Origin of the sequence: Terrabacter ginsenosidimutans, from assembly GCF_039539425.1 — a bacterium.
Taxonomy (GTDB): Bacteria; Actinomycetota; Actinomycetes; order Actinomycetales; family Dermatophilaceae; genus Terrabacter; species Terrabacter ginsenosidimutans.
The window spans coordinates 630,605-686,084 of the sequence record NZ_BAABDC010000002.1; the positions used below are offsets into that span (position 1 = coordinate 630,605).

Here is a 55,480-nt window from a genome sequence, read left to right on the forward strand (position 1 = left end):
TCCGGAGCGCCTCGTCGATGCCGTCGGCGGCGAGCCGACAGTCGAGGGGCGTGCGCTCACCGGTCGTGAGCTCGGCGTCGAGGCGGTGGATCAGCGCCTCGTGGGCCTGGCGACGCCGGATGTAGCCGGCCGTCTTGTCGTCGGACCACATCCACAGCGGTGTCTCCGGGGGAAGCTCGCCCAGCACGCGGTGGAGCCGCTCGCTCGAGCGGTCGAAGAAGGCGAGCAGGCCGTCGCGGTCCGACGGTCGCTCGTCCCGCTCGGCGTCCATCGCTTCCAGCTCGTCCGGGTCGGTGAGCCGCCGCTCTGCGATCTCGCCCCAGAACCACTGCACCCCGGCGAGGTGCCACAGCAGGTCGTCGGCGTCCCAGTCGGGGCAGGACGGCACCCGAGCGTCTACGGGCGCGTTCGCGAGCACCGTGCGGAAGCGCGCCGAGTCGGCCGCGAGGTGGTCGAGGAAGGGCAGGGGGCCACCTGAGCGGCTGGACGGCATACGGAACTCTCCTGTCAGCGGACGCCGGCTACACGGAACTGCACGGAGATGCGCGGACCCATCGGCTCGGACGTCTTGGGAACCGCATGGTCCCACGTCCGCTGGCACGAACCGCCCATCACGACGAGGTCACCATGACCGAGCGGATAGCGCAAGCTCTTTGTGGTCGACCCGGGGATGGGTCCGCCGTCGCGGGGGCGCAACGCCAGCGTGCGCGGTGACCCGAGCGAGAGGATCGCGATCATCGTGTCGCTGTCGCGCGACCGTCCGACGCGGTCGCCGTGCCACGCGACGCTGTCACGCCCGTCGCGGTAGAGGCAGAGCCCCGCCGTGACGAACGGCTCGCCGAGCTCGCGGGCGTAGTGGCGGCTCAGCGCCTCACGCGCCTCGACGAGCATCGGATGGGGGAGGGCCTCCCCGGCGGCGTAGAACTTCGTGAGCCGCGGGACGTCGACGACGGAGTCGTACATCTGGCGGCGCTCGGCGTGCCACGGCACGTCGCGCAGCAGGGCCGTGAAGAGCTCGTCGCCGGCCGCGAGCCAGCCCGGCCGGACGTCGACCCACGCGCCGTGAGCCAGCTGGTGGCGGGTCTTGCCCGTGCCGACGTCGCGCAGCGTCATCGCGTCGGTCAGGTCGAGGAGCGAACCCTGGAGAGAGAGGTCCATGTGCCCACGATAGCCCATGGAGTCGAACGGGTGTTCGAGTCCGTGGGGCGGAGTTTCCGGCGTCGGCGTGCGCCCGGCGCGTGCGGTGCGGCGCGCGCTCCGCGGAGGGGGAGAATGGGACCCATGCCCCTCTACCGTGACGAGGCGATCGTCCTGCGAACCCACAAGCTGGGCGAGGCCGACCGCATCATCACGATGCTGACGCGCACGCGGGGTCGGGTCCGCGCCGTCGCCAAGGGGGTGCGGCGCACCAAGTCCCGGTTCGGCTCGCGCCTCGAGCCGGGGATGATCATCGACGTCCAGTGCTACGAGGGTCGCAACCTCGACACGGTGACCCAGGTCGAGACGCTCGCGCCCTACGGCGACGCCATCGCCCGCGACTACACCGCCTACACCTGCGCGACCTCGATGCTCGAGACGGCGCTGCAGCTGACGGAGGAGCACGAGCCGCAGACGCAGCAGTACCTCCTGCTCGGCGGCGCGCTGCGCTCCCTCGCGGAACACGCCCATGACCCGGGGCTCGTCCTCGACGCCTACCTGCTGCGGTCGCTTGCGATCGCCGGCTGGGCGCCCAGCTTCGTCGACTGCGCGAGGTGCGGGGCCCCCGGGCCCCATCGGGCGTTCAACGTCCAGGCCGGTGGCGCGGTGTGTTCCGGCTGCCGTCCGCCCGGCTCGAGCGCGCCTGCGCCCGAGACGTTCGAGCTGCTCGCGTCCCTGCTCACCGGTGACTGGGACGTCGCCGACGCGAGCGACGTCCGGCACCGGCGCCAGGGCAACGGCCTCGTCTCCGCCTTCCTCCAGTGGCACATCGAGCGAGGGCTGCGGTCGCTGCGTCTCGTCGATCGTGCTTGATCCGACCCAACCAGCCTGAGCCGTAAGCGAACCCGATCCCGACCGACCGGAGACCCATGTACGCCAAGCCCTTCCCGCACCCGTCCGGTGCGACGCCGCCCGTGATCCCGGCCGACCTGCTGCCGAAGCACGTCGCGATCGTCATGGACGGCAACGGTCGTTGGGCCAACGCGCGTGGGCTGCCGCGTACCAAGGGCCACGAGGCGGGCGAGGCTTCCCTGCTCGACGTCGTCGCGGGTGCCATCGACGTCGGGGTGACGCACCTGTCGGCCTACGCGTTCTCCACGGAGAACTGGCGACGGTCGCCCGACGAGGTCCGCTTCCTCATGGGCTTCAACCGCGACGTCATCCGCCGGCGCCGGGACCAGCTGCACGAGTGGGGTGTGCGCATGCGCTGGGTCGGCCGCGCGCCCCGCCTGTGGCGGTCGGTCATCAAGGAGCTGGAGATCGCGCAGGAGCTGACCCAGCACAACACGGGCCTGACTCTCTACTTCTGCGTCAACTACGGCGGTCGTGCCGAGATCGCCGACGCGGTGCAGCGAATCGCCCACGACGTCAAGGACGGTCGGCTGCGCCCGGGGTCAGTCGACGAGAAGACGATCAAGCGCTACCTCGATGAGCCGACGATGCCAGACGTCGACCTCTTCGTGCGGTCCTCGGGCGAGCAGCGCACGAGCAACTTCCTGCTCTGGCAGTCCGCCTATGCGGAGATGGTCTTCCAGAACCAGCTGTGGCCCGACTACGACCGGCGTGACCTGTGGGCGGCGATCGAGGAGTACGTCGCCCGCGACCGCCGCTACGGCGGCGCGGTCGACACCCCGACCACGGGCTGACGCACCGCGGGATCAGGGCGCCCCCCGGCGCACGACCGCCGTGGACCCGGTCGAACCCGTCGGGCGTCAGCGGTCGACGACGTTGACCTCGAACTGGGTCGCGGTGGGTGGGAACCCGGTGTCGAACTTGGCGTTGACGACGGCCAGGCGGTCCCCGAAGCGCGCGACCGTGGTCGGCACCTCGAAGCCGCGGCTGGTGACCGTCTTGAGGAGCCGGCCCGAGGAGAGGTCGCCGGCGAGCTGGAACTCGGTGACCGCGTTCGAGAAGTTCTGCACGACGTAGGCGGTGCGTCCCTCCAGCAGGATCCCGTCGACGTTCGGCACGCTGACCCCGGCGATCGTCGCGCTGTCACCGGTGGTCGGGTCGACGGTGTTGAGCACCGCCGAGTTGGTGTGTGCGACGACGAGCGTCCTGCCGTCGGCGGTCGCCTGGATGCCGTTGTTGTTGAAGCCCGGGAGCACGACGGCAGCCGGGCCGTGCAGCGCAAGGGTCCGAACCTGGCCGATGACCCCCGTCGCGCTCACCGGCACGAAGTAGAGCCTGGCCGCCAACGAGTCGGTGAACCATGCCCCGTCGGACGTGACGGCGACGTCGTTGATGATCGAGTCCTCGCTCGTCAGCTGGACGACCGCCCTCGTGGCGCCGGTTGTCAGGTCGTAGGCGTAGGCCTGACCGGTGAAGCCACCGGCGACGAAGAGCAGCCGGTGTGGCACGTCGACCCGCAGCCCGAGGGCCATCCGGCCCGCAGGGGCGGTGACGAACGTCGACGCGGTGCCGGTCCGCACGTCGCCCCTGAAGATGTTGCCCGTGAACAGCTCGCCGGCGTAGAACGTCGTGCCGGTGCCGGCTGCGATGCCCTCCGCCGAACGGGCTCCCGGGAGGATGATCTGCTCCGGCTGGTGGGCCGCCTGCGCGGGTGCGACCCCGAGGGCGATCGTCAGCGCTCCGACGAGGAGAACCCATGACCGTGCACGTCTGGTGGTACCGAGCATCGTCTGGCCAGCCTTTCGGTCCTGCCGCGCGCGGTCCGTCACCGCCGGGAGCGGCCCTCAGAACAGGGTCGACCCGAGCCGGGACCGACGGCAAGATGGCAGAACAGGACCTACCGGACCGGTCCCTGCGGCGACGCGCAGTCGGCGCAGGTGCCGAAGATCTCGAGGGTGTGCGTGACCCAAGTGTAACCGTGCTCGCTCGCCACCTTGTCAGCCCACTTCTCGACCGCCGGCCCCTCGACCTCGACGGTGCGCCCGCAGGCACGGCACACGAGGTGGTGGTGATGGTGGGTCGAGCAGGCCCGATAGACGGCTTCGCCGTCGTCGGTACGCAGCACGTCGACGGTGCCGGCGTCGACCATCGACTGGAGCGTGCGGTAGACGGTGGCCAGCCCGACGGCGGCTCCCGCCTCGCGCAGCCGCGCGTGCACCGTCTGCGCGGAGGTGAAGTCGTCGGAACGTTCGAGCAGCTCGGCGACGGCGACCTGCTGGCGTGTCGGCTTGCGGGAGCTCGAAGGGGAGCTCGCAGGGGAGCCTGCGGGGGAGTTGGCGGCGCTCGTCATGGTCTCGTTCCCGTCGTCGGGGCAGGGGTGCTGTCGGCCTCTCCGGCGTGGTCGTGGCCGGGAGAGTGCGCGTCCTCGTCGTGGTGCACGCCGTGCTCGTCGTAGTGGCCCTCGTGGGCGGCGTGCAGGTGCCCGTCGTGGACGTAGTCGACGTGGTCGCCGTGGGTCACCGCGGGGTGTCCGCACTGGGCGCCGTGCTCGTGGGCGTGGGTCTCGGCGACGTCGTGGCTCCGGCTGCCGGCGCGGGCCAGGACGCCGGTGACCACTGCCGTCACGACGAAGAGCCCGACGGCCAGCAGCACGATGGTGCCGCCCGAGGGCGTGTTGAGCGGGTAGGACAGGGCGACGCCGCCCACCGACGACACGAGGCCGAAGCCGATGGCCCACCGCAGACCGCCACTGAACGAGCGCGCCACGAGCTGGCCGGCGGCGTTGGGCACGATCATGAGGGCGCTGATGAGCAGCAGGCCGACGACCCGCATCGCCACGACGACCGTCGTCGCGGTGAGGACCGCGAGCACGATGTTGAGGGGCAGCACCGGGATGCCTACCGCCCGGGCGTACTCCTCGTCGTTGGCGACGGCGAACAGACGCGGGCGCAGCGCCCACGTCGTGACGGCGATGACGAGCGCGAGCCCGGCGAAGACGTAGAGGTCACCGCGCTGGGTCGTCAGGATCGAGCCGAAGAGGTACTTCATGAGGTTGGCGGGGGTGCCGTCGGGCGACTTGCTGATGATGACGACGCCTCCGGCGATGCCGCCGTAGAAGATGACGGCGAGGGCGACGTCGCCGTTGGTGCGGCCCTTGGCCCGGAGCAGCTCGATGACGACGGCCGCGATGACCGCTGCCACGAGGGCCGTGAGCACCGGGGCGGTCCCGGAGACGAGACCGATGGCGACCCCGGCCAGGGCGACGTGCCCCATCCCGTCCCCGATGAGTGACAGCCGCCGCTGGACGAGGAAGATGCCGACCATCGGCGCGACGGTGCCGACGAGCAGCGCGGCGATGAGGGCCCGCTGCATGAAGTCCACGGAGAGCAGCTCGATCACGGTCGGCTCCTGTCGTCCCGCGTGGTGTCGAGCGGACCCTGGGCGAGCGAGGGACGAGGGCCCAGCTCGAGGTCGTGGTGGTGGCTGTCGTGGTCGTGGTGCACGGCGTCGCGTTGGGCGACGTATGCCGCCGGGGTGCCGTCGAAGCGGATGTGGCCGCCGTCGACGACGACGATCCGGGTGAGCAGCCGCTCGAGGGCGCCGAGCTCGTGGGTGACGATGAGCATGGTGACGTCGCGCTCGACGAGGCGCTCGAGGACGTCGGCGAGCACGTGCTGGCTCGCGGCGTCGACGCCCGCGGTGGGCTCGTCCATGATGAGCACGTCGGGCTGGCCCGCGAGGGCGCGCGCGATGAGGACGCGTCGCTGCTGGCCGCCGGAGAGGGTGCTCACCTCGGTGGCTGCCCGGTCGGCGAGCCCGACGACCTCGAGGGAGCGCGCGACGATCTGCCGGTCGGTGGCCCGCAGCCGCCCGAGCCAGTTGATGCGGGGGAGTCGCCCGGTCGCGACGATCTCCTCGGCCGTCGCCCGGACCGAGGCCGACAGGGTGTGGCGCTGGGGGACGTAGCCGAGGCGTGCGCGCTCGTGCAGGTCCTGGCTCGGCACGCCGAAGAGCGTCACGCTGCCTGCGACCTGCTCGTTGAGCCCGAGGATGCCCTTCATCAGGGTCGACTTGCCGGAGCCGTTCGGACCGACGACGGCCACGATCTCGCCCCGGTGGATGGTCAGGGTCGCGTCGGTGAGGACGGCGCGCTCGCCGTAGCCGAAGGCCGCACGGTGCAGGTCGATGACGACCTCGTCAGAGGAGGGTGGTGCGCCTGCGGTGCGTGAGACGTCGGTGGTCACGAGCAGCCCAGTCCCTTCTGGAGCGCGGAGAGGTTGCTGCGCATGACCTCAAAGTAGTCCGTGCCGGCGGAGGCGCTCGTGATCCCCTCGACCGGGTCCAGCGTCGCGACCGTCGCTCCCGTCGAGCCGGCGACCGTCTCGGCGAGGTGCGGCTCGACGAGGGTCTCCTGGAAGATCGTCGTGATGCCTTCCTTTCGCACGAGGTCGGAGATCTGCTGGAGTCCCGCGGCGCTCGGCTCGGCGTCGGGGGAGATGCCGGTGATGCCGTGCTGCTCGAGGCCGTAGCGCTGCGCGAGGTAGCCGAAGGCCGCGTGGCTCGTGACCAGGACCTTCGAGCGGCACGATGCGAGGCCGGTCCTCAGCTCGCCGTCGAGCGTCGTGAGCCTCGCGACGAAGGCTGCGGTGTTCTTCTCGTATGCCGCGGCGTGGGCCGGGTCGTCCGCGGCCAGTCTGGCGCCGATGACCTTGGCGACGGCCGCGTAGCGCTGGGGGTCGAGCCAGAAGTGGGGGTCGGCGCTGCCGTGGTCGTGGGCCTCGTGCTCGGCCGTGCTCTCGTCCGCGTGCCCCTCCTCCTCGGCCGCCGTCAGGGTCAGCTGCGCGGCATCTGCGACGTCGAGCACGGAGGCCGGCTGGACCTCGGCCATGGCGTCGTCGACGGCCGGCTGGAAGCCGTCGGCGTAGACGACGAGCTTCGCCCTGGTCATGCCGGCGATGTCCTGGGGGGCCAGCTCGAGGTCATGGGGCTCGGCGCCGGGCTTGGTGAGGACGGTGACCGGGAGCGCCCCGCCCGTGATCTGCTGCGTCGCGAACTGGAGGGGGTAGAACGAGGTGATGACCGAGCCCTCGGCAGAGGAGAGGGTCGAGCCGCTGCCGCACGCAGCGGTCGCCAGGGCCAGCGCCGTCGCGGTGACGAGGGCAGTGACGGCTCGGCGGGAGGGGGCGGCTGGCATGCCGCCATCCTCTCGCTAAATGAGAATGATTGTCAAAACCGTTCTCGACCAGCGCGCGAGGACGCTCAGCCGCCGGGGACGATCCGCACCACGGCGACGGCCACGGCGAGCACGAGCACCGCCGTCCGCATGAGGCGCTCCGGCATCGTGAGGCGCTGCCACGTCAGGAACAGCATCCATCCGACGAAGGCGGCGACGACCAGGAAGGCGATGCCGCCCCACGGGCGTGGAGCGAAGACGCCGACGGCGAGCAGGACGACGAGGACGCCGAGCGCCGCGGGCCGCGGCACGGCGTTGAGCCGCTCCACCCACGGGACGGAGGCGTGCTCGAGACGGGAACGGAAGCTCAGGGCCACGCCACGAGCCTAGGGGACGCGACGGCATACCCCGGACGCGTCGCAGAGCACCGGCCCCGGCCCGATAACCTGTCCCGCATGGCCAAGCAGACATCCATCGTGGACACCGTCGTCAGCCTCTGCAAGCGCAGGGGCTTCGTCTTCCCGAGCGGTGACATCTACGGAGGCACCAGGTCTGCGTGGGACTACGGCCCTCTCGGCGTGGAGCTCAAGGAGAACGTCCGCCGGCAGTGGTGGAAGGCCATGGTCACGAGCCGCGACGACGTCGTGGGCCTCGACTCCTCGATCATCCTCCCGCGCGAGACGTGGGTCGCCTCGGGCCACGTCGGCACCTTCAGCGACCCCCTCGTCGAGTGCCTCAGCTGCCACCGCCGTCGCCGCCAGGACCACCTCCAGGAGGCGCTCGCGGAGAAGAAGGGCATCGAGGACCCCGACTCGATCCCGATGTCCGACATCGTCTGTCCCGACTGCGGCACCAAGGGTCAGTGGACCGAGCCGCGCGAGTTCAACATGATGCTCAAGACCTTCCTCGGCGTCATCGAGGACGAGTCGGGCCTGCACTACCTGCGCCCCGAGACGGCCCAGGGCATCTTCGTCAACTTCAACAACGTCATGCAGGCCTCGCGCAAGAAGCCGCCGTTCGGCATCGCCCAGACCGGCAAGAGCTTCCGCAACGAGATCACGCCCGGCAACTTCATCTTCCGCACGCGCGAGTTCGAGCAGATGGAGATGGAGTTCTTCGTCAAGCCCGGCGAGGACGAGGAGTGGCTCCAGTACTGGCTCGAGGAGCGCACCCGCTGGTACGTCGACCTCGGCATCGACCCCGACAACCTGCGTCACTACGAGCACGCTCCGGAGAAGCTCTCGCACTACTCGAAGCGCACCGTCGACATCGAGTACCGCTTCAACTTCGCCGGTTCCGAGTGGGGCGAGCTTGAGGGCATCGCCAACCGCACCGACTTCGACCTGTCGACGCACTCGAAGCACTCGGGCACCGACCTGCACTACTTCGACCAGCAGAGCGGTGAGAAGTACACCCCCTACGTCATCGAGCCGGCGGCCGGACTGTCGCGGTCGCTCATGACGTTCCTCGTCGACGCCTACCACGAGGACGAGGCGCCCAACACCAAGGGCGGCGTCGACAAGCGCGTCGTGCTGCGCCTGGACCCGCGTCTCGCGCCGGTCAAGGCCGCGGTGCTGCCGCTCTCGCGAAACGCCGACCTGTCGCCCAAGGCCCGCGACCTCGCCGCGCAGCTGCGTCGTCACTGGAACATCGACTTCGACGACGCGGGCGCGATCGGCAAGCGCTACCGCCGCCACGACGAGATCGGCACGCCGTTCTGCATCACCGTCGACTTCGACACGCTCGAGGACCACGCCGTGACGATCCGCGAGCGCGACAGCATGGCGCAGGAGCGCATCGCTCTCGACCAGGTCGAGGGCTACCTCGCCCAGCGCCTCGTCGGCTGCTGAGTCGGCCACCCGCACCACCGACGTATGCCGTCCGCCCACCTCGGGCGGGCGGCATACGTGCATCCGGGTGGGCCCTAGGGAGGCCAGGGCGTCGGAACTTGCTCCGGAAAGCGGAGCAACTTCCGATAGGCCCGCTCCGGAACAGATCCCCCGGGGACTCGGATCTTGCTCCGGAAAGCGGAGCAACTTCCGATAGGCCCGCTCCGGAACAGATCCCCCGGGGACTCGGAACTTGCTCCGGAAAGCGGAGCAGGGCCCGAGCGCGTCAGCCCGGTTCGGGCCCGGTCGCGACGGGCCGCGCAGGGTCGCGGATCCACTCGCTCCACGACCCGGGGTAGAGCACCGTGTCGACTCCGAGCTCGGCCAGCGCGAGCATCTCGTGGGCTGCGGTGACGCCCGAGCCGCAGTAGACACCGACCTGCCCGTTTCCGAGGTCGAGGCCGTCGGTGACTCGCGCCCAGTGCTCGGCGAGGTCGCGCCGGAACGTGCCGTCGCCCGTGACCCAGGCCGAGGTCGGGCTGTTGACCGCGCCCGGCACGTGACCGGCCACGGGGTCGATGGGCTCGGTCTCACCGGCGTAGCGCTCGGGCGCCCGTGCGTCGAGGAGCAGACCGTCGCGCGCCAGTGCCGCGGCACCGTCGGCGTCGAGCGTCGGCAGCCGCCCCGGGCGCACGTCGACGTCGCCGTGACGGTCCGCGGGCTCCTCGGTCGAGACCGGCAGCCCGGCGGCCAGCCACGCGGCATAACCGCCGTCGAGGACACGCACGTCGAGCACGCCCACCCAGCGCAGCACCCACCAGGCCCGCGCGGCGGCATACGACTCCTTGCCGTCGTAGACGACGACGCGGGTGTCCTCGGTGATCCCGGCCCGGCGCAGCAGCGCCTGGACGACGGAGGGGGTGGGCAGCGGATGGCGCCCGCCGTCCCCCGCAGGAGCGGCCAGCTCGGTGTCCAGGTCGACGAAGAAGGCGCCGGGCACGTGGCCGGCGTCGTAGTCCTCCCGACCCGCGCCGGTGTTCGCCGTGGTCAGGGCCCAACGGACGTCGAGGACGACGACGTCCTCGATCTCGTGGGCGAGCTCGTCGGCGCGAATGAGGTGGGTCACGCGGCCATCGTGGCATCCTCGCGGTGTGCGTGCTCACCTGGTCCTCGTGCACGGGTCGCGGCTGTCGAGCACCCAGTGGGCGCCCCAGCTGCCGCTCCTGCGCGACCACGTCGACCTCACGCTCGTCGACCTGCCGGGCCACGGCGCCCGCGCAGCAGAGGAGTTCACTCTCGGGCGCTGCGTCGAGGTCATCGACGAGGCCGTCCGCGCCGTGCCCCAGGGTGTCCCCGTCGTGCTCGTCGGGCACTCGCTCGGCGGCTACGCCGCGATGGCGTATGCCGCGTCGCGTCCCGACACGCTCGCCGGCCTCGTCCTCGCCGGCGCGAGCGCGACGCCGACGGGACCGGGCGCCGCCGTGTATCGCGGTGTCGCGGCCCTCACCGACCGGCTCGGACCGGCCCGCATGACGCGCTTCAACGACCGGGTGCTGCACCGCCTCTACCCGGCCGAGCGCATCGACCCGGTCATCGCAGGCGGCTACTACTTCGCGCCGACGGCGGCCGCGTGGCAGGAGGTCATGACGCACTGCCGGCCGGCGATGCTCCAGCACGTGCACTGCCCGGTCCTGCTGCTCAACGGTCAGTTCGACCAGCTGCGGATCGGGGCGCGGGCGTACCTGCGGGCCTGCCCCAGCGCCCGCGAGGAGATCATCGGGCGCGCCGGGCACTTCACCAACCTCGACCAGCCGGAGGCCTTCGCCGCTGCGCTCCTGCGCTTCGCCCGGGTCGTCGCCGATTCGGCCTCCCGCGGCTGATCGGGGACAATCGAGCACGTGACCGACGTGATGACCCCCGTGACGCAGGCCGGTGAGGCCGCCCCCGCAGCGACGGCGGGCGCCGTGCTGCCTCCGCTGCGCATCGGTCGCCACGTCATCGAGTCGCCCGTGGTCCTGGCGCCCATGGCCGGGATCACGAACCGCGCCTTCCGTCGCCTGTGCCGCGAGTACGGCAACGAGGGTCGCGCGATCGGTGGGGCGAGCGGCGCGACCAGCCTCTACGTCAGCGAGATGATCACCTCGCGCGCGCTCGTCGAGCGGACGCCCGAGTCGATGCGGCTCATCGAGCACGACCCCGACGAGAACCCGCGTTCGATCCAGCTCTACAGCGTCGACCCGGCGACGGCGCGCGCGGCCGCGCGGATGCTCGTCACGGAGGACCGGGCCGACCACATCGACCTCAACTTCGGCTGCCCCGTGCCCAAGGTCACCCGCAAGGGCGGAGGCTCGGCGCTGCCGTGGAAGAGGGACCTCTTCAAGGCCATCGTCGGCGCCGTCGTCGAGGAGGGCGCCAAGCGCGACATCCCGGTCACGGTCAAGATGCGCAAGGGCATCGACGACGAGCACCTGACCTTCCTCGACGCGGGCCTGACGGCCGAGGCCGAGGGCGTCGCCGCGGTGGCGCTTCACGGGCGCACGGCCGCGCAGGCCTACTCCGGCACCGCCGACTGGAGCGCGATCCGGCTGCTCAAGCAGACCGTGACGAGCATCCCGGTGCTCGGCAACGGCGACATCTGGTCGGCCGAGGACGCCCTGCGCATGGTCCGCGAGACGGGCTGCGACGGCGTCGTCGTCGGTCGCGGCTGCCTCGGTCGCCCGTGGCTGTTCACCGATCTCGCGGCGGCCTTCGCCGGCACCTCGGCGAGGGTGACCCCCACGCTGGGAGAGGTCTCGGAGACGCTGCGCACGCACACGGCATACCTCTGCGACTTTTACGGCGAGGAGGAGCGCGCCTGCCGCGACATCCGCAAGCACATCGCCTGGTACCTCAAGGGATTCCCGGCCGGGTCGACGATCCGCAACTCGCTCGCGCTCGTCGACTCGATGGCTGCTCTGGATGCCCTGCTCGCGACGCTCGACCCTGACGCGTCGTGGCCCGGAGAGGCGGCCGAGGGACAGCGCGGGCGCGCCGGTTCGTCGCGCACCGTCGCGCTGCCCGACCGCTGGCTCGAGTCACGCGAGCTCTCCGAGGAGCACCGCCGCACCATCGCCGAGGCGGAGCTGTCGGTCAGCGGCGGCTGAGCGTCACTTCAGCCAGACGCTGAGCGGGCCGAGCCGCTCGCACCCGGCGGCGACGGCCGCCTCGACGCTCGCCCCCGCCTCCCACCCGACGAGGGGTAGGCCGTCCGTGACGGTCCGCGCCGCGGCCGCCGCGGTGGCCCACGCGCGCTCCGCATCGCCGTCGCGGGAGAAGACGTTGCCGAGACCCGCGACCTCTCCGGTGACGTTGACGACGGCGCCGCTGGCGAAGGAGGACATGGGGTCGTCGGACGCCCGGGCGCCGAGGACGTGGACGCCGGGCTCGTCGAGCAGCGACGGCCGCAGGATCGCCTCGGCGTCCGGGTCGCTGGCCCAGGCTCGGACCCAGTCGGCCATGGCCTCGGGCGAGTCGACGCGCGACCACGACGGGCCGGCGGGCGCCGGGACCGGTGCCGAGGGGTCGAGCCACACCCACTCGCCGACGACGAGCCGGGCGAAGTCCTCCATCGTCAGGTCCAGGCGAGACCACGAGTCCTTGACCGAGCAGCCGTCGGAGTCGTCGATCCGGGCCAGGACGTCGTACTCGCCGACCTCGGGGGAGAGCGTGACGGCATCGGGGTAGTAGGGCGGCGTGCGAGACGACGCGGTCCAGGCCAGGGCGTCGGTCGTGCACACCACGCCGTGGGAGCGGGCCACGGCGTCGCACCAGCGGGCGTTGTTGCGGGCGGCGAGGACGATGCGATCGGTCACGCCGTCGATCCTCCCAGCGTCGGTGGCCGATGGCAGGATCGGGGCATGCGACAGGGTGGGTCGGCCGAGCGGCCGGCGATCTTCTTCGACGATGCCGAGGACTTCCGGGCGTGGCTCGAGGCCAACCACGAGAGCGCCACCGAGCTGTGGATGGGGCTCAACAAGAAGCACGTCGAGGCGCGCGGGCTCCAGTGGGCCGAGGCGGTGCGCGAGGCCCTCTGCTTCGGCTGGATCGACTCGATGGCGCAGCGCATCGACGAGGACGCGGTGCGCCAGCGCTGGACCCCGCGCAAGCCGGGCAGCAACTGGAGCACGGTCAACATCGACGCGGTCGCCGAGCTGACCGCGGCCGGGCGGATGCGTCCCGCCGGGCTCGCGGCGTTCGCCAGGCGGCGTGAGGACCGGTCGGGCATCTACGCCTACGAGAACCGCGAGCTCACGTGGTCCGACGACTACGAGGCGATGCTGCGCGCCGATCCGCGCGCCGCGGCCTTCTGGGACGGCGCGACCCCGTCGTACCGCAAGGTCGCGACGAACTGGGTGCTTACGGCCAAGCAGGAGGCCACCCGCGATAAGCGCATGGCCGAGCTCGTCGAGGACTGCTCCAACCTGCGCCTCATCAAGACGCAGCGCTACGGCACCGAGCCGGCCTGGGTGCGCCGCATCCAGGCCGAGCTCGATTGAGCCGACGTCAGCGTCGGGTGGGAGTCAGCGCTTCGCCTTCGGGGGGATGATCTCGGTGTGGTCCTTGGCCGCGGACTTGGCGTGCTTGTCCGCACGCTTCTCCTTGAGCGATTTGGCCTTCGTGGACATGTGGGACTTCGGTGACTTGTCGCCCATGGCGCGCTCCTGAGAATGGGAAGCCTGAGCGGCTCCATGACTCAGTATGCGCCATGGCGGCGCGGCCGGGTGCGGCGTGGCGGTCCGCTCCGGGGCCCGCCGCATAGAGTTCCCACGTGGGCTACGAGGGTCGGGACCGGGAGCGATGGGTCGCGGAGGACCCTGCCCAGAAACGGGCCGACCGGGACGACTTCGCCCGGGACCGGGCGCGGGTCGTGCACTCCTCGTCGCTGCGCAGGCTCGCCGCCAAGACGCAGGTCCTCGCGCCCGGCCACGACGACTTCGTCCGCAACCGCCTGACGCACTCGCTCGAGGTCGCGCAGATCGGGCGCGAGTTCGGCGCAGCGCTCGGCTGTGACGCCGACGTCGTCGACACCGCATGCCTCGCGCACGATCTCGGACACCCGCCCTTCGGTCACAACGGCGAGACCGTCCTCGATGAGATCGCCTCTGGCATCGGGGGATTCGAGGGCAACGCGCAGACGCTGCGCCTGCTCACGAGACTCGAGGCCAAGCGTGCCCATGCCGACGGGACGTCGGCCGGGCTCAACCTGACGCGGGCGAGTCTCGATGCGGCGACGAAGTACCCCTGGGCCCGCGGCGACGGTCCCCACGGGACGGGCAAGTTCGGTGTCTACCCTTCCGACCTGCCGGTCTTCGCGTGGATCCGTGAGCACGCGGTGCCGCGTGAACGGTGCCTCGAGGCCCAGGTCATGGACTGGTCCGACGACGTCGCCTACTCCGTGCACGACGTCGAGGACGCCATCGCCTCGGGCTGGATCGACCCCCGCGTGCTCCACTCGCGCGACATGGCCGACGTCATCGGCGTGGCCGGCCGCACCTACGCGCCGGACCTCGGCGCGGACGCGCTCGGAGCAGCGCTGGAGCGCGTCCTCGCCTCGGGGGCGGTGCCCACGGCATACGACGGCTCCCGTGCGGACCTGGCCCGCCTCAAGGACATGACGAGCCGGCTCATCGGTCACTTCGTCCTCGTCGTCGAGCGCGCCACGCGGGACCGGCACGGCCCCGGCCAGCTGTGCCGCTTCGAGGCCGATCTCGTGGTCCCCGACGACACCCGCGCCGAGTGCGCGGTGCTCAAGGCGCTCGCGAACCACTTCGTCATGACGACCGAGGAGCGTCTCCTCGTCATGGCCGGGCAGCGTGATGTCGTGCGCGCCGTCGTGGAGGCGTATGCCGCGGCGCCGGAGGAGCGCCTGGACGCGGCCTTCCGCGCCGACCACGCGGCGGCCTCCGACGACGGTGAGCGCCTGCGCGTCATCGTCGACCAGGTGGCCTCCCTGACGGACGTGCGCGCCCTCGCCCTCCACAACCAGTGGTGCCGGTGACGAGCGACCGGGCGGCGAGCACCTAGAATCACGGTCAGCGACAGGAGGCAGATGGCGGGGCTGATCAACAGCGAGGACATCGCGGCGGTCAAGGCGCGGTCGTCCCTCGAGGACGTCGTGCGCGAGCACGTGACGCTGCGCTCCGCCGGTCCCGGTTCGCTCAAGGGCCTGTGTCCCTTCCACGACGAGAAGACGCCGTCGTTCAACATCCGGCCCGCCGTCGGCGCCTGGCACTGCTTCGGGTGCCAGGAGGGGGGCGATGTCATCTCGTTCATCCAGAAGGTCGACCACCTCACCTTCTCGGAGGCGGTCGAGCGGCTGGCGCAGAAGCTGGGGATGGAGCTGCGCTACGAGGACGGGGCCCGACCTCGCGAGGAGGGGCTCGGCCGACGCAGTCGGCTCATCGAGGCGCACCGCGTCGCAGAGGAGTACTACACCGAGCTGCTGCTGGGCAGCCAGGCGGCCCGGACGGCGCGCGACTTCCTCCGTGCCCGTGACTTCAACAGCGAGCACGTGAAGCAGTTCGGCATCGGCTTCGCGCCGCGCGGGGGAGAGGACCTCGTGCGGCACCTGCGTGCCAAGGGCTTCACCGACGACGAGCTCGTCACCGGCGGCATCGCGGGACGCGGCTCGCGCGGGCTCTACGACCGCTTCCGCGGCCGCCTCGTCTGGCCGATCCGCGAGATCACCGGCGACACCGTGGGGTTCGGCGCCCGCCGCATCTTCGACGACGACCGCATCGAGGCGAAGTACCTCAACACCTCCGAGACCCCGATCTACAAGAAGTCGACCGTGCTCTACGGGCTAGACCTCGCGAAGAAGAAGATCTCCCAGGGCCGTCAGGCCGTCGTCGTCGAGGGCTACACCGACGTCATGGCCTGCCACCTCGCCGGCGTCGAGACGGCGGTCGCCACCTGTGGCACGGCCTTCGGTGCCGACCACATCAAGACCCTGCGCCGGCTCATGCGCGACGAGGCGAGCCTCGCTCCGGCCAAGGTGATCTTCACCTTCGACGGTGACGCCGCCGGCCAGAAGGCCGCGATGCGCGCGTTCGCCGACGACGAGAAGTGGACCTCGCAGTCCTTCGTCGCCGTCGAGAAGTCCGGCAAGGACCCGTGCGAGCTGCGCCAGGCCGGCGGGGACCCGGCGGTGCAGGCGCTCATCGAGGACGCCGTGCCGATGTTCGAGTTCGCGGTGCGCACGACGATCAAGCGTTTCGACGTCGCGACCGCCGAGGGTCGCATCCAGGCCGTGCGCGCAGTCGCACCCATCATCGCCTCGATCAGGGACCAGTCGCTGCGGCCGGAGTACACCCGTGAGGTCTCGGGCATGCTCGGCCTCGACGTCGAGCAGGTCGCCACCGAGGTGTCGCGGGCGGGCAAGATCAAGATCGACGAGGACGCGCGCTCCGAGCGGGGCGACCGCAACGACCGCAACGGCCGCGACCCGCGTGACCGCCGCGACGACGGCGAACCGAGCCCGACGGAGGCCGCCGGCGCCATGCCGATGCCCGACCGCCGCGACCCCGTCGTCCTCGCCGAGCGGCAGCTGCTCCAGGTGCTGCTGCAGTTCCCCACCGTCTTCAAGCCCGGTGCGATCGACCTGCTCACGCCTGAGTCCTTCTCCGCCCCGGCGCACAGGGCGGTCTTCGACGGCATCCGCATCGCGCACCACAGCGGCGACAAGGGGAACGCCCGGGCGTGGACCTCGGCCGTCACCGAGGCTGCGCCCTCGCCCGTCGCGGGGCTCGTCAGCGAGCTCGCCGTCGACACGCTGCCCACCCGGATGGACCCCAACACCGGGCTGCCGACCTCACGCTACGTCGACGAGCTCTTCGACCGCGTGCGCACCATCGCCCTGACCCGCCGGATCGCCGACTCGATGAGCGAGATGCGCCGGCTCGACCACGCCGAGACGCCGGCGCCGGAGCGCACGCGCGAGCTCGGCATCCAGCTGCAGACGCTCCAGCGCGAGCTCGCGGCGATCAAGGCAGGAATGGGCTGATGGCACTGTTCGAACGGCGGCGTCGACCGGCGCTGCCCACGGACGTTCGGGCGGCTGTGCCGCTCGACAGCGGCGAGCAGGTGCTCGCGTGGTCGCGTGACGAGTCGAGCGGCGCCCACGTCGTCGCGACGACCCACCACCTGGCCCTCGTCGACGCCGGGGGAGGGCTCCTCTGGAGGCGGCCCTGGCACGAGGCCGAGTCCGCCACCTGGCAGGGGGAGTCCTCTCAGCTCACGGTGACCTGGGTCGACCGCAGTGCGCCGGCTCGGTGGCACCTGACCGAGCCCTCGCTGCTCCAGCAGACCCTTCGGGAGCGGCTCCAGGCGAGTGTCGTGCTCGCCGACGAGTTCCGCACCGCGGGCCGTCGCACGGTGCGCGTCGTCATCAGGCAGGACCTTGCGAGTGGTGCGCTGGTCGAGCAGACGATACCCGGCCGGGGCGTCGACCTGAGCGACCCACAGGTGGCTCGGGAGGCGGCCGGCCGGCTGGCGCGCCTGCGCTCGGAAGTCGGTCTCTGAGGGGTCGAGGCGGGGCCGCCGGAGGCGTCTCGCGACGTCGTCCGCGGCGCGCCGAACCCGATTTCTTGTCGGCACGGATGCTTTGCTATGGTTGCGCAGCAGCATTCCCCTGTAGCTCAATTGGCAGAGCAGCCGGCTGTTAACCGGCAGGTTATTGGTTCGAGTCCAATCGGGGGAGCACCGAAGCGAAGGGCCCCGACACGATGTGTCGGGGCCCTCGTCGTAGGCCAGTGCGCGTGGGCCGTCGCGCGTCGTCCGCGGTCCCGCTCGGGCCGGTCCCGGGTGGGGCTGCCTGACGGACGAGAGCCGCCGGTCACCCCCCGAGGGGGCGTCCGGCGGCTCTCGCGCTGCGGGTCGGGCCGGCCTCAGCGGCCCCCGACGTCGCCGGCCTCGATGTCCACCCCGTCGGCACCCGCGCCGACCACACCGGCGGCCTTGCCGCCCTTGCGGGGGCCACGACCGCGCCGGTTGAGGCGACGCTCGACGCGCCCGGCGAGGATCGTCAGGCCGTAGTTCAGCAGGATGAAGATGACGGCCACGAAGATGTAGGCCGCGATGGTGTTGCTGTAGGCGGTGCCGATGTCCTTGGCCGCCTGCAGCAGCTCCGGGTAGAGCACTGCCGTGCCGAGCGCGCTGTCCTTCAGGATGACGACGAGCTGACCGACGAGCGCCGGGAGCATCGCCGTCAGCGCCTGGGGCAGCTGGATCGAGCGCAGCGTCTGGCCCCGGGTCAAGCCGATCGACAGGCCCGCCTCGGCCTGTCCCTGGGGCAGGCTGAAGACACCGGAACGGACGAGCTCGGCGATGACGGAGCCGTTGTAGAGCGTCAGGCCCGTCACGACGGCGGCGAGCGGGTTGAGGTCGTTGGTGAAGACCCCGTTGTTGGAGTAGTAGCGGTAGGTGAAGTACATCATCAGCAGTACCGGGACCGCACGGAAGAACTCGACGACGACACCACAGACCCAGCGCAGGGCCCTCAGGTGCGAGAGTCGGCCGAGGCCGAAGAGCAGTCCGAAGGCGACCGCCAGCACGATGGAGATCGCCGAGGCCTTGAGCGTGTTGATCAGGCCCGGGATGAGGTAGGCGGTCCAGACGTCGGCCGTGAAGAGCGACGTCCACATCGAGGGCTCGAGCTGCCCCTGCGCACTGAACTTCCACAGCACGAGCGCGAGAGTGGCTGCGGCGAGGACGAACCCGAAGACGGTCAGGATCGTGTGGCGACGCCGGGCCCGGGGCCCTGGGGCGTCGAACAGGACGGTCTGGGCGCTCATCGCTTCACCGCCAGGCGGCGCGAGAGGGACGTGAACAGCATGCCGACAGGCAACGTCAGGATCACGAAGCCCATCGCGAAGACGAGGAAGACCGACAGACTGGCCGTCTCGTTCTCGATGATCTCGCTCATCAGCAGCGAGGCCTCAGCGACGCCGATGACGGAGGCGACCGTGGTGTTCTTCGTCAGGGCGATCAGCACCGAGCCGAGCGGCGCGATGGATCCTCGAAATGCCTGGGGCAGGATGACCTCGCGCAGGCTCTGCCCGAACGTGAGCCCGATCGAGCGGGCGGCCTCAGCCTGACCGACCGGCACGGTGTTGACGCCGCTGCGCAGTGCCTCGCAGACGAAGGCGGCGTGGTACACGGCGAGCCCGACGATCGCCCAGCGGATGTTGTTGTCGACGATGGACGTCGGGGACTTCGGGTCGGTCAGGTTGATCTGCAGGATGTAGAGCACACCCAGCGAGCAGAAGACGAGGATCAGGGTCAACGGCGTGTTGCGCACGGTGTTGACGTAGAAGGTCCCGAGCCGTCGCAGGATCGCGATGGGAGACACGCGCATCACGGCCAGGGCCGTGCCGATCACCAACGCCCCGATCGCGGAGAAGAAGGTGAGCTTGATGGTCATCCAGAATGCGCCGAAGATCGCGTACTTCTCGAAGATGTCGAGCACGACGCCCCTTTCCGCAGGTGTTCGCCGGTGGCGGGTCGTGCGGTCACCTCGCGGAGACCGCACGACCCGACGATCCGGCCGGGTCGGTCAGGAACAGGCAGCCGGGGTGGGCGGGTTGCCGGGGCCGGGCTTGTAGTTGGCCGGTCCCAGGTTGTTCGCGATGGCCTTGTCGAGCGAGCCGTCGCTCTGCATCTTCTTGATGGCATCGGTGATCTTCTGGCAGAGGGCCGTGTCGCCCTTCTTGAGGCCGATGCCGTAGTTCTCGGTCGAGAAGGGCTTGCCGACGAGCTTGAACTTGCCCTTGTTCTCGGGCTGCGCGGCGAAGCCGGCCAGGATCGCGTCGTCGGTCGTCAGGGCGTCCACGCCGCCGGTGGCCAGGGCCGGCAGGCACTCCGAGTACGTGGCGAACTCCTGCAGCTGCACGGTCTGGGCGAACTTGTCCTTGACCTTCTGTGCGGACGTCGAGCCCTTGACGGAGCAGAGCTTCTTGCCGTTGAGGCTGTCGGGACCGGTGATCGAGGTGTCGTCGGCGCGAACGAGGAGGTCCTGCCCTGCCACGAAGTACGGACCTGCGAAGGAGACCTTCTCCTTGCGCTTGTCGGTGATGGAGTAGGTCGCGACGATGAACTTGACCTGACCGGTGGAGATGAGGTCCTCACGCTGCGCGCTCGGAGCCTGCACCCACGTGATCTTGTCCTCGGGGGTGCCGAGCTCCTTCGCGACGTACTTGGCGACGTCGATGTCCATGCCGGTGTAGTCCGTGCCCTTCTTGAGGCCGAGACCGGGCTGGTCGAACTTGATGCCGATCTTGAGGCCGTCGCCGTCGCCGCTGCCGGCGCCGCCCCCGCTGGTGCCGGAGCCGCACGCGGCGAGCGTGAGCGCCAACGTCGCAGCCGCCGCAACGGCTCCGAGTCGTCGTGCCTTCATCTGGGTTCCTCCCTGAGTGGTTGCTCACGGCACGCGGGGGTGCGTGCCGATCCCTGTCGATTGGTTCAGATGGTTCGGATGGGTCAGTGGGTGAGGATCTTGCCGAGGAAGTCCTTGGCGCGGTCGCTCTTGGGGTTGGTGAAGAACTCCTGCGGCGTGCCGACCTCGACGATCTGGCCGTCGGCCATGAAGACCACACGGTCGGCGGCCTTGCGGGCGAACCCCATCTCGTGGGTGACGACGATCATCGTCATGCCCTCCTTGGCGAGACCGACCATGACGTCGAGGACCTCGTTGACCATCTCGGGGTCGAGGGCCGAGGTGGGCTCGTCGAAGAGCATGACCTTGGGTCCCATGGCCAGCGACCGGGCGATCGCGACGCGCTGCTGCTGGCCTCCCGAGAGCTGGGCGGGGTACTTGTCGGCCTGCGCCTCGACGCCGACCCGCTTGAGCAGCTGGGTCGCCAGCTGGTCCGCGTCGGACTTGGACTTCTTGCGGACCTTGATCGGTCCGAGCGTCACGTTGTCGCGAATCGTCTTGTGCGCGAAGAGGTTGAAGGACTGGAAGACCATCCCGACGTCGGCGCGCAGCTGGGCGAGCGGCTTGCCCTCCTCGGGCAGTGCCTTGCCGTCGATGGAGATGGTGCCCGACTCGATGGTCTCGAGACGGTTGATGGCGCGGCACAGCGTCGACTTGCCCGAGCCGGACGGCCCGAGGACGACGACCACCTCGCCCTTGCCGACGGTGAGGTTGATGTCGCGCAGCACGTGCAGGTCGCCGAAGTGCTTGTTCACTCCGTCGATGACGACCATGGGGTCACGAGGCGTGTCCGGGGTCCGATCGCTCGGCGCCGCGGAGGTGGGGTTCACGTCGTCCATCCGCGAAACCTATCGGCTCCGGCGCCCATGAGGCACCCTCCGCGCCGAGCGTGCCCGAATCGTGAGGACGCGGGCGTGCTGCCGTTCCAGTCAGGCGCCGCCCTCGGCTGCCGTCGTCGAGGACGCCGAGGGCTCGCTCGTCGAGGTGCCGGTGGCGGACTCGGCAGCGGTGGCGACCTCGGTGGCGGTCTTGAGGACGGCGGCGGCGGTCGTGGTCGCCGTCGCGCTAGGCGTCGAGTCAGCAGGTGCGGCGGCGGCCGCGCTCGAGCTGGGCGGGTCGCTCGTCGTTGCCGGCGGCGGGTCGCTCGTGGTGGTCGTCGTCGGGGGGGCCGTCGTCGTGGTGCTCGGGGGCGGAGTCGTCGTCGGTGGCACTGTCGTGGACGGGGACGGCGCGCTCGTCGTCGGGGACGGCTTGGTGGTCGTCGGGGACGGCTTCGTCGTCGCGCTGGGACCGCTCGTCGTCGGTGACGGGCGACTCGTCGTCGGGGTGCCCGTTGCCGTGCCCGGCTTGGCCGTCGTCGGCTTGGTGGTCGGCGTCGAGGACGGCGGGCGACCGCCGGTGCTGCTGGGCGTCGTGGACACCTGGCTGGCCTCCGTGATCGGGACGTCACCGTCGGCAACGGTCCGGATCGTGCGGCTGCCCGGGTCGAGCACGAGGTGCGGCACGACGGCGTACGGGACCGACGCGGTGGCCGACGGTGCGAAGCCGAGGTACGGGGCGGGGTCGACGTAGCGGTCGTTGATGATGACGTCGAAGTGCAGGTGACAGCCGGTCGACCATCCGGTCGTGCCGCTCAGTCCGATGACCTGGCCCTGCTTGACGACCTGGCCCTCCGTGACGAGGAACTTCGACTGGTGACCGTAGGCGGTCTTCACCGTCGGGCTGTGCTGGATGATCGTGCGCCCGCCCCACGACGCGGAGACCCGAGCGTAGATGACGGTGCCGTCGGCGGCCGCGTGGATGGGCGTGCCGCAGGCGGCGGCCAGGTCGATGCCGGTGTGGAACATCGGACGCCCGAGGAGCGGGTGGATGCGCGGCCCGAAGGGCGAGGTCTCGCCGCCGGGGACCGGGTGGATGAAGAGAGGTCGTCCGACGATGGGGGCCGCGATGGCCTCAGCGGTGGCCGGGGTGAGGCTGATGGCCGGGAACATGAACAGGCCGCCACCGATGGCGGTCGAGAAGGCGGAGTCGACCGGGGCGAGGGCAGCGGTGGGCGGGCTGGTCGCCGTGGACCGGGACAGCTCGCTGCGGGCCTGGCCGACGGCAGCGACCGCGTCCTGGACGGCGGCAGGTGAGCCGGCGGCCAGGACGACCGAGGCCGTCGGAGTCTGCGGTGCGCTGCCGCCGAGGAACGGCAGCATGGCAAAAAGCAGGAGCATCGTCGCAAAGGGCACCAGTCTGCCGCGCATCCGAATGTTCAGGACGCGCGGACCACTGCGCTCATTGGCGTCTGTCACCGTCAAGCCACCCCCCTCGAGGTACTGCTGCTGTCACCTTCGACCCTCGTGCGACGGACCCGGCGCCGCAACCGGAAGGTTCTCACGAACGCCCCCACGTCCTGGCCTACCGGTCGTCTCCACCATAGGTGGGCGGGTTGCACCAGGGGCCGTTCCCGGGGAAATTCGGCCGGGATCCGTGACGCATGTGACGGATGTGCTGAATGTCGGGATCGCGGGCGTGGCCCGCCCGGTCGCAGGACCGGACGGGCCACCACAGCGCGGCACACGGCATACGGCATACGCCAGCGAGGGTGTGCGGCGAGAGGACGCAGGGAGAGCGCCGAGAGGACTCAGCTGGTCGGGACCTTCCGGAAGTCGACCCAGGCGTCGTTCATCCGCTCGACCTGCCCCTTGGTGAACATGTTCATGCAGGAGTCCTGCGTGTAGTCCATGAAGTTGTGGATGGGGTCGAGGCCCGGCGCGCTGCACGTGTCGGCGCCCGTCGGGCAGTTGAACTGCGGCACCGCCTCGCGCGGGGTGTCCGCCACGAAGTCCCCACTCGCCGAGCAGGCACCTTTGAAGGTGTGCTCGAGCATGAGCCAGTGGCCCACCTCGTGGGTCAGGGTGTCGCCCTCGGCGTACTTGCCGGCCGTGCCGCCCGGCATCGACTCGTCGAGCATGACGACGCCGTCGATGTAGTCGCGTCCGTTGTTGTAGCCCTTGGGGAAGTACGCCCAGCCGAGCAGGCCACCGCCGATGTTGGCCGAGTAGACGTTCAGCGTCTCGGAGTTGCCCGTGTAGAGCGCCTTCTTCATGTCGCGCTCGGTCTTGCCGGGTGTCACCGTGTACCACTGCGCGTTGACCGTGTAGTCGATCTTGGCCAGGGAGAAGCGGAACGGTGAGTCGGCAGCTGCGGCGGCGGTCCTACCGCTGTAGGAGTCGTTCAGCACCGTCATCTGCGCGGTGATGAGTCGCTCCCAGCGTGCCTTCTCGGTGGGCGACAGGGTGTGGTCGGAGACGACGTGGAAGACGGTGGGGATGTGGACGCTGCCGTTCGGCAGGCGCGGGGCGTCCTTGATGACGCCGTAGGCGTTCGCCTCGTTCTTCGAGTAGAGCTCAGGCTCCTTGGCGGTGCTTCCTGAGCGCACACGGGCGAGGTCGGGCGCCGTCTGGCACTCGGCCGTTGCCGGTGAAGGCCTCGTCGGCGCGGCACTGACCGTGGCGCTCGAGGATCCGGCGGCGATGACGCTCACCGCGGCGGCCGAGACCGCCATCCAGCGCAGGGTGGGCTTGCTTCGCATGTGTGATCTCCCCAGTCGTGGTGTCCCCGAGCGTTCAGTCCCCGGAACCTGCCGCGCGGCCGACGCAACGGGGGCTTGCGCCGCGGCAATCCGTCGGGCGATCCCTTGCGCTGATCTTGCGGAAAGCACCCCGGTTCGGAGCGGGCGATCTTGCAGACCGCACGCCACAGTGGAGGACGTGGGGGAGAGAGACCGGCGCGACCGTGGGGGAACGGCGCCGGAGTGAGGCCGGCCGGGGGGCCGGCTGGGGGTGAGGACGGGGCGGGTTCTGCCGGGGGAGTCGGCGGAACCCGCCCCGATCGCCGTCCCTGGGACGCGGGCCGGGACCCGTGCCGAGTGACCTGGATCGTCCCATCTGTCGAATCTGTGACGTTTTGCCTGATGTGCGCACGCCAAGGTGGAGACTGGTACCAGGACCGTACGCGGCCCCTTCTCGGGAGGCGGGTCGGTGCTGTCCTCCGGACGTCGTCGACCTCATCGTCGATGCGCTCGCTGCCCCGTCTCCCACCCCCGGGCGCGGGCGCACCCCCAACGTCGCCCGGGCGCCGGCGGACCGTGAGGGCCGTCAGGCGCAGGACTGGTCGGCGGCGGTCGCACCCCGCCGGCCAGCCTCCTGCCGAGACGTGCCGTCCCGCCGGTGCTGGCACCCCCCCAACGCCAGGACGGAGACGGATCGGTCACCCGGGACGTTCGGCACTGGTGCCGCGCACCTCTGCTGAAGCAGCCTCGACGCAGGCGGGTTGCGGAGGAGTGACGCCTCGGTGCGTGGCAGCGCCTCGGAGAGGCAGGACGGTGATGACGACGCTGGTTCAGGTCACCACAGGCATCCTGCTCGTTGCCCACGGCTTGGTGCACCTGCTCTTCATCGTCCCGGAGGCCGCTGACCCGAGCTATCCCTTCTCACTCGATCGGTCCTGGCTCGTGCCGGGCCCGGCCCGCCGCCCCTTCGCGCACGTGCTCATGGGCGCCGTGGTCCTCGCCTTCGTCGCAGCAGCCCTGGCGTGGTGGGGCGTCCCGGGACTCGACTCTGCATGGACCGTGATCGTGGTGGTCGCGGCCTGCCTGTCGCTGGTGCTCCTCATCGCCTTCTGGGACGTGCGCCTGATCATCGGCGTGCTCATCAACGTGCTGCTGATCGGCATTGCCGTGTTCAGTCCCTCGTGGGTGCAGGCGATCCGGCCCTGAGCGGGCTCGGTGCCGGGAGCGCTCGAGCGGCACACCGGCAGCGGGGGAGTGCGGCGCGAGGTGAGTGGGGCAGCAGGGGCTTGAACCCTGGACCGACGGATTATGAGTCCGCTGCTCTGACCGGCTGAGCTACTGCCCCGGGACCGACGTCAGCATCGGCCGACGAGGTCGCAGGGAGTCTAGCGAGCCATCGCCGTCCCTCACCGAGGAGGTGGCCGAGGCAGCCTCCGGAGGCACCCTCTAGGCTCGCCGTGACCGTGGCCCCGAGCAGGCGAGGAACAGAGAATGAGTGACGGCATCCGGGTGGTAGCGATCGACGACGTCGAGCCGGGTGAGGCGCTCGTGCTCGACACGGCGGTCACGGCCACAACCGAGCCGATCTCACTGTTCCGCGACGACGACGGCACCTACTACGCCCTCGACGACACGTGCTCGCACGAGGACGCGTCGCTCGCGGAGGGCTGGATCGAGGCCGGCGAGGTCGAGTGCCCGTTGCACGCGACGCGCTTCTGCCTCAGCGACGGCAGGCCGATGTGTCTGCCCGCCACGAAACCGGTCCGGACCCACAGGGTCGAGATCCGCGGTGACGAGGTCTATCTCTTCCCCGGAGTCCCGGCTGCGGGTGACGAAAGCGGACAAAACGACAGCTGAGACTGCTGGTGCCGCTGTGCCTCATGGTGCACAATGGGCGAGTGCTCGTTGCCGAGCGCGGGATCTGCAGTCACGAGGCAGGCCACCGGGGTCACGAAGAAGCAGGCGTTGGGGAAGACGTCCCTGCAACTTCAGGAGGTTCGGATGGCTGTCGCGATGTCGCGCACCCAGACAGGTGGGGTTCTGTTCATCCACGGAGCCCCTGCCGCGCTGTGCCCGCACATCACGTGGGCGATCGAGGCCGTCCTCGACCAACCGGTGACGCTCGACTGGATCCCCCAGCCCGCCGCGCCACGGATGATGCGCACCGAGCTGCCGTGGGCCGGCGCCCCGGGCACCGGGGCCGAGCTCGCCAGTGCCCTGCGCGGCTGGGACGGACTGCGCTACGAGGTCACCGAGGACCCCTCACCGGGCTGTGACGGTGCGCGCTGGTCGTACACGCCCCGGCTCGGCATCCACCACGCCATGACGTCGGCGTCGGGCGACGCCGTCGTGCAGGAGGACAGGCTCCGCGAGGCGATCCTGCGCACACGCGGGGACGCCGACGCGCTCCAGGACGAGATCGACCTGCTCCTGGGGATCCCGTGGGACGAGGAGCTCGAGGTGTTCCGCTACGCCGGCGACGGCGCCGCCGTTCGCTGGATGCACAAGGTGGGATGACCACCTGACAGCTCGTCCGCCGCGACCTCCAGCGCGGCGACCGAGGTGACGAGGGCCCGGGCGGTTCGTGCTCCCGGGCCCTCGTCGCGTCCGGCTGTCCTCAGGCTCCTGCCCTTACGACCGGGCGCGCCAGACCGTCCGGAAAACCACTGGGCGACGAGCGGGGACACCTGCCATCATCGAGCGGGCGTGACGACTCACGTCGCGAGCGATGTGCGCCAAGCCATCTCCACTCCCGCAGACGAAGGGCCAAACATGGCAACGGGACTCACCATCAAAGCGAAGCGCAGCCTGTGCCTCGCCGATGTGGCCTACCCGTTCCCGGGAGAGTGCCGCATCCGGCACACCCAGCCCCGGCGTCCCTGCCTGCGATCTCGCTGACGCGACGAGCCTGACCGGCTCCGCGCTCGAGCCGCCCACCGGGAAGCCCGGACGGGGCGGCTCCTTCTCGTGCCGCCCCGTCCGTAGCCACGAAGACGAGACGACGACACGACGTGACGGAGAGGAGGGCCGGCCATGACCGAGGTCGAGGTGTGGAATGCCGATGAGACGCTGCTGCACCGGGTCGCCGTGCGGCACGCCGTGCGGATGATCTGGCGCGGTGTCGCCACGCCGGTCGAGGTGCACGCGACCCAGCGGATCGGCCCCTACCGGGTGCCCGTGGTCGTGCGTCTCGTGCGCTACGTGGAGCAGAAGTGGCTCTACTCGCGCACCCGGGCGACCTACTCGCGCGAAGGCGTCCTGCTGCGTGACCGCGGGCAGTGCGCCTACTGCGGACGGTTCGCGGCGACCACGATGGACCACGTCCTCCCGCGTTCGCGGGGAGGCGCGACGTCCTGGTCCAACGCCGTCGCCGCATGCGAGCCGTGCAATGCGAGCAAGGGCGACCGCACCCCGGAGGAGGCGCGGATGCCGCTGCGCTGGGACCCGTTCGTGCCCACGCGCGTGCAGCTGCACTTCGCCCGAGCCACGACACCGACCAGAACCCCTACAGAGAGCGCCCGGAAGGAGCCCGTCAGATGACCAGGAACCGCACGACCCTTCGCACCCAGTCCCTCGGACAGGTCGGGCTCAGGCCGACCTCGAGAGCCGTGCAGCCCTTCGATGCGTGGATCTTCCGCGCCGCGTCAGAGCATCCCTTCGAGCTCGACGGCGCGACGCCGAGCTGCGGCACCGAGGACCCGGAGCTCTTCTGGCCGGCCACCGAGGCCGACGCGGAGCAGGCCAAGGTCGTGTGCCGAGCCTGCCCGCTGGCCGAGGCCTGCCTCGCCGTCGCCCAGCGCCGCCTCGAGTGGGGCGTCTGGGGCGGAGAGCTGCTCGCCAAGGGCCGTCCGACGGCCGAGCTCCCGGGCAATGTCCGCCCGTCCCCGCACGACACGGCGCGCAGCGCCTGACCATCGAGGTCGTATGCCGGGTGGCCGCCTCCGAGCGCGGCGCGCCCCCCGGCATACGGCCAAAGGCGCAGACATCAGCCGCCTGCTGTGGCCCCACGGCCCGCGTTGCGCAGCAACGCCCCTCGACCGGTCACGGTCGAAGGGGCTTGTGCTGCAACAGGTTCGCGAGCCTGTTCCTCAGAAGCTGCGGATCGCCAGGGCGACGTTGTGGCCGCCGAAGCCGAACGAGTTGTTGAGCGCTGCGATGTCGCCGTCGGGCAGCTTCTGGTGCTCACCGGTCACGACGTTGAGCTGGATCTCGGGATCCTGCTCGTCGAGGTTGATGGTCGCCGGGACGAGCCGGTTGTAGATCGACTGGATCGTCACGACCGCCTCGAGCGCGCCGGCGGCACCGAGCAGGTGGCCGGTCATGGACTTCGTCGCCGTGACCGACAGGTTGTCGGTGTGGTCGCCGAAGGCGCGCTTGATCGCGTTGTACTCGGCCACGTCGCCCACCGGGGTCGAGGTGGCGTGCGCGTTGATGTGGATGATGTCGGTCGGCGACAGGTCGGCCCGCTCGACGGCATACAGCATCGCGCGGGACGCGCCCGACCCGTTCGGCTCAGGGGCCGTGATGTGGTGCGCGTCCGCGGACATGCCCACGCTCGCGAGCTCGGCGTAGATGCGTGCGCCACGGGCCCGGGCGTGCTCCTCGGACTCGAGGACGATGACGGCGGCGCCCTCACCGAGGACGAAGCCGTCACGGCCGGTGTCGTAGGGGCGCGACGCCTTCTCCGGCTCGTCGTTGCGGGTCGAGAGCGCCTGCATCGCGGCGAAGCCGGCGATCGGCAGCGGGTGGACGGCGGCCTCGGTGCCTCCTGCGACGACGACGTCCGCGCGACCCGTGCGGATCATGTCGATGGCGTAACCCATGCTCTCGGCACCAGAGGCGCACGCGCTGACCGTCGTGTGGGCACCAGCTCGGGCACCGAGCTCGAGCGAGACCGCGGCGGCGGGACCGTTGGGCATGAGCATCGGGACGGCGAGGGGGTAGACGCGTCGCGGGCCCTTCTCGCGCAGGTTGTCCCACTGGTCGAGGAGCGTCCAGACGCCGCCGATGCCGGACCCGATGGCTGCGCCGAGGCGCTCCGGGTCGACCTCGGGCTTGCCCGCGTCGGCCCAGGCCTCGCGAGCGGCGATGAGGGCGTACTGGCTCGACGGGTCGAGGCGACGGGTCTCGACCTTGGTGAGGACCTCACCGGGCGGGGTGGCGATCGTTGCGGCAAAGGTGACGGGGAGCTCGTACTTGGCGACCCAGTCGAACTCCATCGGGCGGGCGCCGGACCGGCCGGCGAGCAGGGCCTCCCACGTCTCCGTGGCGGTTCCGCCGATGGGCGTGGTGGCTCCGAGACCGGTGACCACGACGCGTCGGTCGCGATTGGACGTCATGGTGACGTGCTCCTCTGGGTCGAGTGGGGTGATGTCGTGCGAGGGGTGGAGCGGACGAGCGGATGGTGGTGCGGCCCGGCCGGCGCCCGGTGGTGCCGGGCGCCGACCTGGGGGATCAGGACTGCGCCCCGCCGATGAAGGTGACGGCGTCGCGGACGGTCTTGAGGTTCTTGACCTCGCTGTCCGGGATGCGCACGCCGAACTTCTCCTCGGCGTTGACGACGATCGTCATCATCGAGAGGGAGTCGATGTCGAGGTCCTCGGTGAAGGACTTGTCCATCTCGACGGACGCGGTGTCGAGACCGGTCTCCTCGTTGACGATCTCGGCAAGACCCTCGAGGATCTCCTGCTCGGACTGAGCCATCTGTCTGCTCCTTGTTCGTGTTGGCGGTTCGTGCTCTTGGTGGTGCTGTGCTGCCCGGTTCGGTCATCCGTGGTGGACGACCTCCCCTGGCCCGAATGACCCGTCGGGACCGGCGGGAGTGGTGGGCTGCCCGTGCTGGGAGTGCTCAGGGCAGCACGACGACCTGCGCGGCATACACCAGGCCGGCGCCGAAGCCGATCTGGAGCGCGAGGCCGCCGCTGGGGATCTCCTTCTCGGCGAGCATCCGCGTCGTCGCGATCGGGATCGAGGCCGCTGAGGTGTTGGCGGTCGTCACGATGTCGCGGGCCACGGGGATGTCGGCCGGCAGCTTGAGCTGCTTGACCATCGCGTCGATGATGCGGATGTTCGCCTGGTGCGGGATGAACGCGTCGAGGTCGTCGGCCTTGATGCCCGCCTTGTCGATGGCCTGCTGCGCGACGGGGGCCATGCCCCAGACGGCCCAGCGGAAGACCGTCTGGCCGGCCATCCCGATCGCGGGCCACACGTTCTTGTCGGCCTGCGCGGACTGCCACGACTCGCGGACGTCGGTCCACGCCTGCTTCTGCGTGATGGCATCGCGCTGCGTGCCGTCGGATCCCCACACCGTCGGGCCGATGCCCGGGGTGTCGCTGGGACCGATGACGCAGGCGCCCGCGCCGTCTCCGAAGATGAAGGCGCTGCCGCGGTCGTACGGGTCGGTGAAGTCGCTCAGCTTCTCGACACCGACGACGAGGACGTAGTCGGCCGAGCCGCCCTTGACCATGTCGCTCGCCATGGCCACGCCGTAGCAGTAGCCGGCGCAGGCGGCAGAGATGTCGAGGGCCGGGGCCGTCGAGCCCAGCCGGGAGGCCAGCTCGGGCGCCGCGGCGGGAGTCTGGTAGGGGTGGGTGACCGTGGCGACGAGGACGAAGCCGATCTGCTCCGGTGAGATGCCGGCGTGCTCGAGGGCCTGGCGGGACGCCGCCTCGGCCATGTCGATGACACTCTCGTCGTAGGCGGCGAAGTGGCGGCTGATGATGCCGGACCGCTCGCGGATCCACTCGTCGCTGGAGTCGATCTTGTCGACGATCTCGGAGTTCATGACGACGCGGGCCGGCCGGTAGGCGCCGACGCCGAGGATCCGCGAGTGGCGGGCTGCGCCGTTGTCGACGAGGGTGCCGGTGCCCTTGGGCGTCGGCGCGGTGGCGCTGGGGGATGTCACGTGAGGCCTTCTCGAGGGTGAGGGTTCAGGTGGGTCGGTGGGGTCGGCGACTGGCGCTGGAGCGGTCCGGGGAGACGGGATCGCCGTCGCTCGGGCACCTCTTCTCCATGAGCGTGCCCCTGTCGGGGGCGGAGCGCCAGTCATGGTCCGTCACGAGGCGGAGTGCGCCTTGACGAGGTCGCGGGCCGCCTCGAGGTCGTCGGGAGTCTTGACGGCCAGGGTCTCGACGCCGGGCATGGCGCGCTTGGCCAGACCGACCAGGGTGCCGGCGGGGGCGAGCTCGAGCAGTCCGGTGACTCCCAGCGCGAGCATCGTCTCCATGCACCGGTCCCAGCGCACCGGGTTGCTGACCTGACGGACCAGTCGCTCGAGCGCGTCCGGGCCGTCGGCCACGGTGGCGCCGTCGGCGTTGGACAGCAGACGGACGGACGGTGCGGACGGGGTGACCTCCTCTGCCGCGGCCGCCAGGGCCTCGACCGCCGGCGCCATGTGCGTGGTGTGGAAGGCGCCGGCGACCTGGAGCGGGATCACTCGCGCCTTGGCCGGTGCCGCCTCACGGAGCGCGGCGACCTGCTCGAGGGTGCCGGCGGCGACGACCTGGCCGGCGCCGTTGATGTTGGCGGGCGTGAGGCCGTGGGCGTCCAAGGCCGCCAGGACCTCGTCCGGGTCGCCACCCAGCACCGCGGCCATGCCGGTCGGCGTGACCGCGCTGGCCTGCGCCATGGCGCGGCCGCGGGTGGCGACGAGCGAGATGGCCTGCTCGTCGGTGACGACCCCGGCAAGGGCCGTGGCCGTGAGCTCGCCCACCGAGTGCCCGGCGAGGACGGCGCCGGTGGCGGCGAGGTCGGCTCGTGCGGGGAAGAGGGCCGAGGCCGTCACGAGGCCGGCGGCCACGATCAGGGGCTGCGCCACCGCCGTGTCCTTGATGGTGTCGGCGTCGGACTCGGTGCCGTGTGCGACGAGGTCGAGGCCGGCGGCCTGACCGAGGGCGGTCAGCTGCTCGCGCACCCCGTCGAGCTCGAGCCAGGGGGTGAGGAAGCCGGGAGTCTGGGAGCCCTGTCCTGGGCACACGATCGCTAGCACGTGGTCAACCTTTCCCGGTTACCGGTGAGGACCTCGTCACCGAATGTCACGAAGTCGCAAGGGATACTTTGGAGGTTTCCTCCAAGACGCCTGCTGGGCCTGTGGTGCGCGCCGCGCTCGACAGGGTGGGGGTCTCGGCGAGGCGACCGAGGGCGAGGGCGATGCGCACCGTCCATGCCTCGCGCGGCGACGTGAGGTCGTAGCCCGTCACGTCGGAGATGCGCCCGAGCCGGTACCGGACCGTGTTGGGATGCACGAAGAGTGCGCGTGCGCTGGCCTCGAGGGAGCCACCGGAATCGAGGTAGGCCGTCGCCGTCTGCAGCAGCGGGGCGTGGCTCGCGGCGGCGAGGGGGCGGTAGATGCGCTCGACGAGGATGCGCCGCGCCGGCGGGTCGCCGGCGAGGGCCCGCTCCGGCAGGACGACGTCGGACTCGAGCACCCGGGGTGCGTCCGGCCAGGCAGCGGCGGCCGCGAGCCCGCTCAGGGCGGCCCGGGCCGAGCGGCCCGCGGCGAAGAGATGGGGGACGGTGGGCCCGACGACGACGGGTCCCGGCCCGAAGCAGTCGGCGACGGCCTCGACGACGCGAGTGGCCTCGCGGGTCCCACCGAGGATGGCGATGAGACGCGACCGCTGCACGATCGCCAGCGCCTCGACCCCGTGCTGACGGACGGACCGGCGCAGGTCGTCGACCGCAGGGACGGCGCCGCCGGCTACGGCGGGCGTGCTGCCGACGACGAAGGTGACGTCGGCGACGTCGCCCCACCCGAGGGCGCTGGCCCGCGACTGCATCGAGTCGTCGGCCTCGCCTCGGAGCACGGCGTCGACGACGAGCGCCTCGAGGCGGGCGTCCCACGCGCCGCGGGCCTCGGCGGCGCCGGCGTAGACCTCGGCAGCGGCGAAGGCGATCTCGCGCGAGAAGCGCAGCACCGACTCGCGCAGCAGCTGCTCGTCCCCGGGGCCGGCAAGGTTCTCGACGCGAGACTCGACGACGTCGACGACGGTGCGCACGAGGTCGAGGGTCTGGCGCAGGCTCACCGAGCGGGTCAGCTCCTGCGGCGCGTTGGCGAAGATCGAGATGGCCGACGGCGGATGGCTCTCCTCCTGGTGGAACCAGGCGATGAACTGCGAGATGCCGGCCTGCGCGACGAGTCCGACCTGGGAGCGCTCCTCGGCGGAGAGCTCGCGGTACCACCGCAGGTGCTCCTCCATCCGCTGGGAAGCCCGCGTGGCCAGGTCACCGGCGCTGCGCTCGACGGCGCGTGAGGTCACCTCGCTCGGGTGCTGCCGCGGTCCGGTCACGCTGCCAGCCTAGGCCGCGCCACCCCTCGGCTTTGTATGCCGTTCACAAAGCGGGCATGGGCCGTGGCGGTGGGCGTCGGGCGGGGACGCGGTCAGTGGGCGGTCAGCAGGGCGGTCCGGCCGGCATACGTCCTCGGGCCGTCGAACGCCGGGAGGGAACGGGCGAGCTCGGGCGCGAAGGTCGCGAGGTAGGCGCACGCCGCCTCGTGGCCGGCGAAGGTGGCGCGGGTCTCGACGTCCCGTCGGCGGACGTGCTGGAAGTGGCGCCCGAGCACCTCCTCCGCGTTCTCCGACATGAACTGGGTGACGAGGGGCTCGCCACCGGCCTCGCGCAGCAGGTCGCTCAGGTGCTCACTCCCGTTGGTCGCGACGTGCAGGCTGCCACCGTCGCGCAGGACCCGGCGGACCTCGCGCAGCGTGCCGTCGAGGTCGGGCACGTGGTAGAGCATCCAGGCCGCGACGGCACCGTCGAACGAGCTGTCGGCGAACGGCAGGTCGTCGGCGGCGGCCACCTCCGCGGTGACCCCGAGCGCCCGAGTGGCCTCGACCATGGCGGGGGAGAGGTCGGTCGCCACGTAGTCGACGCCCGGTGCCTCTTCGAGGACCGAACGAGCGAAATGCCCTGTGCCGCAGCCGATCTCGATCAGCCGGCTGGGGCGGGAAGACACCACGAGGGTCCTGAGGACGTCGGCCGGCGACACGCCCTCGGGTCCGGGTCCCCACACGCCCCGGCGCGTCTCGAGACGCTCGGTGCTGCCGTACTGCTGGCCCAGGTGACGTCGGTCGGTCATCTCACGCATCGGTGGACCCTATCGATCCCCTTGTCGCCCGGACCACCCGCCCCGCCGGAACAGCTCGCCCAGCCGGACCCGGTGGCCGGTGATGACGAGGGCCCGGCGGTAGACCGTCGAGGCGAGCCAGATGCAGCCCAGCCCGGTGACGGCTGTCAGGCCGAGCGCAAGAAGCAACTGGTAGACGGGCACGTCGCCGGACGCCCAGCGGATCGGCATGGTCAGCGGGGCGGTGAGGGGGAAGATCGAGACGGCGACGCTCCAGGGCGATGACGGGTTGCCGATGACGACGGTGACGCCCAGGAGGTAGCCCGCGATGATGAGTGCGGTCACCGGCAGGACCGCCGTCCCTGCCTCGGTCACCTTGTCGACGAGGGCTCCTCCGGCGGCGTAGAGGAAGGCGAACATCCCGAAGCCGAGGATGAACCACGTGATCGCGAGGGCGACGTCGGGAGCGGCCATGGCGGGCAGCCAGGACGACCCTGTCACCGAGGCCCCGACGAGCAGCGGCACGGACAGGACGAGGAGCTGGATCGTCGCGACGGTCGCCACCGCGAGGACGGTGCCGACGAGGACCTGGCTGGGTCGAAGGACGGCCAGGAGGACCTCCGAGATGCGGCTCGCCTTCTCCGTCGCCACCGTCATCGAGATGATCTGGCCGCTGAAGAGCAGCGCCAGGTAGAGCACGAGGCCCACCGCGAAGCCGACGTTGGCGCGCCCCGGATCCTCCACCTGCGCGACGAACCCTGCTCGGGCGGGCGCACCGAGTCGAGCTGCGACACCTGCTCGGTGGTGAGGCCGAAGTCGGTGAGCATGCGGCGCGTCTCGATCCGGACGAGGGACTGCGCGACGATGCCGGGGAAAGCGCTGGTCGTGCGCTCGGCGACGTACATGCGGTCTCCGGCCAGGCCCACCGTCGCCTCACCGCGCTGGACCGCAGCCCGGACCCCTGCGTCGTCCGCCCGCTGGAGGTATGCCGTCCGGGCGTCCGTGGCCTTCGCGGCTGCGTCCAGCGACGTCGCGAGCTGGGCGGGGGCCGGACCCACCGTCACCAGCGTGTAGGTCGTGGGTCCACCGGCGATGAGCCGGGGCACGAGCACGGCCCCGATGGACAGGAGCAGCATCAGGCCCGTCACGATCTTGAAGGTCCTCGAGCGCAGCTGCTCGCGCAGGCCCCGGCCGAGGACGAGCGACATTCCGTGCCACCAGGTCATCGTGACCCCCTGGCAGTCGTGTCCGACCTGCTGGATCCGTCGGACCTGGCTGATCCGTCGGGTGCGTCGGGTGTGCCGGGTGCCTTGGCAGGACCCACCGACTCGAGGAACAGCTGCGAGAGCGAGGGCAGGTCGAGCCCGAAGTCGTCCACGCGACCTGCAGCGCGCGCGCCGTCGAGCACGCTGAGCGGGTCGGTGCCCCGGGGGATCGCGATCCGCACCTCGTCGGCCTCCTCGCTCACGACCGCGGCGCCGGGGAAGTGGGCCAGCCATCGCCGGTCGGGTGCGTGCACGTTGAGCCGCAGCTGGACCCCGGTCGAGGCGGCCCGCAGGCTCGCGAGGGGGCCGCGCAGGACGATCCGGCCCGCGTTGACCATGACGATGTCCTCGCAGAGGTTCTGCACGAGGTCCAGCTGGTGGCTCGAGAAGAGCACGGTGCACCCGGAACGGGCGCGCTCACGCAAGCTGTCGGACAGCTCGGCCACGGCCACCGGGTCCAGGCCGGCGAACGGCTCGTCCAGCACGATCACCTCCGGCTGATGGACGAGAGCGGTGGCGAGCTGGAGCCGCTGCTGCAGACCGCCCGAGAGCTTGTCGGTGCGCTGTTCCCAGCGATCCTCCAGGCCGAGCTCGCTCAGCAGCTGCCGGGCCCGGGCGTGGGCGTCCGCGCGGGTGAGCCCGTGCAGCCGGCCGAAGTAGACGACCTGGTCACCGACCTGCATCCCGGGGTACAGGCCTCGCTCCTGCGGCATGTAGCCCCAGTGCTGCCTGGCCTCGCTGTCGACCGGCACCCCACGCAGGAGCACCTCGCCGCGGTCCGGGGTCAGCACGCCGAGCATGATCCGCATCAGCGTGGTCTTGCCGGCCCCGTTCGGTCCGAGCAGGCCGGTGAGTACGCCGGGAGCGACCTCGACGTCGACGCCGTCGAGCGCCACCCGGTCGCCGTACGAGTACGCCACATCGCGGGCCTCCAGGGCCATACCTCCACGCTAGCCGTGCGGGCACCCCACGACAGGCGTTCGGGGAGGTGGCGCCCCGCACTGGCTGGGGACGTCGTCACTCTCGGCTGTGGTGCCTGGACGGCGCACAGAGACATGGTGGAGGCGGCCCCGGTCGTGGACCGGGACCGCCGGGAGGATCGAGTGGTCAGCTGGAGACGGCCGATGCCAGGTTCCCAAGACTGTCCTCGAGCTGGCCCTTTCCGACGAGCGGGAAGCTCACCTTCGAGAGGATGGCCTTGTCGGTGACCTGGCTCCAGTCGTAGGTCAGGGTCACGAGCGTGGCGTGCGGTCCCTCGGGCGAGAGCTCCCACATCCACTCCCAACCCGGAGGCGGGGTGTCGGCCGGCGCGGTCTTCCACGCCAGCAGCGAGTTGTGCGAGTAGCCGGTGACGGTGTTGTCGGTCTGGTACTCGCCACCCATGTGGTCGCCGGCCATGTTCATCCGGAACACGTCGCCGACCTTCTGGATGCGTTCGGCCTTCTCGTCGGACCGGACGAAGCCCGACCCGTCGAGCTGGACGTGCCGCTTCGGGTTGCTGAGCACGTCGAAGATCTCGGCTGCCGGGGCGTCGATGGTGCGCTGGACGGTGATCTTTCCGTTGTCGCTCATGAAGGGTCCCTACCCGATCGCCGCGCTCCCGCGACCGGACAAGGGTGATCCCGGCGGCCAGTGGCCGCCGGGATCACCTCGAGACGCACGAGATCTGGCAGGTCAGTCGGTGCCGAACTCCATGGCGGCACGGTCGAGCGCGTCGTCCTGCTCGTCGACGTCGGCCGCCGACGGGTTGGCCGAGATCGCAGCCGCGCCACCGGGGGTCAGCTCGCCGACGAGCTCGTGCACGTCGGCATCGAGGAGGCCCTGGGCGGCATACAGCTCGAGCTTGGCGCGCGAGTCGGCGATGTCGAGGTTGCGCATCGTCAGTTGGCCGATGCGGTCGACAGGGCCGAACGCGGCATCCTCGGTGCGCTCCATCGACAGCTTCTCGGGGTGGTAGCTGAAGGCAGGGCCGGAGGTGCCGACGATCGACCAGTCGTCGCCGCGCCGCAGACGGAGGGTGACCTCGCCGGTGACGGCCGAGGCGACCCAGCGCTGCAGCGACTCGCGGACCATGAGCGACTGCGGGTCGAGCCAGCGGCCTTCGTAGAGAAGGCGGCCCAGCTTGCGACCCTCGGCGTGGTAGTTGGCGATCGTGTCCTCGTTGTGGATCGCGTTGAGCAGCCGCTCGTAGGTGATGTGCAGCAGCGCCATGGCCGGTGCCTCGTAGATGCCGCGGGACTTGGCCTCGATGATGCGGTTCTCGATCTGGTCGCTCATGCCGAGGCCGTGGCGTCCACCGATGACGTTGGCCGCGTCCACGAGGGCGACGGCGTCGGCATACTCCTGGCCGTTGATGGCGACGGGACGGCCGCGCTCCCAGCGAACCGTGACGTCCTCGGTCTCGATGGCGACCGACGGGTCCCAGAACTTGACGCCCATGATCGGCTCGACGACCTCGATCGACTCGTCGAGGAACTCGAGGGTCTTGGCCTCGTGGGTCGCGCCCCAGATGTTCGCGTCGGTGGAGTAGGCCTTCTCGGCCGAGGCGCGGTACGGCAGCTCGCGGGCCGTCAGCCACTCGGACATCTCGTGCCGGCCTCCGAGCTCCGTGACGAAGTCGGCGTCGAGCCACGGCTTGTAGATGCGCAGGCTCGGGTTGGCCATCAGGCCGTAGCGGTAGAACCGCTCGATGTCGTTGCCCTTGAAGGTCGACCCGTCGCCCCAGATGGAGACGCCGTCGTCCTGCATGGCGCGCACGAGCAGCGTGCCCGTGACGACGCGGCCCAGGGGAGTGGTGTTGAAGTAGGTCTTGCCCCCGCTGCGGATGTGGAACGCGCCGCACGCGATGGCCGAGAGGCCTTCCTCCACGAGCGCGCTCCTGCAGTCGACGAGCCGGCTGATCTCGGCGCCGTACTGACCGGCGCGACCGGGGACGGAGTCGATGTCGGGCTCGTCGTACTGCCCGAGGTCGGCCGTGTACGTGCACGGCACCGCGCCCTTCTCGCGCATCCAGGCAACAGCAACTGAGGTGTCGAGACCGCCGGAGAAGGCGATGCCGACACGTTCACCGACGGGGAGCGAGGTCAGGACCTTGGACATGGATGTAAGTATATGCATAGCCGCGCATACCTATCCAATCGCCCCCGGTGCCTCCGGGACATCGCGTATGCCGGGTGGTCGGCTCCCGCTCAGCGGCGCCGGTCGCGCTCAGCCGGGGCGGAGGACTCCGGCGCTGGTGAGCCGTCCACACCCTCCTGAGACCGAGCCGCGTCGTCCACACCTCGCAAGCGGACGGTCGCAGGCGATGCGGCGGTCGATGGACGCTCGAGCGCATGGATCTGCACCTCATCGCGCGTGACGGGGTCTTCTCGACCGCCGACGCCGCTCGCCTGGGCCTTGACCGCAATGCGTTGACCCGTGTCGTCCGCGACGGACGCTGCCTCCGACTGGCGACCGGCTGGTACGCCGTCGTCGACGGGGAGCCGCCGGTCAGGGAGGAGCTGCATAGACTCACCGCGATCGCCCTCGGCAGGTCGCTGCGCGGTCGCGCCGCCCTCAGCCACCATTCGTGCCTCGTCGTCGCAGGTCTGCCCACCTTCGCGGCCGATCTCACCACGGTTCACCTGACCTCCTTGGTCCCGACGCGCGGCGGCGTCCCGGTCTCCCGGGCCGGGGTGGCGGTGCACCGTCGCGTCGGCAACCTGCGCCTCCCCGTTCCGGACACCCTCGAGGCGCATCGGCCGCGGCTAGTCCCCACGGCGTGGGCTGCCGTCCAGGCCGGGCTCGTCGCCGGCCCCGAGGCGTTCGTCGTGCCCGCGGACGCGGCCCTCCGTGCCGGCACCACGACCTGGGCCGCTCTCGACCGCGCGGTCGAGGTCTTCTCGACCCACACGGGGATCGGTCCGGTGAGGGCCGCGCGGTCCGTCGTGGACGCACGGCACGAGTCGCCGGGGGAGTCGCGCACCGCGTTTCTGCTTGCCGCTCTCGGGCACGAGGTGGAGCCGCAGGTCGAGCTCGTGGCCGAAGGCCGGCTCTATCGCGCGGACTTCAGGATCGCCGGGACGCGCGTCCTCGTCGAGTTCGACGGCGCCGTGAAGTACGAGGACCGACGGGCGCTGTTCGAGGAGAAGCAGCGCGAGGACGCGCTCCGGCGGGCGGGCTGGGTCGTGGTGCGGCTCGTCTGGGCCGACCTGGCCGAGCCGCTGCGGGTCGCCCGCCGGGTGGCTGCAGCCCTGGCCCTCGCCGCGTGACCGGGCCTCCCTCACCGGAGACGCCGGCGCTCAGCGACGCCGGAGGCCTGCCGCGCCGCCGAGAGCAACCGACGCCGCCGAGAGCAACCGACGCCGCTGAGAGCGACCGGCGCCGGGTATGCCGTGTGGCCCGGCCCCTGGGCAGGGACCGGGCCACACGGCATACGTCAGCGGGGGAGCGTCAGCTCTCGCCGCCCGCGTTGCCGGACGTGCCGGCGGTGACGTCGTCGAGCCGGTACTTCTCGGCCGCACGACGCGGGACGTCGGCGTCGACCTTGCCGTCCTTGGCGAGCAGCTGCAGCGTCCGCACCGCGACCGAGGGGCCGTCGATGTGGAAGAAGCGACGCGCCGCCGGGCGGGTGTCGGAGAAGCCGAAGCCGTCGGCTCCGAGCGAGGCGTAGCGGCCGGGGACCCACTCGCGGATCTGGTCCTGGACGGCCCGCATGTAGTCGGACACGGCCACGACCGGACCCTCGGTGCCCTCGAGGCACTGGGTGACCCACGGCTTGATCGGCGGGCCCTCGGGCTTGAGGAAGTCCTGCTCGTCGGCGGCGAGGCCGTCACGACGCAGCTCGTTCCACGAGGTCACCGACCACACGTCGGCGGCCACGCCCCAGTCGTCGGCGAGCAGCTGCTGGGCCTCGAGCGCCCACGGCACACCGACGCCCGAGCCGAGGATCTGGGCGCGCGGAGCCTCGTGCGTCCAGCCTTCGGTGTTCGCCGCGGAGATCCGGTGCATGCCGCGCAGGATGCCCTCGACGTCGACGTCGTCCGGCTCCTTCGGCTGCTGGATCGGCTCGTTGTAGACGGTGAGGTAGTAGATGACGTTCGACTCCTCGGGCGTCCTGCCCTCGCCGTACATCCGCTTGAGGCCGTCCTGCATGATGTGCGCGATCTCGTAGCCGTAGGCCGGGTCGTAGTGCACGACCGCCGGGTTCGTCGCCGCGAGGAGCGGGCTGTGGCCGTCGGCGTGCTGCAGGCCCTCACCGGTCAGCGTCGTGCGACCGGCCGTGGCGCCGATGAGGAAGCCGCGCGTCATCTGGTCGGCGGCCGCCCAGATCGAGTCGCCCGTGCGCTGAAAGCCGAACATCGAGTAGAAGACGTAGATCGGGATCATCGGCTTGCCGTGCGTCGCGTAGGACGTGCCGGCCGCCGTGAACGCCGCGAGCGAACCTGCCTCGTTGATGCCGAGGTGCAGGATCTGACCGGACACGTTCTCGCGGTAGGCGAGCATCAGCTCGGCGTCGACCGGCGTGTAGTTCTGCCCGTTGGGGTTGTAGATCTTGATCGTCGGGAAGAACGCGTCCATGCCGAACGTGCGCGCCTCGTCGGGGATGATCGGCACGATGCGCGGGCCGAACTCCTTGTCGCGCAGCAGGTCCTTGAGCAGTCGGACGAACGCCATCGTCGTGGCGACCTCCTGCTTGCCCGAGCCCTTCTTGACCTGGGCGTAGGCCTCGTCGCCGGGGAGCTTGACCGGCTCGAAGTCGACCCGGCGGCTCGGCAGCGTGCCGCCGAGCTTCTGGCGACGGTCGACCGAGTACTTGATGACCTCGCTGTCGGCGCCCGGGTGGTAGTAGGGCGGCTGGTACGGGTTGGCCTCGAGCTGCTCGTCGGTGATCGGGATGCGAAGGCTGTCGCGGAAGGCCTTGAGGTCGTCCAGCGTCATCTTCTTCATCTGGTGCGTGGCGTTGCGGCCGGCGAAGTGCGAGCCGAGGCCGTAGCCCTTGATCGTCTTGGCGAGGATGACGGTCGGCTGGCCGGTGTGCTCGCGCGCTGCCTTGTAGGCCGCGTAAACCTTGCGGTAGTCGTGACCGCCGCGCTTGAGGTCCCACCAGACCTGCTCGTCGCTCCAGCCCTCGACCATCTTGGCCGTGCGCGGGTCCCGACCGAAGAAGTGGTCGCGGACGTACTTGCCGTCGTTGGCGCGGAAGGTCTGGTAGTCGCCGTCGCTCGTCTGGTTCATGATGTGCACGAGCGCACCGTCGCGGTCGGCGGCGAGCAGCGGGTCCCACCCACGGCCCCACACGACCTTGATGACGTTCCAGCCGGCGCCGCGGAAGAACGCCTCGAGCTCCTGGATGATCTTGCCGTTGCCGCGCACCGGGCCGTCGAGACGCTGCAGGTTGCAGTTGATGACGAAGTTGAGGTTGTCGAGCTCCTCGTTGGCCGCGAGCTGCAGCAGGCCGCGCGACTCGGGCTCGTCCATCTCGCCGTCGCCGAGGAAGGCCCAGACGTCCTGCTGGCTCGTGTCCTTGATGCCGCGGTTGTGGAGGTACTTGTTGAACTGCGCCTGGTAGATCGCGTTCATCGGGCCGATGCCCATCGACACCGTCGGGAACTCCCAGTAGTTGGGGAGCAGCCGCGGGTGCGGGTAGGACGGGACGGCCTCGACCTTGCCGTCGACGAGGTGGCTCTTCTCCTGGCGGAAGCCGTCGAGCTGCGCCTCGGTCAGGTGCCCCTCGAGGAAGCTGCGGGCGTACATGCCGGGGGAGGCGTGGCCCTGGAAGTAGATCTGGTCGCCGCCGCCGGGGTGGTCCTTGCCGCGGAAGAAGTGGTTCATGCCCACCTCGTAGAGCGTCGCGGCCGAGGCATACGTCGAGATGTGGCCACCGACACCGATGCCGGGGCGCTGGGCGCGGTGCACCATGATCGCGGCGTTCCAGCGGATGTAGCGGCGCATCTCCCGCTCGACGTCCTCGTCGCCGGGGAACCACGGCTCGCGCTCCGGCGGGATCGTGTTGATGTAGTCGGTCGCCGTCAGGGACGGGACACCGACCTGCTGCTGCCGCGCACGCTCGATGAGCTTGAGCATGATGTAGCGCGCACGCGTCCGGCCCTTCTCGTCGAGGACGGCGTCGAGCGAGTCGATCCACTCCTGCGTCTCGTCCGGGTCGATGTCCGGGAGCTGACTGGGGATGCCGTTGAGGATCGGTCCGGCCTCGGATGCCACGTCGTGGGTCCTTTCTCGTCGCGAGGCGGCGCCCGCGGCCGGTCGGCCACGGCGCTGCACCACCATCCTCTACCCAAGGGTGGCGCCCGTCACAACTGGGTCCGCCAGCTGGGGCGTGGTCCTACCCGTCGCGTGACCTCCGTGGTGGTATGCCGTTCGCTCCCTCGGCCCCGCCGGGCGCGGCGTGGCCGGTTGTCCCGGACGAAGCCCGCCTTGCGCGATAGCGTCGGAGCCGATGCACTGATGTCGTGGCACCCTTGCCGCGACCCGGGTCACGCGTACGACAAGACTGACCCACCCCCAGCGCACGACGATCGAGAGGACCGGTGACAGTGAGCGAGACCGCGGCAGCGGCGTCCTTCAGCAAGCTCGGATTTGCCAAGGGGCAGGTCATCCAGGAGTTCGGCTATGACGACGACGTCGACGACGACCTGCGGTTCGGGCTCGAGGACGTCATCGGGACCGAGCTCGAGGACGAGGACTTCAACGACGGCGCGGACGGGGTGCTGCTCTGGTACCGCGACGGCGACGACGACCTCGTCGACCTCATGGTCGACGGGTTGACGAAGCTCTTCGACCAGGGCTTCATCGTGCTGCTGACGCCCAAGGCCGGACGTGCCGGACACGTCGATGCCAGTGTCGTCGAGGAGGCCGCCTCGACCGCGGGACTGACGACCGGCGGTCAGGTCAACGTGGCCGCCGAGTGGGCGGCGACGCGCCTCATGCCGCCCAAGGGCCCCCGCCGCTGACCCTTTCGTCACACCCTGACCTGCTCCCCGGGCCGCCCGTCGGCGGTGCGGTTGTCCAGGGTGGGCGCGGTGGGTGGCGCGGTGGTGTCACACTGGCCCGCATGACGAACGCGTACCCCAGCGAGTCGCCGGTCCGGACGTCCGCCCCGCTCAAGGTCGGCGACGTGGCCCCGGACTTCACGCTCGTGGACCAGTACGGCGTCGACGTCAGCCTGTCGGCGGTGCGCGACCTCAAGAACGCGGTCGTCGTCTTCTATCCCGCCGCGTTCTCGGGCATCTGCCGTGGCGAGCTGCGCGAGATCCGTGACGGGCTCGAGGACTTCCAGGACGGGGACATCCAGATCTTCGCGGTCTCGTGCGACTCGATGTACACCCTGCGTGCGTGGGCCGACGCCGAGGGCCACTTCTTCCCGCTGCTGTCCGACTTCTGGCCGCACGGCGAGGTGGCCCGACGCTACGGGGTGCTCGACGACGAGGACGGCTTCGCGCTGCGCGGGACGTTCCTGATCGACCGGTCCGGGCGCATCGCCTGGTCCGAGGTGCGTGGCATCGGCCAGGGGCGCGACTTCAAGGCCTACCGCGAGGCGCTCGCGACGCTCCGCGCGAGCCAGCGTGATGCCGTAGGCTGACCGCCGCCTGCCGGTGATGCCGGCGGTGCGTGAGGGGCCTGTAGCTCAGTTGGTAGAGCACCGCGTTTACACCGCGGGTGTCGTCGGTTCGAGCCCGGCCGGGCCCACGTGGACGACCCCGCACCCGACCTCAGCCCCGACCTGTCGCTGCGCGACGTCGTCGCGGCGCTCGAGTCGCTCTACCCCCTCGAGAGCGCAGCAGAATGGGACCGTGTCGGCCTCGTGACGGGTGACCTCGACCAGCCGGTGCGCCGCGTCCTCTTCGCGCTCGACCCGACCCTCGCCGTCATCGACGAGGCACGCGAGTGGGGCGCCGACCTGCTCGTGACCCATCACCCGTTGCTGCTGCGCGGGGTGCACTCCGTGGCCACGTCGTCGGCCAAGGGAGCCTCGGTCACGGCGCTCGTCCGCGCCGGTGTCGCGCTGTGGGTCGGGCACACGAACGCCGACGTGGCCGACCCCGGCGTCTCGACCGTCCTCGCCGACGCCCTGGGCCTCGACGACCAGCGCCCGCTGTCGAGCGAGGGGTCGTATGCCGTGGGGCGGGTGGGTCGGCTCGCAGCCCCCGTGAGCCTGGCCGAGTTCGCGGACGTCGTGGCCGCGGTTCTGCCCGACACCGCCGGAGGGATCCGCGTCAGCGGTGACCCCGACGGCGCCGTGAGGACCGTTGCCGTGATGGGCGGCTCGGGCGACGACCGCTTCGACGACGTGCGCGCCTGTGGCGCCGACGTCTACGTGACCGCCGACCTGCGCCACCACCCGGTGCTCGAGGCGCGCGAGGAGGCACGCGGGGGTCGCCCGTACCTCGTCGACGCCGGCCACTGGGCCACCGAGTCCCTCTGGCTGCAGAGTGGTCGCGAGCGGCTGCTGTCGGCGCTGGGGGAGACTCTCGGAGCCACTAGGGTCGAGACCAGAGTCTCAACCATCCGCACCGAGCCGTGGACGTTCGTCGTCGGTGCGAACGCTGCGCGGGCCGACCGCGCAGCTCCCGATACCGGAGGTGTGCCCTGAAAGCCGACCCGTCCCGCCAGTGGCGCCTGCTCGACCTGCAGGCCATCGACACGCGTCTCGACCAGATCACCCACGCCAAGGCGACGCTGCCCCAGACCCCCGCGGTCGAGGCGGCTCGCCACGAGCTCGGCGCGCTCGAGACGGAGATCGTCAACGTCCGGACGGCGGCCGGTGACGTCCAGCGCGAGCTGACGAAGTCGGACCAGGACGTCCAGCTCGTGCGCGACCGCGCGGCGCGCAACCAGTCGCGGCTCGATGCCGGTCAGGGCAGCGCCAAGGACCTCCAGGCGCTCCAGCACGAGCTGACGTCGCTCGCGCGGCGCCAGGCCGAGCTCGAGGACGTCGAGCTCGAGGTCATGGAGCGCTCCGAGTCCCTGACGGCCCGCGTCACCGAGCTCGAGGCCCGCCGTGCCGAGCTCGTCACGCGCCTGGAGACCCTCGAGTCCGATCGGGACGCCGCCGTCGCGAAGCTCGATGCGGAGGCCGAGCAGGTCGGCTCCGGGCGAGCCGACATCGTCGCCGGCGTCGGTGAGGACCTCATCGCGCTCTACGAGAAGATCCGGGCCAGCAGCGGCGGCATGGCCGCAGCGGAGCTGCGCCACCGTCGGTGCGGTGGTTGCCGCCTCGAGCTCGGCAACGTCGACCTCGCCCGTATCCGCAACGCCCCCGAGGACGAGGTGGTGCGCTGCGAGGAGTGCCGCCGCATCATGATCCGCACGGGCGAGTCCGGCCTGTGAGCCGTTGGTGAAGCCGGCGTCCCGGGGCTCGGGTCGCCGCCTGGTCATCGAGGCCGACGGCGGCTCCAGGGGCAACCCGGGTGTCGCGGGCTACGGCGCACTCGTCCGTGACCCCTCGACGGGTTCCGTCCTCGTCGAGCTCGCCGAACCCCTCGGCCAGGCGAGCAACAACGTCGCCGAGTACTCCGGCCTGCTCGCGGGCCTGCGAGCCGTGCTCGACCTCGACCCCGGCGCCGACGTGCGCGTGAAGATGGACTCCAAGCTCGTCGTCGAGCAGATGTCGGGCCGCTGGAAGATCAAGCACGAGGACATGCGCCGCCTCGCCCTCGAGGCGCGCGACCTCTGTGCCGAGATCTCCGACGCCGGCGGCAGCGTCGACTTCGAGTGGATCCCTCGCGAGAAGAACAAGGACGCCGACGCCCTGAGCAACGACGCGATGGACGGCCGGAGCGTGCACCGGATCCTCACCGCCCCGGACGCGTCCGGTGCGGGCGCAGACCAGGGCGCCGCTCCGGCTCCCCCCGCAGTGACGACGGCGGACGCAGCGTCACCAGGGAGCGGGCGCCCGCTGCGGCTGCTGCTCGTGCAGGCGCCGCTCGACGCCGACGCCGCCCCGCGGATCGTCGCAGCCGTGCGTCGTCTCGTCACGTCGGCCGCTGTCGTCGGCGCCGATGACGCGGTGTCCGCCCGGCTCGCGACCGACCTCGCCGAGGCCCTCGACACGGACGCTGCCACGTCGTCCGACTGGTCCGGACAGGCGCCCGGTGAGGGCGCCGACGCGACGGTGCAGACGGCATACCACTCGCTCGTCGCCGCAGGCGGCACCGTCGTCGCGGTGACGAGTCGCCGCGGGGTGCTGTCGGTGCTCAGCGACGTGCTCGCCACCCCGGCCGAGCGCTTCTGGGCGCTCGCAACGGCACCGGGCAGCCTGACCGCCGTCGAGGTCTGGGAGGACGGGTCCGCGTCGGTGGCTTTCACCAATCGGACTGCTCATCTCGCCTGACGGACGCTGTGCGATATTCGGTCCATGAGCTATGCCGGTGACGTGACCCCCGAGCAGGCCTGGTCGGTCCTGCACGACGAGCCCGGTGCGGTGCTCGTCGACGTGCGCACGAGGGCGGAGTGGTCCTACGTCGGGCTGCCCGACCTCAGCGCCACCGGCAAGGACGTCGTCCTCGTCGAGTGGCAGCGCTACCCCGACGGCGCCGTCAACGCCGGCTTCACCGCCGAGCTCGAGGCTGCCGGTGTCCCCAAGGACGCCCCGGTCTTCTTCCTCTGCCGCTCCGGTGTGCGCTCCGTCGCCGCCGCCGAGGCCGCGACACGGGACGGGTGGACGCGTTCGCACAACGTGCTCGACGGGTTCGAGGGTCCGCACGACGACCAGCGTCACCGCTCGGTCGCCGGGTGGAAGGTCGCGGGCCTGCCGTGGGTGCAGGGATGAGCGGCTCCGACGTGACCGACCCGACCGACACCTGGCGCCCCGACACCCTCGCCGTGCGGGCAGGCTTGTCCCGCAGCGGGTTCGAAGAGACGTCCGAGGCGATCTACCTGACCTCCGGCTTCGTGTACGACACCGCGGAGGACGCCGAGGCGGCCTTCAAGGGCGACGTCGACCGCTTCGTCTACTCCCGCTACGGCAACCCCACCGTCACGATGTTCGAGGAGCGCCTGCGCCAGATCGAGGGCGCCGAGGCGTGCTTCGCCACCGGCTCCGGCATGTCTGCCGTCTTCGTCGCTCTCGCGGCGCTGCTCGGGCAGGGGGACCGCGTCGTCTCCTCACGCGCACTCTTCGGCTCGTGCTTCGTCATCCTCGACGAGATCCTGCCCCGCTGGGGCGTCGAGACGGTCTTCGTCGACGGCGCCGACCTCGACCAGTGGCGCGACGCGCTAGCCGAGCCGACGACGGCCGTCTTCTTCGAGACGCCGAGCAACCCGATGCAGGAGCTCGTCGACATCGAGGCCGTGGCGGACCTGGCGCACGACGCCGGCGCCAAGGTCGTCGTCGACAACGTCTTCGGCACGCCGATCTTCTCCAAGCCGCTCGACCTCGGGGCCGACATCGTCGTCTACTCCGCGACGAAGCACATCGACGGGCAGGGCCGCACCCTCGGGGGCGCTGTGCTGGGCCCGAAGGAGTTCATCGACGGACCGGTCCAGAACCTCATGCGCCACACCGGCCCGTCGATGTCGCCGTTCAACGCGTGGGTGCTCCTCAAGGGTCTCGAGACGTTGTCGCTGCGTGTCGAGCGGATGGCCCAGAGCGCCGTCGAGGTGGCCCGGTTCCTCGAGTCGCACCCGAAGGTCACGCGCGTCGTGCACCCCTTCCTCGAGTCGCACCCGCAGCACGAGCTCGCCAAGCGCCAGATGAGCGCCGCGGGCACGGTCGTCACCTTCGAGCTCGACGGCGGCAAGGACGAGGCGTTCACGCTCATGAACGCCCTGCAGGTCATCGACATCTCCAACAACCTCGGCGACTCGAAGTCATTGATCACCCACCCTGCGACGACGACGCACCGGCGTCTCGCGCCCGAGGCCCGGGCCGCGGTCGGGATCACCGACGGCGTGCTGCGGGTCTCGGTCGGGCTCGAGGACGTGCGCGACCTCGTCGACGACCTGCGCCGCGCCCTGGGCTGACCCGGCCCTCGGCACGCCTCCGGCCGCGGGGCACCCGAGCGTCGGGTCCCCGGCCGCCGTCAGGTCGTCGCGGCCAGGGTCAGGGTCGCCGCCGCCACGACCGTGACCGCGCACAGGGCCCCGGTCCGTGCGATGCGGCCGGCGTCGACGGTCAGCCCCGCCGAGCGGCAGCGCGAGGCCCAGAGGAGCGTCGCGACCGAGCCCCACATCGTGACGATCGGGCCGGCGTTGACGCCGATGAGCAGTGCGGCGAGCCTGGCCGGTGAGTCCGTCACGGCCGGCTCGAGCGCCAGGTAGGCCGGCAGGTTGTTGATGCCGTTCGAGGCGAGGACGCCGAGGCCGCTGACCCGGAGGAGGTCCGCCACCCCGCCGCCGTTGCCGACGACGGTGCGCAGCCACGACTCGAGCCCGAGCCGCAGCGCCGCGTCGATGACGAGGAAGAGCACGCAGATCCCCATCACGGTGAGCCACGGCACCTTGATGCGTCGCAGCAGCTCCGGGGCGCGCCAGTAGGTCGCCACGACGAGGAGGCCGGCCGCGGGGAGGGAGGCCAGCGCCGGCTGGATCCCGATGACGAACGCCGGGGCGAGGACGATGCAGACTCCTGCCGTGATCTGCATGAGCAGGCGGTCGTGCGGCTCGGCCGGGGGAGGCGTCTCGTAGGTGCTGCGCAGGTCGCGCCGGTGCAGCAGCCAGAGCACGGCCACCGTGACGACGATGGCGGCGAGGGCAGGCAGAGCCATCAGCTTGATGTAGCCGAGCGTGCCGACCCCGAGCGCCGAGAACGGGTGCAGCGCAAGCAGGTTCGTCAGGTTCGAGACCGGGAGCAGGAGCGACGCCGTGTTGGCCAACCACAGGGTCGTCATCGCGAACGGCAGTGGAGGAGCGCCGACCTGGCGGGCGACGACGATGGCCACGGGCGTCAGCAGCACCGCAGTCGTGTCGAGGCTGAGCACCACGGTGCACACGACCGCGAGCCCCACGATGAGCAGCCACAGCACGATGACCCGCCCTCGTGCCAGCCGCGCGGCGTGGTGCGCCAGGACGTCGAAGAGCCCGGACAGGTCGCAGATCTCGGCCACGACGGTGATCGCGACGAGAAAGACGAGGATCGGTGCGACGCGCTCGACGAGCTGGGTGAGGTCGAAGAGCACGTCAGGCCCTCGGCGTCGTGGCCAGCAGCCACGGCCGGCCTGCGCGGGGCGGCGGAGTGAGCTCGACCTGGAAGCGTTCGGACAGCCGCTCGGCGAGCGCCTGCGGAGTGCGCGGGGCCTCGGCCTGCACGAGCTCGCGCGTCACGAGTCCGCGGGTGTGCTTGGCCATGTGGGAGGCGCCGGGGACGGTGACGTGCACCCAGCGCTCGGCGCGGTCGCCCGTGGGACGCCACAGGCCGGCATACGTGCTCGACCGGCAGTCGACGACGAGCTCGCGCGGCTTCACGGCGGCATCGAGCGCAGTGGACAGCTCCCTTCGCCACTCGTGCGACAGGTAGCCGATCCCCGGGAGCGTGCTGCAGACGTTGACGCGGTAGGCCGGCACCCGGTCTCCGAGGCGCAACGCACCGAAGAGCGCGGACACGACGACGACCCAGCGGTTGGCTCGGCGCTTCGACGCCGCGTCGAGAGAGTCGACGTCGAGGGCCTGGTAGAGCACCCCGGTGTAGACGTGGGACGCCGTCGCCGTGGGCGCGGTCTGGAGGCGGGTGTTGCGCTCGATCTCGGCGACGAGGTTGGGGTTGACCTCGAGGACCGCGGCGGCGTCCGGCTCGCCGCTCACCCTCGCGACCGTCTCGATGACCGACTCGCGCAGGGGCGTCAGCTCCGGGAAGGAGAGGGCGCCGAGGTCGAGCGACCGTCCCCGCCGGGGGGTCGTCTTCCCCTCGGACGGCGGGAGCAGGATGAGCACGGGGGTCAGCCTAGGCACACGGCCCAGTGATGTCTCATCCGTCCGCGTGTCGCGGCGGCCGCCCCCTCGGCGACGCGATGCGTAGGGTGGCGCCATGGCCCAGCGACACATCGTCTTCCGCCCGGCGACGCAGCCCGGCGACGTGGCACAGCAGCTCGCCGCCCGTTTCGAGGCGGTCCGCCGCGAGTTCGAGGTGGCGGACGAGTTCCCGCCTGCCGTGCTCGCCGAGGCCGCTGCTGCCGCAGGCGCTGCGAGCCTGCCCGAGCGGGACGAGACGGACATCCCGTTCATCACCATCGACCCGCCGACGTCGATGGACCTCGACCAGGCCATGTCGATCGAGCGGCAGGGTGACGGCTACCGCGTGCGCTATGCCATCGCCGACGTGCCGGCCTTCGTCCGTGCGGGGGGCGCGGTCGACGCCGAGGCCCGGCGACGCGGCCAGACGGTCTACTGCCCCGACGAGCGCGTCCAGCTCCACCCCACCGCGCTGAGCGAGGGCGCCGCGAGCCTGTTGCCCGACCAGGTGCGGCCGGCCTTCGTCTGGGACATCACGCTCGCCGCCGACGGTGAGGGCACCGCGGTCGAGGTCCACCGGGCCATGGTGCGCAGCGTCCGGCGCTACGACTACGAACAGGTGCAGAAGGAGGTCGACGCCGGCACGGCGGAGGAGTGCCTGAAGCTGCTCAAAGAGGTCGGCGAGAAGCGCGTCGAGCTCGAGCGCAGGCGCGGCGGCGCCACGTTGCCGATGCCGGAGCAGGAGGTGGAGGAGGACGAGAAGGGGGAGTTCCGCATCTCGTTCCGCCCGATGCTGGCCGCCGAGGACTGGAACGCGCAGATCTCCCTGCTGACCGGCATGGGCGCAGCGGACCTCATGCTCAAGGGCGCGGTGGGCATCCTGCGCACGATGCCGCCGCCCGACCCGCGCGACCTGGCGCGCTTCCGTCGTCAGGCGGCCGCTGCCGGGGTGTCCTGGCCGGAGGGCCTCGCCTACGGCGAGTTCCTCCGAACCCTCGACCGGGCGGACCCGCGCCACCTCGCGCTCATCCACGAGGCGACCTCGCTCTTCCGCGGTGCCGGCTACACGCCGTTCGACGGCGCTGCCCCCGACCAGCCGCTGCACTCTGCGGTGGCCAACCCCTACGCCCACGTGACGGCGCCGCTGAGGCGGCTCGTCGATCGCTTCGGCCTCGTCGTGTGCGAGTCGTTGTCCGCCGGCCGGGAGGTGCCCGCCTGGGTGCGCGAGGCCCTGCCGACGCTGCCCGAGATCATGTCGACGTCCGACCGCCGCACCAACGGTGTCGAGCGGGCGTGCACCGATGCCGTCGAGGCGGCCGAGCTGCACCCCCACGTCGGCGGCACGCTCGAAGCGGTCGTCGTCGACGAGAACGAGAAGGGCGTCGTCGTCCAGCTCATCGAGCTCGCCGTGGTCGCCAAGGCGGCCGGCAGGGCCCGGGCCGGCGACACGGTCACGGTGCGGGTCGATGCGGCGGAGGTGTCGACGGGCACGATCACGCTGACCATCGTCTGAGCCGCTCCGGCTCTCGGCGCTTCGTGGGGCGTATGCCGTGTTCCTACGGAGCGCTCGGGGTCGGGCTGGACGCCGTTCCGCCGTCGGCGGGTGGGGTCGCCGTGCCAGCGTCTCCCGGTGTCACGGGAGACGCGGGTGTCGGCGTCCCCGTGGCGGTCGGCGTGGCCACGCGTGGCGACTCCGGGGCCGTCGAGGCGTCGCCCCCCGTCGTCTGCTGCGCTGCCGGAGTCGTGGCCGAGGGGCTGGGCGCCGAACCCGTCGACACGGAGGATCCCGCCGAGCCGGTGACGCCACGGTCCTGCTGGGCCTGCTGGGCGGGGGAGTCCACGACGGCCCCGGCCGACGTGCGACCACCGAGCTGCGTCCCGGTCACCTGGGCGCCGGTGGTCAGCTGCACCCCGGTGAGGAAGGCTGCAGCGATGGCGAAGACCGCCGCGGTCGTGGCGAGGACCCGTCGCGTCGTCGCGCGGTCGGGACGGCGCCACCAGCTCTCGCGGACGAGCTCCACCTTCACGGCGTCGGCGTCGGCGCCGGCGCCAGCGCCGGTGTCCATGGTGTCGACGCCGTCGATGCCGTCGACACTGCGGCGGGACCGCACGAGCACCACGGCGTCCTTCGCCCGGGCCATGGAGCTCGTGTAGATGCTGGCTGCGATGGCGGAGACCACACTGAGCACGGCAGCGCCGGCGATGGTGCCGACGACGCCGAGGCGCGAGCCGAGGGCCGCCGCGGTGGCAGCAGCCATGGAGCCGCCGAGCAGCTGGGTCAGGGAGAGGTCGAGCAGCTTCGCTCTGGGTCGTGCCGAGGGCTCCGGCTCCGGGGCCGTGGAGGGTCGCGTGTCGGGCAGGTCGTCGGTCAGCTGTTCCGTCATGTTCCTGAGGGGTCTGTTGCGGTCGTCTTCTCCCATGCACGACGAACGGGAGCCTCCGATCGTTGACGCTGCGCCGGGGGTGTGACTCGGCTCACGCCGGCTCGTGTCCACCGGCGACCAGCGAGCGCCGATGCGGAGGTTCGGCCCCACCGGTGACAGACTCGGGGGCGATCACTGGAGGACCATGGACGCCATCGCACTGCCCGACCGCGAGATCGCGGACCGCCGAGACCCCGGCGGTGCGGACCACCACAAGGGAGCGGTCGCCCACGAGGCGGCGCGCCGCCGCACCTTCGCCGTCATCTCGCACCCCGACGCCGGCAAGTCGACCCTGACCGAGGCGCTCGCCCTGCACGCCCGAGCCATCGGCGAGGCCGGCGCCGTTCACGGCAAGGGCAACCGCCGCGGCGTCGTCTCGGACTGGATGGAGATGGAGAAGGACCGAGGCATCTCGATCACGTCCGCCGTGCTGCAGTTCGCCTACGACGGCACCGTCGTCAACCTTCTCGACACACCGGGTCACGCCGACTTCTCCGAGGACACCTACCGGGTGCTCGCGGCGGTCGACGCCGCCGTCATGCTCGTCGACGCGGCCAAGGGCATCGAGCCCCAGACCTTCAAGCTCTTCGAGGTGTGCCGCGCCCGCGGCGTGCCCGTCATCACCGTCGTCAACAAGTGGGACCGCCCGGGCCTCGACGCGCTCGCGATCATGGACGAGCTGACCACGCGGATCGACCTGCACCCGATGCCCCTGACCTGGCCGGTCGGGGTCGCGGGTGACTTCCACGGGGTGCTCGACAGCGCCACCGGCGAGTTCGTCCAGTTCACCCGGACGCCCGGCGGCGCCACCGAGGCCATCACGACGCGTATGAGCAGCGACGAGGCCGAGCAGCTGCTCGGCTCCACGTGGACCGACGCGGTCGAGGAGTTCGACCTGCTGCGGTCCTCCGGTCACGACTACGACCACGAGCTCTTCCTCTCGGGCGCGGCCTCGCCCGTCCTCTTCGGCTCGGCGGTGCTCAACTTCGGCGTGCGCCAGCTGCTTGACACGCTCGTGGCGCTCGCGCCGGCTCCTGGTGCTCGCCCGGACCGGACCGGCGCCCCCCGCGCCGTGGCCGCGCCGTTCTCCGGCTTCGTCTTCAAGATCCAGGCGGGCATGGACCGCGCCCACCGTGACCGGCTCGCGTTCGTACGGGTCTGCTCGGGACGCTTCAGCCGTGGGATGGTCGTCACGCACGCCGACACCGGGCGTCCCTTCACGACGAAGTACGCGCAGAGCGTGTTCGGCCGGGACCGGTCCACCGTCGAGGAGGCGTTCCCCGGCGACGTCATCGGCCTCGTCAACGCCAACGCCCTCCGCGTCGGTGACACGCTCTACGCCGACGAGAAGGTGGCGTTCCCGCGGATCCCGCTCTTCGCCCCCGAGCACTTCGCCGTCGCCCGCGCCGCCGTCACCGGCAAGCAGAAGCAGTTCCGTCGCGGGATCGAGCAGCTCGGCGAGGAGGGCGTCGTGCAGGTCCTGCACTCCGACCGTCGCGGCGCCCAGGCGCCGGTGCTGGCCGCTGTCGGTCCCATGCAGTTCGACGTCGCGCAGCACCGGATGGAGCACGAGTTCGGCTCGGCGATCCGGCTGGAGCCGCTGGGCTACTCGGTCGCGCGGGCCGTGACGGCCGCCGCGATGCCGATCGTCGACAGCCGCCCCGGAGCCGAGACCCTGACGCGCGCGGACGGGCTGCACCTGGCGGTCTTCGTCGACAAGTGGCGCCTCGCCTCGGTGGAGAAGGACCTCCCCGTCGGTTCCCTCACGCCGATCTTCGGCTGACGCCCGTGAGCCGGCGCTTCGAGGAGATCGACTGGCAGCAGACGCCGCTGGGGGAGATCAGCCTGCGGCGCCGGCTCGAGCCGTCCCTCCTCGTCGACGTCTACGAGGTGAAGCTCGGCGAGGAGTTCCTCATGTCGAGCCTCTTCACCGTTGCCGAGGTCGAGCTGGCCCGGCTCGGGCTCGCGGCGGTCGGCGGAGAGCATCTCGACGTCGTCGTCGGCGGCCTCGGTCTCGGCTACACCGCCGTCGCCGCCCTCGAGGACGAGCGGGTCGGATCCGTCACGGTCGTCGAGGCGCTGGGTCCCGTCATCTCGTGGCACGAGCGGCAGCTGCTCCCTGACACCGCCACTCTGACGCTCGACCCGCGGACCACCCTGCTCGAGGGCGACTTCTTCGCCCTGGCTCGCGGTGGGAAGGGTTTCGGTTCCGCGCCGGCGCTGCTGCACGCCGTGCTGCTCGACATCGACCACACGCCCCACCACGTGCTGCACCCGAGCCACGCCGACCTCTACACGCGTCAGGGCCTGGCTGGTCTCGCCGCCCGGCTGCACCCCGGCGGTGTCTTCGCGCTGTGGTCCGACGACCCTCCCGAGGACGCCTTCACCGCCCTTCTCACCGATGTCTTCGCCGACGCCGTCGCGCACGAGGTGAGCTTTGCGAACCCCCTCACCGGCGGCACGTCCTCGAACTCCGTCTACGTCGCGACGACCTCGCTGCCCGAGCCCGGGGGCCGACCCAGCCCGCGGGTGAGCCCGCCGGCCGAGCGGCTCCGGAGCACGCGGCATACCCCCACCACCAGATCCGGCGTCGACGTCCCGGAAGTGCCCCCGCGCACTGCGCCCAGGTCCTACGGTGATGGAGGGGCATCCACCCGTCCGTCCTGAGGAGGTCACGTGAGCGTCTCGGTCTCGAGTGCCGGTCCGGTGACCACAGCACGGCTGTCGGGGGAGATCGACACGTACACGGTGCCCGACGTG

At 71.1% G+C, this 55,480-nt stretch carries 58 protein-coding genes and 3 tRNA genes (2 of these 61 cut by a window edge); 28 read left to right on the top strand and 33 right to left on the bottom strand.

Features of this window, described 5'->3' with window-relative positions; all coding sequences use genetic code 11:
- Positions 1-493, bottom strand: the 5' portion of a protein-coding gene (locus tag ABD831_RS08895) for a maleylpyruvate isomerase family mycothiol-dependent enzyme (protein WP_344944583.1). The gene continues 323 nt to the left of window position 1, outside the view; 493 of the gene's 816 nt are visible here — the first part of the coding sequence; its start codon is at positions 491-493; its stop codon lies beyond the left edge, outside the window.
- A gap of 14 nt (positions 494-507) precedes the next feature.
- Positions 508-1,158, bottom strand: coding sequence for an alpha-ketoglutarate-dependent dioxygenase AlkB (locus tag ABD831_RS08900; RefSeq protein WP_344944586.1), 651 nt, complete (start codon positions 1,156-1,158; stop codon positions 508-510).
- Positions 1,159-1,281: 123 nt separating this feature from the next.
- On the opposite strand from ABD831_RS08900, the gene recO reads away from it, so the two are divergent.
- Entirely contained in the window at positions 1,282-2,010 is a 729-nt protein-coding gene (recO, locus tag ABD831_RS08905) for a DNA repair protein RecO (protein ID WP_344944589.1), read from the top strand.
- 56 nt (positions 2,011-2,066) lie between these two features.
- A complete protein-coding gene (locus ABD831_RS08910) occupies positions 2,067-2,843 on the top strand; it encodes an isoprenyl transferase (RefSeq protein ID WP_344944592.1) in 777 nt (258 codons plus the stop codon).
- Positions 2,844-2,909: 66 nt separating this feature from the next.
- Here the strand turns inward: ABD831_RS08910 and ABD831_RS08915 are convergent, their stop codons facing one another.
- From ABD831_RS08915 to ABD831_RS08940, 6 genes are all read right to left on the bottom strand, one after another.
- Positions 2,910-3,836 (bottom strand): SMP-30/gluconolactonase/LRE family protein, encoded by a 927-nt coding sequence (locus ABD831_RS08915; RefSeq protein ID WP_344944595.1) that lies wholly within the window; start codon positions 3,834-3,836, stop codon positions 2,910-2,912.
- A 110-nt stretch (positions 3,837-3,946) separates the two neighbouring features.
- The gene (locus ABD831_RS08920; protein ID WP_344944597.1) at positions 3,947-4,399 is read right to left on the bottom strand and encodes a Fur family transcriptional regulator; all 453 of its coding nucleotides are present in this window, start codon (positions 4,397-4,399) and stop codon (positions 3,947-3,949) included.
- Complete coding sequence (locus ABD831_RS08925; protein ID WP_344944599.1) at positions 4,396-5,448, bottom strand: metal ABC transporter permease; 1,053 nt, start codon at positions 5,446-5,448, stop codon at positions 4,396-4,398. Before ABD831_RS08925 ends, ABD831_RS08920 begins: the two co-directional genes overlap by 4 nt.
- Positions 5,445-6,293, bottom strand: coding sequence for a metal ABC transporter ATP-binding protein (locus tag ABD831_RS08930; RefSeq protein ID WP_344944603.1), 849 nt, complete (start codon positions 6,291-6,293; stop codon positions 5,445-5,447). Before ABD831_RS08930 ends, ABD831_RS08925 begins: the two co-directional genes overlap by 4 nt.
- Positions 6,290-7,243: a metal ABC transporter substrate-binding protein gene (locus ABD831_RS08935; protein WP_344944607.1), complete on the bottom strand. Its 954-nt coding sequence runs from the start codon at positions 7,241-7,243 to the stop codon at positions 6,290-6,292. Before ABD831_RS08935 ends, ABD831_RS08930 begins: the two co-directional genes overlap by 4 nt.
- Before the next feature lie 65 nt (positions 7,244-7,308).
- Positions 7,309-7,599, bottom strand: a complete 291-nt coding sequence (locus ABD831_RS08940) for a DUF6703 family protein (RefSeq protein WP_344944611.1) — start codon at positions 7,597-7,599, stop codon at positions 7,309-7,311.
- 78 nt (positions 7,600-7,677) lie between these two features.
- On the opposite strand from ABD831_RS08940, the gene ABD831_RS08945 reads away from it, so the two are divergent.
- Positions 7,678-9,072 (top strand): glycine--tRNA ligase, encoded by a 1,395-nt coding sequence (locus tag ABD831_RS08945; RefSeq protein ID WP_344944614.1) that lies wholly within the window; start codon positions 7,678-7,680, stop codon positions 9,070-9,072.
- A 265-nt stretch (positions 9,073-9,337) separates the two neighbouring features.
- Here the strand turns inward: ABD831_RS08945 and ABD831_RS08950 are convergent, their stop codons facing one another.
- Positions 9,338-10,177, bottom strand: a complete 840-nt coding sequence (locus ABD831_RS08950; protein ID WP_344944617.1) for a sulfurtransferase — start codon at positions 10,175-10,177, stop codon at positions 9,338-9,340.
- A 25-nt stretch (positions 10,178-10,202) separates the two neighbouring features.
- Between ABD831_RS08950 and ABD831_RS08955 the strand changes: the two genes are divergently transcribed.
- Together ABD831_RS08955 and dusB are read left to right on the top strand one after the other, a co-directional pair.
- Complete coding sequence (locus ABD831_RS08955; protein ID WP_344944620.1) at positions 10,203-10,931, top strand: alpha/beta fold hydrolase; 729 nt, start codon at positions 10,203-10,205, stop codon at positions 10,929-10,931.
- A 30-nt stretch (positions 10,932-10,961) separates the two neighbouring features.
- Entirely contained in the window at positions 10,962-12,194 is a 1,233-nt protein-coding gene (gene dusB / locus ABD831_RS08960; RefSeq protein WP_344945387.1) for a tRNA dihydrouridine synthase DusB, read from the top strand.
- A 3-nt stretch (positions 12,195-12,197) separates the two neighbouring features.
- Here dusB and ABD831_RS08965 read toward each other — a convergent pair whose 3' ends face one another.
- Positions 12,198-12,902: a hypothetical protein gene (locus ABD831_RS08965; RefSeq protein WP_344944623.1), complete on the bottom strand. Its 705-nt coding sequence runs from the start codon at positions 12,900-12,902 to the stop codon at positions 12,198-12,200.
- 45 nt (positions 12,903-12,947) lie between these two features.
- On the opposite strand from ABD831_RS08965, the gene ABD831_RS08970 reads away from it, so the two are divergent.
- A complete protein-coding gene (locus ABD831_RS08970; RefSeq protein ID WP_344944626.1) occupies positions 12,948-13,586 on the top strand; it encodes a YdeI/OmpD-associated family protein in 639 nt (212 codons plus the stop codon).
- Between the two features lie 24 nt (positions 13,587-13,610).
- Here ABD831_RS08970 and ABD831_RS08975 read toward each other — a convergent pair whose 3' ends face one another.
- Positions 13,611-13,742 carry a hypothetical protein gene (locus tag ABD831_RS08975; RefSeq protein ID WP_344944629.1) on the bottom strand — a complete coding sequence of 44 codons (132 nt, stop codon included), beginning with the start codon at positions 13,740-13,742 and terminating at the stop codon, positions 13,611-13,613.
- A gap of 116 nt (positions 13,743-13,858) precedes the next feature.
- On the opposite strand from ABD831_RS08975, the gene ABD831_RS08980 reads away from it, so the two are divergent.
- From ABD831_RS08980 to ABD831_RS08995, 4 genes are all read left to right on the top strand, one after another.
- Positions 13,859-15,088, top strand: a complete 1,230-nt coding sequence (locus ABD831_RS08980) for a deoxyguanosinetriphosphate triphosphohydrolase (protein ID WP_344944632.1) — start codon at positions 13,859-13,861, stop codon at positions 15,086-15,088.
- Between the two features lie 51 nt (positions 15,089-15,139).
- Positions 15,140-17,092 (top strand): DNA primase, encoded by a 1,953-nt coding sequence (gene dnaG / locus ABD831_RS08985; RefSeq protein WP_344944635.1) that lies wholly within the window; start codon positions 15,140-15,142, stop codon positions 17,090-17,092.
- Positions 17,092-17,610, top strand: coding sequence for a hypothetical protein (locus ABD831_RS08990; protein WP_344944638.1), 519 nt, complete (start codon positions 17,092-17,094; stop codon positions 17,608-17,610). The genes dnaG and ABD831_RS08990 overlap by 1 nt, the downstream gene beginning before the upstream one ends.
- Positions 17,611-17,715: 105 nt before the next feature.
- Positions 17,716-17,788 (top strand) — tRNA-Asn (locus ABD831_RS08995).
- A gap of 187 nt (positions 17,789-17,975) precedes the next feature.
- On the opposite strand, the gene ABD831_RS09000 is transcribed toward ABD831_RS08995, so the two are convergent.
- The 6 genes from ABD831_RS09000 to ABD831_RS09025 all read right to left on the bottom strand — a co-directional run bounded on the left by ABD831_RS09000 (position 17,976) and on the right by ABD831_RS09025 (position 24,101).
- Positions 17,976-18,881, bottom strand: a complete 906-nt coding sequence (locus tag ABD831_RS09000) for an amino acid ABC transporter permease (RefSeq protein WP_344944641.1) — start codon at positions 18,879-18,881, stop codon at positions 17,976-17,978.
- Complete coding sequence (locus ABD831_RS09005) at positions 18,878-19,555, bottom strand: ABC transporter permease subunit (protein ID WP_142177550.1); 678 nt, start codon at positions 19,553-19,555, stop codon at positions 18,878-18,880. Before ABD831_RS09005 ends, ABD831_RS09000 begins: the two co-directional genes overlap by 4 nt.
- Positions 19,556-19,642: 87 nt before the next feature.
- A complete protein-coding gene (locus tag ABD831_RS09010) occupies positions 19,643-20,482 on the bottom strand; it encodes a glutamate ABC transporter substrate-binding protein (RefSeq protein WP_344944646.1) in 840 nt (279 codons plus the stop codon).
- An 83-nt stretch (positions 20,483-20,565) separates the two neighbouring features.
- Positions 20,566-21,294: an amino acid ABC transporter ATP-binding protein gene (locus tag ABD831_RS09015; RefSeq protein ID WP_344945390.1), complete on the bottom strand. Its 729-nt coding sequence runs from the start codon at positions 21,292-21,294 to the stop codon at positions 20,566-20,568.
- Between the two features lie 156 nt (positions 21,295-21,450).
- On the bottom strand, positions 21,451-22,770 hold the full coding sequence (locus ABD831_RS09020; protein WP_344944650.1) for a M23 family metallopeptidase: 1,320 nt from the start codon (positions 22,768-22,770) through the stop codon (positions 21,451-21,453).
- 380 nt (positions 22,771-23,150) lie between these two features.
- Positions 23,151-24,101 (bottom strand): zinc metalloprotease, encoded by a 951-nt coding sequence (locus tag ABD831_RS09025; protein ID WP_344944653.1) that lies wholly within the window; start codon positions 24,099-24,101, stop codon positions 23,151-23,153.
- A gap of 795 nt (positions 24,102-24,896) precedes the next feature.
- Here ABD831_RS09025 and ABD831_RS09030 point away from each other — a divergent pair.
- A complete protein-coding gene (locus ABD831_RS09030; protein ID WP_344944656.1) occupies positions 24,897-25,286 on the top strand; it encodes a hypothetical protein in 390 nt (129 codons plus the stop codon).
- A gap of 65 nt (positions 25,287-25,351) precedes the next feature.
- On the opposite strand, the gene ABD831_RS09035 is transcribed toward ABD831_RS09030, so the two are convergent.
- Positions 25,352-25,425: transfer RNA gene (locus ABD831_RS09035), tRNA-Ile, on the bottom strand.
- 146 nt (positions 25,426-25,571) lie between these two features.
- Between ABD831_RS09035 and ABD831_RS09040 the strand changes: the two genes are divergently transcribed.
- From ABD831_RS09040 to ABD831_RS09055, 4 genes are all read left to right on the top strand, one after another.
- On the top strand, positions 25,572-25,937 hold the full coding sequence (locus tag ABD831_RS09040) for a bifunctional 3-phenylpropionate/cinnamic acid dioxygenase ferredoxin subunit (protein ID WP_344944659.1): 366 nt from the start codon (positions 25,572-25,574) through the stop codon (positions 25,935-25,937).
- A 144-nt stretch (positions 25,938-26,081) separates the two neighbouring features.
- The gene (locus ABD831_RS09045; protein WP_142177556.1) at positions 26,082-26,597 is read left to right on the top strand and encodes a DUF3145 family protein; all 516 of its coding nucleotides are present in this window, start codon (positions 26,082-26,084) and stop codon (positions 26,595-26,597) included.
- 516 nt (positions 26,598-27,113) lie between these two features.
- On the top strand, positions 27,114-27,620 hold the full coding sequence (locus ABD831_RS09050) for an HNH endonuclease (protein WP_344944662.1): 507 nt from the start codon (positions 27,114-27,116) through the stop codon (positions 27,618-27,620).
- A complete protein-coding gene (locus tag ABD831_RS09055; RefSeq protein WP_344944665.1) occupies positions 27,617-27,991 on the top strand; it encodes a WhiB family transcriptional regulator in 375 nt (124 codons plus the stop codon). The genes ABD831_RS09050 and ABD831_RS09055 overlap by 4 nt, the downstream gene beginning before the upstream one ends.
- Before the next feature lie 177 nt (positions 27,992-28,168).
- Here the strand turns inward: ABD831_RS09055 and fabF are convergent, their stop codons facing one another.
- The 11 genes from fabF to argG all read right to left on the bottom strand — a co-directional run bounded on the left by fabF (position 28,169) and on the right by argG (position 38,510).
- A complete protein-coding gene (gene fabF / locus ABD831_RS09060; protein WP_344944668.1) occupies positions 28,169-29,419 on the bottom strand; it encodes a beta-ketoacyl-ACP synthase II in 1,251 nt (416 codons plus the stop codon).
- A 115-nt stretch (positions 29,420-29,534) separates the two neighbouring features.
- Positions 29,535-29,783, bottom strand: a complete 249-nt coding sequence (locus ABD831_RS09065; RefSeq protein WP_142177560.1) for an acyl carrier protein — start codon at positions 29,781-29,783, stop codon at positions 29,535-29,537.
- 145 nt (positions 29,784-29,928) lie between these two features.
- A complete protein-coding gene (locus tag ABD831_RS09070) occupies positions 29,929-30,984 on the bottom strand; it encodes a beta-ketoacyl-ACP synthase III (RefSeq protein ID WP_344944673.1) in 1,056 nt (351 codons plus the stop codon).
- A gap of 150 nt (positions 30,985-31,134) precedes the next feature.
- Positions 31,135-32,067, bottom strand: a complete 933-nt coding sequence (locus ABD831_RS09075; RefSeq protein ID WP_344944675.1) for an ACP S-malonyltransferase — start codon at positions 32,065-32,067, stop codon at positions 31,135-31,137.
- A 46-nt stretch (positions 32,068-32,113) separates the two neighbouring features.
- Entirely contained in the window at positions 32,114-33,367 is a 1,254-nt protein-coding gene (locus ABD831_RS09080) for a PucR family transcriptional regulator (protein ID WP_344944678.1), read from the bottom strand.
- A 92-nt stretch (positions 33,368-33,459) separates the two neighbouring features.
- Positions 33,460-34,167 (bottom strand): class I SAM-dependent methyltransferase, encoded by a 708-nt coding sequence (locus ABD831_RS09085; protein WP_344944681.1) that lies wholly within the window; start codon positions 34,165-34,167, stop codon positions 33,460-33,462.
- Between the two features lie 9 nt (positions 34,168-34,176).
- Complete coding sequence (locus ABD831_RS09090; protein WP_344944684.1) at positions 34,177-34,890, bottom strand: ABC transporter permease; 714 nt, start codon at positions 34,888-34,890, stop codon at positions 34,177-34,179.
- Positions 34,800-35,372, bottom strand: a complete 573-nt coding sequence (locus tag ABD831_RS09095) for an ABC transporter permease family protein (RefSeq protein WP_344944687.1) — start codon at positions 35,370-35,372, stop codon at positions 34,800-34,802. The genes ABD831_RS09090 and ABD831_RS09095 overlap by 91 nt, the downstream gene beginning before the upstream one ends.
- Positions 35,369-36,352 carry an ABC transporter ATP-binding protein gene (locus tag ABD831_RS09100; RefSeq protein WP_344944690.1) on the bottom strand — a complete coding sequence of 328 codons (984 nt, stop codon included), beginning with the start codon at positions 36,350-36,352 and terminating at the stop codon, positions 35,369-35,371. The genes ABD831_RS09095 and ABD831_RS09100 overlap by 4 nt, the downstream gene beginning before the upstream one ends.
- A gap of 166 nt (positions 36,353-36,518) precedes the next feature.
- Positions 36,519-36,983, bottom strand: coding sequence for an SRPBCC family protein (locus tag ABD831_RS09105; protein ID WP_344944693.1), 465 nt, complete (start codon positions 36,981-36,983; stop codon positions 36,519-36,521).
- Between the two features lie 102 nt (positions 36,984-37,085).
- Complete coding sequence (gene argG / locus ABD831_RS09110; protein WP_344944696.1) at positions 37,086-38,510, bottom strand: argininosuccinate synthase; 1,425 nt, start codon at positions 38,508-38,510, stop codon at positions 37,086-37,088.
- A 233-nt stretch (positions 38,511-38,743) separates the two neighbouring features.
- On the opposite strand from argG, the gene ABD831_RS09115 reads away from it, so the two are divergent.
- The gene (locus tag ABD831_RS09115) at positions 38,744-39,661 is read left to right on the top strand and encodes a type IV toxin-antitoxin system AbiEi family antitoxin domain-containing protein (protein ID WP_344944699.1); all 918 of its coding nucleotides are present in this window, start codon (positions 38,744-38,746) and stop codon (positions 39,659-39,661) included.
- A 181-nt stretch (positions 39,662-39,842) separates the two neighbouring features.
- On the opposite strand, the gene aceE is transcribed toward ABD831_RS09115, so the two are convergent.
- The gene (gene aceE, locus ABD831_RS09120) at positions 39,843-42,614 is read right to left on the bottom strand and encodes a pyruvate dehydrogenase (acetyl-transferring), homodimeric type (protein ID WP_344944702.1); all 2,772 of its coding nucleotides are present in this window, start codon (positions 42,612-42,614) and stop codon (positions 39,843-39,845) included.
- A 332-nt stretch (positions 42,615-42,946) separates the two neighbouring features.
- Between aceE and ABD831_RS09125 the strand changes: the two genes are divergently transcribed.
- The 8 genes from ABD831_RS09125 to ABD831_RS09160 all read left to right on the top strand — a co-directional run bounded on the left by ABD831_RS09125 (position 42,947) and on the right by ABD831_RS09160 (position 48,374).
- The gene (locus ABD831_RS09125) at positions 42,947-43,363 is read left to right on the top strand and encodes a DUF3052 domain-containing protein (protein ID WP_344944705.1); all 417 of its coding nucleotides are present in this window, start codon (positions 42,947-42,949) and stop codon (positions 43,361-43,363) included.
- A gap of 101 nt (positions 43,364-43,464) precedes the next feature.
- Positions 43,465-43,992, top strand: coding sequence for a redoxin domain-containing protein (locus tag ABD831_RS09130; protein WP_142177572.1), 528 nt, complete (start codon positions 43,465-43,467; stop codon positions 43,990-43,992).
- 34 nt (positions 43,993-44,026) lie between these two features.
- Positions 44,027-44,099, top strand: a tRNA-Val gene (locus ABD831_RS09135).
- A 1-nt stretch (position 44,100) separates the two neighbouring features.
- Positions 44,101-45,003: a Nif3-like dinuclear metal center hexameric protein gene (locus tag ABD831_RS09140; protein WP_344944709.1), complete on the top strand. Its 903-nt coding sequence runs from the start codon at positions 44,101-44,103 to the stop codon at positions 45,001-45,003.
- Positions 44,931-45,740: a zinc ribbon domain-containing protein gene (locus ABD831_RS09145; RefSeq protein WP_344944712.1), complete on the top strand. Its 810-nt coding sequence runs from the start codon at positions 44,931-44,933 to the stop codon at positions 45,738-45,740. Before ABD831_RS09140 ends, ABD831_RS09145 begins: the two co-directional genes overlap by 73 nt.
- 7 nt (positions 45,741-45,747) lie before the next feature.
- Positions 45,748-46,743: a reverse transcriptase-like protein gene (locus tag ABD831_RS09150; RefSeq protein WP_344944715.1), complete on the top strand. Its 996-nt coding sequence runs from the start codon at positions 45,748-45,750 to the stop codon at positions 46,741-46,743.
- A 24-nt stretch (positions 46,744-46,767) separates the two neighbouring features.
- Entirely contained in the window at positions 46,768-47,181 is a 414-nt protein-coding gene (locus ABD831_RS09155) for a rhodanese-like domain-containing protein (protein ID WP_142177576.1), read from the top strand.
- The gene (locus ABD831_RS09160; RefSeq protein WP_344944720.1) at positions 47,178-48,374 is read left to right on the top strand and encodes an O-succinylhomoserine sulfhydrylase; all 1,197 of its coding nucleotides are present in this window, start codon (positions 47,178-47,180) and stop codon (positions 48,372-48,374) included. Before ABD831_RS09155 ends, ABD831_RS09160 begins: the two co-directional genes overlap by 4 nt.
- A gap of 59 nt (positions 48,375-48,433) precedes the next feature.
- Here the strand turns inward: ABD831_RS09160 and ABD831_RS09165 are convergent, their stop codons facing one another.
- Both ABD831_RS09165 and ABD831_RS09170 read right to left on the bottom strand, forming a co-directional pair.
- The gene (locus tag ABD831_RS09165) at positions 48,434-49,528 is read right to left on the bottom strand and encodes an ArsB/NhaD family transporter (RefSeq protein ID WP_344944723.1); all 1,095 of its coding nucleotides are present in this window, start codon (positions 49,526-49,528) and stop codon (positions 48,434-48,436) included.
- Between the two features lies 1 nt (position 49,529).
- Positions 49,530-50,279, bottom strand: coding sequence for a YaaA family protein (locus tag ABD831_RS09170; RefSeq protein WP_344944727.1), 750 nt, complete (start codon positions 50,277-50,279; stop codon positions 49,530-49,532).
- 94 nt (positions 50,280-50,373) lie between these two features.
- Here ABD831_RS09170 and ABD831_RS09175 point away from each other — a divergent pair, with 94 nt between their 5' ends.
- A complete protein-coding gene (locus ABD831_RS09175; RefSeq protein ID WP_344944730.1) occupies positions 50,374-51,810 on the top strand; it encodes an RNB domain-containing ribonuclease in 1,437 nt (478 codons plus the stop codon).
- A gap of 43 nt (positions 51,811-51,853) precedes the next feature.
- On the opposite strand, the gene ABD831_RS09180 is transcribed toward ABD831_RS09175, so the two are convergent.
- Positions 51,854-52,681, bottom strand: a complete 828-nt coding sequence (locus ABD831_RS09180) for a RodZ family helix-turn-helix domain-containing protein (protein WP_344944733.1) — start codon at positions 52,679-52,681, stop codon at positions 51,854-51,856.
- Positions 52,682-52,865: 184 nt separating this feature from the next.
- Between ABD831_RS09180 and ABD831_RS09185 the strand changes: the two genes are divergently transcribed.
- The 3 genes in view from ABD831_RS09185 to ABD831_RS09195 are tightly spaced (at most 9 nt apart) and all read left to right on the top strand, a layout consistent with a single transcriptional unit that may run on beyond the window.
- Positions 52,866-54,503, top strand: a complete 1,638-nt coding sequence (locus ABD831_RS09185) for a peptide chain release factor 3 (protein WP_344944736.1) — start codon at positions 52,866-52,868, stop codon at positions 54,501-54,503.
- A 5-nt stretch (positions 54,504-54,508) separates the two neighbouring features.
- Positions 54,509-55,387 carry a polyamine aminopropyltransferase gene (locus ABD831_RS09190; protein ID WP_344944739.1) on the top strand — a complete coding sequence of 293 codons (879 nt, stop codon included), beginning with the start codon at positions 54,509-54,511 and terminating at the stop codon, positions 55,385-55,387.
- Positions 55,388-55,396: 9 nt separating this feature from the next.
- Positions 55,397-55,480, top strand: the 5' portion of a protein-coding gene (locus tag ABD831_RS09195) for an STAS domain-containing protein (RefSeq protein ID WP_142177583.1). Its footprint extends 264 nt past the window's final position; only the first 84 of its 348 coding nucleotides appear in the window; it begins with the start codon at positions 55,397-55,399; the stop codon falls past the right edge of the window.

Coding starts and splice junctions, on each gene's coding strand:
- fabF (WP_344944668.1), bottom strand. CDS start 29,419: ATGACGTCCAATCGCGACCGACGCGTCGTGGTCACCGGTCTCGGAGCC.
- ABD831_RS09100 (WP_344944690.1), bottom strand. CDS start 36,352: ATGGCCCTGGAGGCCCGCGATGTGGCGTACTCGTACGGCGACCGGGTG.
- dnaG (WP_344944635.1), top strand. CDS start 15,140: ATGGCGGGGCTGATCAACAGCGAGGACATCGCGGCGGTCAAGGCGCGG.
- ABD831_RS08990 (WP_344944638.1), top strand. CDS start 17,092: ATGGCACTGTTCGAACGGCGGCGTCGACCGGCGCTGCCCACGGACGTT.
- ABD831_RS09010 (WP_344944646.1), bottom strand. CDS start 20,482: ATGAAGGCACGACGACTCGGAGCCGTTGCGGCGGCTGCGACGTTGGCG.
- ABD831_RS08910 (WP_344944592.1), top strand. CDS start 2,067: ATGTACGCCAAGCCCTTCCCGCACCCGTCCGGTGCGACGCCGCCCGTG.
- ABD831_RS09015 (WP_344945390.1), bottom strand. CDS start 21,294: ATGGTCGTCATCGACGGAGTGAACAAGCACTTCGGCGACCTGCACGTG.
- ABD831_RS09105 (WP_344944693.1), bottom strand. CDS start 36,983: ATGAGCGACAACGGAAAGATCACCGTCCAGCGCACCATCGACGCCCCG.
- ABD831_RS09185 (WP_344944736.1), top strand. CDS start 52,866: ATGGACGCCATCGCACTGCCCGACCGCGAGATCGCGGACCGCCGAGAC.
- ABD831_RS09020 (WP_344944650.1), bottom strand. CDS start 22,770: ATGCGCGGCAGACTGGTGCCCTTTGCGACGATGCTCCTGCTTTTTGCC.
- ABD831_RS09175 (WP_344944730.1), top strand. CDS start 50,374: ATGGCCCAGCGACACATCGTCTTCCGCCCGGCGACGCAGCCCGGCGAC.
- ABD831_RS08900 (WP_344944586.1), bottom strand. CDS start 1,158: ATGGACCTCTCTCTCCAGGGTTCGCTCCTCGACCTGACCGACGCGATG.
- ABD831_RS08915 (WP_344944595.1), bottom strand. CDS start 3,836: ATGCTCGGTACCACCAGACGTGCACGGTCATGGGTTCTCCTCGTCGGA.
- ABD831_RS09000 (WP_344944641.1), bottom strand. CDS start 18,881: ATGAGCGCCCAGACCGTCCTGTTCGACGCCCCAGGGCCCCGGGCCCGG.
- ABD831_RS08975 (WP_344944629.1), bottom strand. CDS start 13,742: ATGGGCGACAAGTCACCGAAGTCCCACATGTCCACGAAGGCCAAATCG.
- ABD831_RS09115 (WP_344944699.1), top strand. CDS start 38,744: ATGGATCTGCACCTCATCGCGCGTGACGGGGTCTTCTCGACCGCCGAC.
- ABD831_RS09180 (WP_344944733.1), bottom strand. CDS start 52,681: ATGACGGAACAGCTGACCGACGACCTGCCCGACACGCGACCCTCCACG.
- ABD831_RS09130 (WP_142177572.1), top strand. CDS start 43,465: ATGACGAACGCGTACCCCAGCGAGTCGCCGGTCCGGACGTCCGCCCCG.
- ABD831_RS09155 (WP_142177576.1), top strand. CDS start 46,768: ATGAGCTATGCCGGTGACGTGACCCCCGAGCAGGCCTGGTCGGTCCTG.
- ABD831_RS08935 (WP_344944607.1), bottom strand. CDS start 7,243: ATGCCAGCCGCCCCCTCCCGCCGAGCCGTCACTGCCCTCGTCACCGCG.
- ABD831_RS09065 (WP_142177560.1), bottom strand. CDS start 29,783: ATGGCTCAGTCCGAGCAGGAGATCCTCGAGGGTCTTGCCGAGATCGTC.
- ABD831_RS08945 (WP_344944614.1), top strand. CDS start 7,678: ATGGCCAAGCAGACATCCATCGTGGACACCGTCGTCAGCCTCTGCAAG.
- ABD831_RS09085 (WP_344944681.1), bottom strand. CDS start 34,167: ATGCGTGAGATGACCGACCGACGTCACCTGGGCCAGCAGTACGGCAGC.
- ABD831_RS08920 (WP_344944597.1), bottom strand. CDS start 4,399: ATGACGAGCGCCGCCAACTCCCCCGCAGGCTCCCCTGCGAGCTCCCCT.
- argG (WP_344944696.1), bottom strand. CDS start 38,510: ATGTCCAAGGTCCTGACCTCGCTCCCCGTCGGTGAACGTGTCGGCATC.
- dusB (WP_344945387.1), top strand. CDS start 10,962: ATGACCCCCGTGACGCAGGCCGGTGAGGCCGCCCCCGCAGCGACGGCG.
- ABD831_RS09045 (WP_142177556.1), top strand. CDS start 26,082: ATGGCTGTCGCGATGTCGCGCACCCAGACAGGTGGGGTTCTGTTCATC.
- ABD831_RS09055 (WP_344944665.1), top strand. CDS start 27,617: ATGACCAGGAACCGCACGACCCTTCGCACCCAGTCCCTCGGACAGGTC.
- ABD831_RS09030 (WP_344944656.1), top strand. CDS start 24,897: ATGACGACGCTGGTTCAGGTCACCACAGGCATCCTGCTCGTTGCCCAC.
- ABD831_RS09160 (WP_344944720.1), top strand. CDS start 47,178: ATGAGCGGCTCCGACGTGACCGACCCGACCGACACCTGGCGCCCCGAC.
- recO (WP_344944589.1), top strand. CDS start 1,282: ATGCCCCTCTACCGTGACGAGGCGATCGTCCTGCGAACCCACAAGCTG.
- ABD831_RS08970 (WP_344944626.1), top strand. CDS start 12,948: ATGCGACAGGGTGGGTCGGCCGAGCGGCCGGCGATCTTCTTCGACGAT.
- ABD831_RS09040 (WP_344944659.1), top strand. CDS start 25,572: ATGAGTGACGGCATCCGGGTGGTAGCGATCGACGACGTCGAGCCGGGT.
- ABD831_RS09050 (WP_344944662.1), top strand. CDS start 27,114: ATGACCGAGGTCGAGGTGTGGAATGCCGATGAGACGCTGCTGCACCGG.
- ABD831_RS09095 (WP_344944687.1), bottom strand. CDS start 35,372: ATGACCTGGTGGCACGGAATGTCGCTCGTCCTCGGCCGGGGCCTGCGC.
- ABD831_RS09025 (WP_344944653.1), bottom strand. CDS start 24,101: ATGCGAAGCAAGCCCACCCTGCGCTGGATGGCGGTCTCGGCCGCCGCG.